This is a genomic window from Nocardia suismassiliense, from assembly GCF_900269665.1.
Lineage (GTDB): Bacteria > Actinomycetota > Actinomycetes > Mycobacteriales > Mycobacteriaceae > Nocardia > Nocardia suismassiliense.
Map to the genome: position 1 here is coordinate 4999705 of NZ_LT985361.1, position 57312 is coordinate 5057016.

A 57312-nucleotide genomic window follows, 5' to 3' on the forward strand; every position below is an offset into this window, starting at 1 on the left:
CGCGGCCGGACCGGCGTCGGCCGAGGCCGGTATCGCGCCACCGAACAACGACGCGACGACGACCGCTCCCACCCCGATTCGATAAACCGCCCTACGCATGAATTGATCACCCCCGGAGACCGAACTAGATCGAATACCCGGAACACAGGTCCGGACTGCCCCAATATTATCCGAGCACCCATTCCGTGCTCAGCCGTCAATTGTTGGGGCAGTCCGGTAGTAAGCGCGCCGATCAGTCCGGTGGTTCCTGCGTGTCGTCGGGCGTGGCCAGGTCCGGAGCGACCTCCCGGGTCGCCATCCCGCCCTCGCCGCCCTCGTCGCTCGGCCCCGGACGGCCGCCCTTGGGCTCGTCGCGCTCGTCGTCGCTATCTTTCGCACGTGTCATGAGAGACCCCTTTCGTCGTCGCTGCGAACTACCCGCGACGACTTCGTTCAATCAGGCCGCCGCGGGCACGGGCTCCGGTTTCGGCTCGGGCGCGATCAGTGACGCCGACGGCTGATCGAAGACCTCCTGATCGAGAATGCCCTCCCGCTTCGCCACCAGTACCGGCACCACCATCTGCCCGGCCACATTGGTCGCGGTCCGGATCATGTCCAGGATCGGGTCGATGGCGAGCAGCAAGCCCGCACCGGCCAGCGGCAGCCCCAGCGTGGACAGGGTCAGGGTGAGCATCACGATGGCCCCGGTGAGACCGGCCGTCGCCGCGGAACCGACCACGGAGACGAACGCGATCAGCAGATAGTCGCGCAGGTCGAGCTGCGTGCCGGTGATCTGTGCGACGAAGATGGCCGCCAGCGCCGGGTACACCGCCGCGCAGCCGTCCATCTTCGTGGTCGCGCCGAACGGCACCGCGAACGACGCGTATTCATTGGGCACACCGAGCCGTTCGGTGACCATCCGCTGGGTCAGCGGCATGGTGCCGATCGACGACCGCGAGACGAACGCCAATTCCAGTGCGGGCCAAGCCTTGGCGTAGAAACGGACGGGACTGACACCACCGACGGTGCGCAACAGGATCGGGTACACCACGACGAGCACGATGAGGCAGCCCGCGTACACCGCGACAGTGAACGTGGCCAGCGGCCGCAGCAGGTCCCAGCCGTAGCTGGCGATCGCCTTGCCGATCAGTCCCGCGGTGCCGATCGGCGCGAGCCGGATCACCCACCACAGCGCCTTCTGCACCAGCTCCAGCACCGACTCGGCCAGTGTCAGAAAGGGTTTGGCGGCGTCGCCGAGTTTCAGCGCGGCGAAGCCGAGCACCGCGCCCAGGAATACCAGTTGCAGCACATTGCCGTTGGTGAAGGCGCCGACGACGTTCGTCGGGATGATGCCGGTGAGGAAGTCGGTCCAGCCGCCCTTCGAGGTGGGCTCCTTCGCACCGACCAGCGAAAGGTCGACGCCCCGACCGGGATTGGTGACGAGGCCGAGCACGATGCCCACCGCGACGGCGATCAGCGCGGTCCCCAGGAACCACAGCAGGGTGCGACCCGCGAGCCGGGCGGCGTTGGTGACGTGCCGCAATCCGGCCACGCTCACCAGCACCGCGGTGAATACCAGCGGCGGCACCGCCAGCTTGAGCAGCTGCACGAAGATGCTGCCGACCTGGGTCAGCGTGCTGGTGAGCCAGGCCGAGCCGGTCGCGCGGGCGAGGAAGCCCACCGCGATACCGACGAGCAGGCCGAGCAGGATCTGGACGCCGAACGACCAGCGCACCGGATTCAGGGTACGGCTGCGCGAACTAGGTGAAGACAAGGGAACCATCCAAGACAAATCAGGGGATCTGGTGAGTTATGCGCGCGCGTCAGCAACACAGCTGCGCGGCCAACCGCCCCAAATCCACATGCAACCTGGCGACCAGGTGCACGACTGTCGCGAAAAAGTTCATAACGCCCTAAACGGTAAGCGATTCGTCCGACCAATTTTCCCTCCGAACGGTCGGAGGCCTTATGTCCTGCGTCACAATCGGTTCGGACCAGGCCTGCTCGGACGATGCGCCGCCCTCCCCAGTCGGGTTGCCCCGCCGCCAGTTGGTCCCCGGACTTCATTGCGCACCAACCCCATTCGACCAGGCACGCCGACTCCGCGCGGACCGCAGTGGATCTCGGAAATTTCGTGCGCCGTGTCAATCGTGACGAAGTGGGCATTACGGGCGGTGAAGAGATGAGGTAATCATGAGCTTTTTCCGAAGTGCGAACAGGTATCGGCGCCGCGATCGGGTGGGCACGGTGCGCAGCGGCCGGCGGTCCGGGTGGGGCCGATCGAACTGGGGCCGGCGTTCCGGCTACGGGCGGCGCAGCAGGTCCACGAGTTCGGGCGGGTTGGAGACGGCGGCCCGCTTCGGGTTCATCGCGCGCGGCATCGCCTACATCACCATCGGCCTCATCGGATTCATGTTGGCGATCGGCACGGCCGAGCACGAGCCGGACGGCGGTGGGGCACTCGCCGCGATCGCGACCAAACCGTTCGGGTATCTGCTGCTGTGGGTTCTGGTGTTCGGTTTCGCCGCCCTCGTCATCTGGCGGATAACTCAGGTCGCCGGCGCGCGGCGGACGTACTCCGGCGGGCACCGCTTCTATGCCGTGGTCTCCGGAATCGTCTACGCCCTGGCGTTTTTGGGCACCTTCCGCTACGTGGTGCACGGCCGCACGCCCAAGCCGAGCGACGCCATCGCCCGCGATCTCACCGCCCGCATCCTGAGCTGGGACGGCGGCACGGTGGTGGTGTTGCTGATCGGACTGGCCATCATCGCGTTCGGCATCTGGCAGACGGCCCGCGGCCTGACCCTCGAGTTCGTGGACGACCTGCGCATGGGCTGGATGACGCGCGGTTCGCGCGAGGCGGCGGTCTGGCTCGGCCGCATCGGCTACCTCGCGCGGGGCGCGATCGTCGTCAGTATCGGCCTCGCCGCGGTGGTGGCCGCGCTGAACTACGACCCGGCCGAGGCCAAGGGTATCGACGCGGTACTGCGCGATTTCGTCGGAAAACCCTTCGGCCCATGGCTTCTCATCCTGATTTCGCTGGGCCTGATCGCGTTCGGCGTGCTGTCCTTCCTGGAGGCCAAATACCGCAGGACCTACGGCGGCGTACCGGTCTGATCTCCCCAGTTGCGCGTCGGTGCACGTCAGGCATTGGGGCGCAGTCGGTTTCGGGTGCCGAGGCGGCGGGGATCGTATCGTGAATCTGCCCGCGGTGGCGCGTTTTCCGCCGGGGCAGCTGGATCGTCCCTGAAACACCGTGCCAACAGCACACAGTAGGAGTACGAAAATGGTACGACGACGCATCCGAACCATGTCCATGCTGGCTGCGGCAGCCCCGCTCGCGGCGGCGCTCGCCGTGCTGCCCGCGGCACCCGCGCAGGCCGCCGACGGCGACCTGAGTTGTTCGGCGACTTTGAATCTCACCCTCGAACCGCCGCTGCGGGCCGGCGGCAGCGCGAAAGTGTCGATCACCGGCGACCTGACCAACTGCACGTCCCGCAACGGCAAGTACACCGCGCTCCGGTCCGGCAAGCTGACCGCCGCCGGTGATGCTACGGCCACCGCCGGGGGCTTCAATCCGTGCGGATTGCTGGTCACCGCCAAGGGAAATGGCACGATCGCCTGGGTGTCGGGGGGCGACAGCTCCCTCGACTGGCGGATCAGCCCGGACCCCATCACCGGGATCGCGTTCAGCGCCAACGTCACCGCCGGTCAACTGAACGGTGATGCCATCACGGTGGCGGCGCGTAGTGCGCAACCCAACCAGGGCTGCCGCACCAACGGATTGTCGACCCTCGCCGTCACCGCTCAGGTGAGCTTCGCCTGACCTCTGAATGACCGGCGCGGCACCAGTTTCCGCGCCGGTCACCAGGCGGCGTAACCCATCGTCGACACTCGGCGCTGCGCCATGCCTCGACTCCGGTGATCAATGGAAAGGGGTTACGCCCGCGGCAACTAGTCATAATGCGCAGAATCTTTTGCGCCATTACGGATTACAAGCACTTCTCATCGAATTCCCCAGTTGGTCAGCAGGTGGAGATGGCCACTCCGATGTGATTCGCTGTGTAGCGAAATGCCCCGGCCGAGGACGCGGAGGGATATCGGCGTTTGCTCGAAACAATCCTCGTGCCCGACACATTGGAGTTCGCTTTATGAGACGTTATCCCTTGGTGCATACTGCCACGGCCCGAGCGGTTCCGCTGCTGGTGGTCGCAGCGCTCGCGGCCAGCATGGGAACCGCATCCGCGGCGACAGTGCCCGGCATCGGAGATCCCGTTTTCCCTAATATCGGCAGTGCCGCATACGATGTCTCCAATTACAGTATCGACCTGAAGTTCGAGCCGTCCTCGGGCCGTTTGTCCGGCACGACAACGATCACCGCGAAAGCCAAGCAGGATTTGAAAGCCGGCACCGCTATCGGTTTCGACTTCCTCTTGCAGACCCAGTCGGTGCTCGTCGAGAACAAGCCCGCCAAATACAATCTCGGCAAGGACAAGCTAGCCGTGACCGTGCCGGTGAACCTGCCGACCGGCACCGAGTTCACCACCGTCGTGGCGTACAACGACATCCCGTCGCGCGTGCAGAATCAGGCGGGCGCCCGGAACTGGGTCGAGAACGCCAACGGCGCACTGATCTCCAACGAGCCGTTCTCGGCCGAGTGGTGGTACCCGAGCAACGACCACCCGACCGACAAGGCGACCTACGCGGTGTCGGTGCTCGCACCGGCCGACATGGACGTGTTCTCCAACGGCGTGGAAACCAGTGTCACCCAGAACATTCCGGGCTGGAAGCGGCACAACTGGCTCAGCAAGCACCCGCAGATGACCTACGCCACCTTCCTTGCGGTCGGCAAGTACGAGCGCGGCGGCCAGAACAGCGGCACCCCGGCCAGGCCGAACCTCACCGCGTACTCGACCGACCTCAACCCGACGATCCGTGCCAACGCCAAGGCCAGCATCGAGCGCACACCGGAGATCACCGACTGGCTCGCCAGCGCGCTCACGCCGTACCCGTTCGAGTCCACCGGCGGCCTGGTGGACGCGAAGATGGGTGGCTTCGCCCTGGAAACCCAGACGATGCCGACCTACACCGACGGATTCTTCCGGCGCGGCAAGAATGACTCGGTTGTCGTGCACGAGATGGCCCATCAGTGGTTCGGCGACTCGATCTCCGTGGCCACCTGGAAGGACGGCTGGCTGAACGAAGGCTGGGCCAGCTACATGGAGTACCTGTGGTCGGAGAAGAACGGCACCGGCACCGCGGCGGAGATCGCCGACTACGCCTACGCCACGTCGACCAGGATCGATTGGAATGTCGTGCTGACCGATCCCGGGCCCGCCAATGTGCTGCCCGCCGAGTTGTACAGCCGCGGCGCATTGGCCATCCAAGCCTTGCGTAGCGCGATCAACAACGACGAGGTGTTCTTCCGGTTGGTCCGCGAGTGGCTGACCAAGTACCAGTACAGCAACGCCAAGGTCTCGGACTTCATCGACCTGGCGAACGCGGTCACCGGCCGCAGCACGAATGCGTTGTTCAAGACCTGGCTGACCGACAAGGGCAAGCCCGCGTACAAGCCGACCGACGCGACCTTCGATTCGAATTCGAAGCGCGCGCCCCGTTCGGCCACGCCGCCCCCGGCCAAGCCGAAGGTCTATGACGATCTCTTCGCAGTCGTGACCGAAAAGCAGTAATCGCACACAGGAGCCGGGTCCGTGGAAACACGGGCCCGGCTCAGTCGTGCATCGGCTAGCCCGCCGAGCCCGTTCCCACCGACGGGTCGAGCACCGCGTTGACCAGACGTCCCAGCAACTCCCCCGCGCGGCGCAGGCGAGTCTCGGCTATCGGCAGGAATTGGCGGGTGTACTCGTCACCGATGGTGGGCGAGGCCGGATAGACCCCCGGAGTTTCCAGGACCCGGCAGCTGTCCTCCGCCCAGCGGATCGGATCGGTATCCGGTTGTGTCGGAGGCAGATCGGGGGCGGGCAGGGCGAGCAGCCGCTGCAATTCCTCGGCGTCACTCGCATGCCGGGTGTCGAGCATGCGGCTGTCCCACACCGAGTGCAGGTTGGTGCTTCGGCCGAGATACTGCACCTTGACCTCGTTTCCGCCGCGGTCGCGCGCGAAACCCGCGTGCATCGGCTGATGGATATCGCCGACGACGTGGACGATGAACTTCAGGGCCTGGCCACGGTCGGCGACCGGGCGACTCCGGTCGGCGAGCGTGGCAGTCTGCCTGCGCAAAGCCTCGATGACGTTCTGGCCGTTGTTGCCGTTCACCGCCGGGTCGTAAACGCAGCCGTTCTCGCCGATGTTGACGTAGTGCCACGGCGCCGAAATCTTGCCCAGCTCAGGATCATTGGCGCGCACCTCGTCGGCCCAGTTGGCCACCCCCGCGAGCGTGGGATCGGGCTCACCCGCCAGCAGGCGGCCGACCTCGTCCCGCGCCGCCGCGGTCAACCGCAGGTCGGCGATCGCCCCGGTGGTGTTGTGCCCCTGCACGCCCCAGGCATTGGCGGCGGGTGGAACCGATAGCAAGATCGCGGCCAGCGCGCACGCGCTCGCTACCGCTGCTCTACCGAACATCACACGAATCCTTCCGAGTAGCCTCGGGCAGTTCACCTGCCCGGCACGCACCCGCGCTGCTGCGCACCATGAACCGAGTCACGTTGACTCGCTTGCCGATTCGAGTGTCCGCGATGCGACGTATCCGCCGCACCAACTCCGGGCCAACACTTCGCGGCCAACCGCTGTCCCTTACCGCAGAACCGGACAGCCCTAGGCCGGATCGGTGGCGCGATCGGATGCCACCACTTCGGCACGCAGCAGCTCCATCAACCCGGGGAAGCGCTGCTCCAGTTCGGCCCGGCGCAACTGAGCCATATTGCTGTTGCCCCGGTTGACCTGCCGGATCAGCCCCGCTTGGCGCAGCGTCCGGAAATGGTGGGTGAGTGTCGCTTTGGACACCGGCAGCTCGAACGAGCTGCAATGACGTTCGGTCCCGTCCGGCTCGGCGAGCAGGGCCAGCACGACGGCGCGACGATGCCGGTCGGCGAGGGCGGCGAAGATCGCGCCGAGGTCCATCTCCGCCGGGCTGGGCTGGTCGTCGTGGTCGGGCACTGCTCACCTTTCGTATCAGGTACGAATTGCATCGTACCTCGCGACGCCCTATCGTCCATAGGTATGACTGAGACCGTACCTATCCCGGATGTTCCGTTCGCGCTCGTCGGGTTCGCCCGACCCAAACCCGAGCGCGCGGCGGAGTTGCGCGAGCTGCTGCTGTCGTTCGTCGCACCGACCCGCGAGGAAGCGGGCGCGCTGGAGTACCACTTCCACGAGGACAAGGACGATCCCGGCAGCTTCGTCTTCTACGAGGTGTGGCGATCCGAGGCGGACCTCGATCGCCACCTCGAGCTGCCACACATGAAGGAGTTCTGGGAGCACCGCATGGACTACCTCGAGCAAGACCTCGACATCAGGTGGCTGTCGATGCGCAGCGCGTATCCCCGGCCGATCGACGCCTGAACCGCGGGACTTCGCCTTCGCCGCTGGGCGATTCGCGGCCGTCTCGCAACACCATCTGCATAGGCAGCTGCAAGTGCGGTTGAAATGACGTTCCAGCGCGATACCATCAAGGGTGGCGCGGTGAAGTTCGTCACGGGAGCAGGCACGGATTCGCCGATGGATTTCGAGAATCGGAGTAGAGGTCATGGTCGCGGAACCGGTCCGGATCAAGGGTATCGACTCGCGGGTTGCCGAGCGCGGCCCAACGGCGCTCCGCATCGCGGTCGGTGGACAGCTGCGCAAATTACGCGAGGAATGTGGCATCACTCGCGAGGCGGCGGGCGACCACATTCGTGGCTCGCACGCCAAGATCAGCCGACTCGAACTGGGCCGGACCGGATACAAGGACCGCGACATCCTCGATCTGCTGACGCTCTACGGCGTCACCGAGGAAGACCAGCGCGAGATGTTCCTGGATCTGGCGCGCAAGGCCAACGAGCCCGGCTGGTGGCACCGCTACAACGACCTGCTGCCGTCCTGGTTCGAGACCTATCTCGGACTGGAAGGCGCCGCGCAGACGATCCGAACCTTCGAGGGCCAGCTGGTTCCCGGGTTGTTGCAGACCGAGGACTACACCCACGCCGTCATCGCGGTCGGCCACCAGAATGCCGAGGCTTCCCGGCGCGTCGAGCTGCGCAAGAAGCGCCAGGAAATTCTCAGCACCGAGCACGGGCCCGCACTGTGGGCAGTGCTGGACGAGGCCGTGCTGCACCGGCCGATCGGCGGCAAGGCAGTGCTGCGCAAGCAGATCGAACACCTGGTGGCGATGTCGGAAAGCCGGCGGGTGACCATCCAGGTGCTGCCCTACCACGCGGGCGGTCACCCGGCGGCGGGCAGCTCGTTCACCATGCTGCGCTTCGCCGAAGCCGAACTGCCCGACATCGTCTACCTCGAACAGCTGACCAGCGCGCTCTACCTGGACCGCCGGGAGGATCTGCACCTCTACCGCGAGGTGATGGATCAGCTCGCCGTGCAAGCCGAAACACCGCAGCGGTCGCGGGAACTGCTGCTGGCCGCCGCCGCCGAGCTGTAGCCGCGCCGAACGCGATAGGTCAGCCGGCTACCCGATCGGCCCACGCCGAGGGCAGTGCGGCACTGGAAACATCGGCGATCTCACCCAGGCGTGATCGCGGAGTCCCCAAGCGGCTCAACTGAATCAGGCCCTGCGCCACGACGATGATGTTCGCACTGTGCGCCGACAGCACGGCTTCGTCCACCGTGCCGTCGCCGAGACGCATTGCGGGAGCGAGCCGTTCGGCGACACCCTCTTCCATCGCCGCGGTGGTCTTGGCCCCGATGGTGGCGACCTCAGGGATCCGGCCGCTGAGCTGGGCGATGCTGTTGATCATCAGGCAGCCGCGCCGGTTCGGTTGCGCGGCACAGTCTTCGATGATCGCTTGGAACAGCGCACGTACCGCGGCCCGCGCCGAGCCGGGCGCCGAGCCGACGACCTCGCGCACGAACCGGGCGCGCCGCTCGCAGTAACGTTCGAACGCGGCGAGGAACAAGCCCTGCTTGTTGCCGTAGGCGGCGTAGACGCTGCCATTGCCGACGCCGGTCGCGCGGGAGATGTCCTCAACCGACGTCTCGTCGAAACCTTGCGACCAGAACAGCTCGGTAGCGGCATCGAGCAGGCCCGATTCGTCGAACTGTCGTGGCCGTCCCATGGCCTCACCGTACCAACCGTTGTGCGATATCGCCCACATCGCTTGTTCTGGAGGCACGGCTCCACAACAATGGTTGACATGGCCCCCAACTTCGCTGCGCCGCCCCGCCGACGGGTCGGCATTCTGGTCTTCGACGGCGTCAAGATGCTCGACTTCGTCGGTCCGGCAGAGGTCTTCGTGGAGGCCAACCAGACCGCGCCCGGTTACGAGGTGGTCCTGCTCTCCGCCGACGGCCGGGACGTGCAGACCTCGATCGGCGCGCGGATCGAGGTCAGCGCCGCGGCCGCCGACGCGGGGCGCTTCGACACCGTGGTGATCCCGGGCAGCGAACTGCCGCCCGCGAAGTTCGTTACCCCTGAACTGATCGCCGCCGCACGGCACCTGTCCTGGAACACGCGCCGACTCGCCTCGATCTGCAGCGGCGCGTTCGTCGTCGCCGAACTGGGCCTCTACGACGGCAGGCGCGCGACCACGCACTGGAAGTTCGCCGCGGATCTGGCGCGCAAGTACCCGGCCATCGCGGTCGACCCCGATGCGATCTTCGTGCGCGACGGGAATCTCTCCAGTTCCGCGGGCGTCGCGGCCGGCGTCGATCTCGCGCTGGCGCTGGTGGAGGAGGACTACGGCGCCGATGTTGCCCGGCGGGTCGCGCAGTTGCTGGTGGTGTACATGCAGCGCGCGGGCGGGCAATCGCAGTTCTCGGCCTCGCTGACCGGACCGGTGCCGCGTAGTCCGCTGGTGCGCAAGGTGGTCGACCTGATCTGTGCGGACCCGGCGTTTCCGCACACCGTGCAGACCCTGGCCGCGCACGCCATGGTCAGTGTCCGGCATCTGACGCGGCTGTTCCGCGCCGAGCTCGAACGCTCCCCCGCCGAGTACGTCGCCTTCATCCGCTTCGGGGTTGCCAGGGACCTGCTGCACGCCGGGCACAGCGTCACCGAGGCCGCGATGAGCGCTGGTTACGGCAGCAGCGAGGCGCTGCGTCGCGCTTTCGTGGCCAGGCTCGGCATCTCACCGCGCAAGTACCAGCAGCGTTTTCGCTCCACCGGCGCGACCGCCGCGTTCGAGCCGATGACGGCCGCCGTGTCCTGATCGGGGGCTTTTGCGGCCCGTGTGGCGGGGCGCCGGACGGGTTGCTCAGCGGAAACTGAGTGCGGCACAACGCCATCGATCCGAGTGATCGAGAAAGGAACTCCATGTCTTCCGCGACAACCATTGTTCTCGTGCACGGCGCGTTCGCCGATGCCGCCAGCTGGGCACCGGTCACCGAGCGGCTGCTCGCCGAGGGGCACCGAGTGCTGGCGCCGCCGGTGTTCAACCGCAGCCTCTCCGAGGACGCGGCCTACATCAAGTCCTTTGTCGAGCAGATCGACGGACCGGTGCTGCTGGCGGGCCATTCCTACGGCGGCGCGGTGATCACGGTCGCCGGGCTCGCCGACAATGTGGTCGGTCTGGTGTTCGTGTCGGGCTACGTCCTCGAAGTCGGCGAGAGCCTCGGGCAATTGCAGGGTGGCTTCCCCGACTCCGATCTGGCCGCCAACCTCGTCTACGCGCCGTACCCGGTCCGCGACGGCGAGCCGGGCACCGACGTGTCGGTCGACATCGCCGCCTTCCCCGAGGTGTTCGCGGCAGGCCTCGACAAGGCGCGGGCGCAGGTGCTCGCGGTCTCCCAGCGGCCGCTCTCGGCGATCGCGTTCGGCGAGCCCGCGACCGCGGCGGCCTGGAAGACCAAGCCGGGCTGGGGCATCGTGTCCAGCGCCGACCACACCATCAATCCCGAGGTCGAGCGGTTCGGTTACCAGCGCGCGGGGCTGCGCTCGGTGGTCGAGATCGACGCACCGCACCTGGTCATGCAGACCCACCCCGCCGAGGTCGCGGCCGTCATCACCGGCGCGCTCGCCGAGTTGGCCTGATCTCTCGAAACCCCTTGGACCCCAATCCCTATCGAAAGGAATGACGATGACCGGAAACCCGCACGGAATCTCCCTGGAGCCCGCCGCACAAGAGTTCGTCGACGCGACCTCCCAGCCCCCGTTCCTCTACCAGTTGCCGCCGGAAGAGGGCCGCAAGGCGGTGGATTCGGTGCAGGACTCGCCGATCTACAAGCCGGCGATCGATGAAGAGTGGATCACCATCGACGGCGGGCCGACCGGTTCCGTGCGGGCCAGGATCGTCCGGCCGCAGGGTGTTACCGAAACCCTGCCCGTCATCGTCTACACCCACGGCGCCGGTTGGGTTTTCGGTGACGCGCACACCCACGACCGCCTGGTCCGCGACCTCGCCGTCGGTGCGCACGCGGCGGTCGTCTTCCCCGAGTACGACCGCTCGCCCGACGTCCGCTACCCGGTGGCCAACGAGCAGTCCTATCGAGTCGCGCAGTGGGTCAGCACCCAGGGCGCCGAAAAAGCCCTGGACCCGACCCGCATTGCGGTCGCCGGTGATTCGGTCGGCGGGAACATGGCCATCGCGCTCACGCTGATGGCCAAGGAGCGCGGTGACGTCTCCTTCGTGCAGCAGGTGCTGTTCTACCCGGTGACCGACGCCAACTTCGACACCGGTTCCTACGAGCGCTTCGCGGAAGGCTACTTCCTGAGTCGCGAAGGCATGCAGTGGTTCTGGGACCAGTACACCACCAGCGCCGAGGACCGCGCCCAGATCACCGCGTCGCCGCTGCGCGCGAGCACCGAGCAGCTGTCGGGTCTGCCGCCCGCGCTGGTCATCACGGCCGAGAACGACGTGCTGCGCGACGAGGGCGAGGCGTTCGCGGGCAAGCTGCGTACCGCAGGCGTACCCGTGATTCAGGCGCGTTACGGCGGCATCATCCACGACTTCGTCATGGTCAATTCGATGCACGACACCAACGCCGCCAAAGCGGCTGTCGCCCAGGCGGTTTCCGTGCTGCGGGCCGCCCTGTACACCGCGTGACCAATTCCTCCGGACCTAAGGAACATTCGTGAGTACCTCCTCGCCCACCATCGTGCTGGTGCACGGTGCGTTCGCCGACTCGTCCAGCTGGAACGGCGTCATCGAAACGCTGCGCGCACAAGGTCATTCCGTCGTGGCAGCGGCCAACCCGCTGCGCGGCCTGGACAGCGACGCCGCCTACATCGGCTCGGTCCTCGATGACATCGACGGCCCGTGCGTGCTGGTCGGTCATTCCTACGGCGGCAGCGTCATCACCGTCGCCGCCGCGGGCAAGGTGAACGTGACGGCTCTCGTCTACATCGCCGCCTTCATTCCCGCTGAGGGGGAGAGCGCGCTGGAGTTGACCGACAAGTTCCCCGGCTCCACCCTCGGGCCGACCACCCGTCCCGCGAACTACCCCCTCGCGGACGGCAATTCGGGCACCGAGCTGTACATCCGCCAGGACGAGTTCCCCGCCCAGTTCGCCGCCGACGTGCCCGCGAACGCCGCCGCACTGATGGCGGCGACCCAGCGGCCCGTCGCGCTCGCCGCACTCCAGGAGCCGGCGACCGCGGCGGCTTGGCGCAACATCCCCGCGTTCGCCCTGCTCACCACCGACGACAAGAACATCCCGGTGCAGGCGCAACGGTTCATGGCCGAGCGGGCGTCCGCGCACACCGTCGAGATCGCGGCTTCGCATGCGGTCAGCGTTTCCGCGCCGGGTGCGGTCAGCGATCTGATCGCCGCGGCGGCCAAGCAGTAGACGCCGGAGATCCGGTCACGCCCAAGGCTTTCGGGCGTGACCGGATCGCGGTTGGATCAGCCGATCGCGGCCTTGAGGGCGGCCTGCCCGCCGACCACCGGGAACGAGACCTTGGTCTCGGCCAGGTTCATCCCGAAGCCGGGTCCCGGCTTGGGCCGCAGGGTGTACTCGTTGTCACTGGACAACACCACCACACCCAGCTTGTGGCCGCGCGCGAGCACATAGTCGTGCGGTTGCATGGACAGGTTGATCGCATACTCCTTACCCGGGGTGATCGGGCTGGTCTTGTCGATCGAGTCCCGATTCTGCGGGTCCACCCACCCTCTGGTGACGATCCGCGAACTGCCGTCGGGGGCCCGATCCACCAGCAGCGCAGTCACATTGGCCGCCGGACGCTGGAAGGACAGCCGGAGGGCGACGTCGACCGTGCCGCTGATCCGCAGCGGAGCCGTGGTGGGCTTGGAGAAGTACGCCAACCGGTTCGGCGAACTCGGTGCCGCGACCAGAGTCGAGGCCAGCTTCGTCGCGTCATCGTCGAGCGATTCGGTGACGCGCCCCGGTCCGGATGTGGCGAGTCCGCCGGTATTGCGGCCGCCCGGTTGGAACACCGCGGTCGCGGCCGAGGTGGCCGGTGCGGGCCATTCCGGCTCGTTCACCCAAGACTTGTCCTCACGCTGGATGGTGGACTTGGGCTCGCGGTCGATCCCGTTGTCCCGGCCGAGCAGGTACTTGCTGAACCAGCGGTTCACGGTGCGCAACCACTCGTCCCGGCGCAGGCTGATCGGGTCGGTGTGGCCGGACTGGTGCAGCCAGATCTTGTGCGGCACACCGGCTTTCTTCAGGGCGTCGTACCACTGCGCGACATGCTTGGTCTTGACGTTGAAGTCGTTGAGACCGTGCACGGCCAGCACTGCGGCGCGTACCTTGCCGACATCGTTGAGGTAGTTGCGCTCGTTCCAGAAGCCGATGTAATCACCGGTGACCCGGTCCTGATCCTTCTGCAGCTTGTCGATCACCGGTGCGCAGATGTTGCGATCCGCCCTGGTGTAGACGTACTTGGCCAGCACGTCCGCGTCCTCGCCCTGGTAGGTGCCGGGAGCGACCACCGCGCCTGCCGCGCGGTAGTAGTCGTACCAGCTGCTGATCGCGGCGATGGGCACGATGGCTTCCAGCCCGGGCACGCCGGTGGCGGCGACGGCGTTGGGCAGCGTCCCGTTGTAGGACACACCCATCATGCCGACCTTGCCGCTGGCCCAATTGGCCACTACCGCTTTACCTTGCGCGTCCCGCGCCTTCGCCCGGCCGTTGAGCCAGTCGATCGGGGCCCGCGCGCCGATGGTCTCGTTGCGCGCGCCCGAGGTCGGGCAGCCGGTGGAGGTGCCGGTGCCCAGCGACTCGCCGTACATCACGGCGTAGCCGCGAGCCAGGAAGAATTCCTCGTACTGCCAGGTGATCTGGCCGTTGGCGACTGTGATGCCCGCGACCCGCAGGTCCTCGGCCACCCGCGCGCGCAGCTCGCCCGGCGCCGGGGCCATGCGCCGTCCATCCGCGCCGTCGGGCACGTACAGCTCGACATCCACGTTGTGGTTGGCGACGTCGTTACCGCCGGAGAAGTACGGGCTCGCCTGGTACACCACCGGCAGCTTGCCGGTGGCGCCGGCCGGACGGACGACCTGGACGTGCACCTCGTCGTCCTTGCCGTCCCGGTCGCTGTCCACGGGGGCACGCACCCAAAGGTCCTGCCGGACCGGGGCTTTCGGGTTGAAGGTCGGCTGTGCCTCGCCGCCGCTGACATCCGGGCCGTTCGTCGGGTCGGCCAGCGCGGGCGCGCCGGACAGGAGCAGTGCCGCGGCCACGACCAACAGGGCCAGCCGCGATAACCGTCGCAGGGTCAGCACGGTCCACCCGAGGGCCGCGACCACGCGGGTGCGCGGCCCGCCCCGGTCACGTCTGTGCTGATGCTGTCTGGATGCCATTGCGTTCTCCTTCACAACTCATCACGAGGTGCTCCCGTGCGAGACTCGAAATACCTGCTGGCTCAGGGGAATTACCTCGGATGCCCCGGCCGGGGCGGCCGAGGCATCCGGTGATGAATCAGTGCTGGGTCGGCGGGGCCTTGCGCTCGATCGCGGCCTTCATCGCGTCCAGCCCGATCAGGTTGAATTCACGACCGAGGGAGCGCATCAGCGAGTTCTGCGTCGGCCGGTACACGCCGCGCTTGTGGTAGACCGCGCCCTCGTAGGTGCCGACCACGCCGCCGTCCGGCGACGCCTTGCCGAGGTACTGGTACCACTTGGCCTTGTTCTGCTGCATCTGCGCGCTGGTGTAGGTCGAGGCGTTCACCTCACGCGGCTCCCGCCCGGTGTAGCGGTCGTTCGGGTAGTCGTACTCGTCGGCCAGGCCGGCCACCGAGTGCCCGAGCTCGTGCACCACGATCTGCCCCGACTGCGCGTTGCCGCCGGACGACGTCGCCACCTTGCCGCCTGCCCCGCCGTATTTGGTGGTGTTGGCCAGCGCGACCACCTGGTCGACCTCGGGCGCCAACCGGGCGTACTGCAAAGCCTTGGTCTCGTTCACACACAGCAGCCGCTCGGTGCCGCCGCACCAGAACGTCATGTCCAGGGCGGTGTTCCGCATGGTGCCGCGTGGATCGTTGTCCACGCCGGACTGCTGGGACACCACATTGACCGCCCAGACGTTGAACGAGTTCTTGTAGGTCTTGAACGGCTCGACCTGGGCGATCTCGTTCCACCGGTTGACGGCGTGCTGCTTGTAGATGTCGAGCTGGCTCGAGGTGTATCCGTCGCCGACGAACACCAGATCGAACCGCTGACTGGACGGCCCGGTCTGCTGGATCGTCACCACGTCGGCCTGCACCGCCGAGCGCGGCGCCGGGGCTTCCGGCCGGACCGGCAGGACCACGCGGCCGATCGTGCCGTCCGGGGAGAACACTTCTCGTTCTTCGGTGGGCGCGGCCGATCCCGTGGCGACCGACATCGCGACGATGATCAACGCGCCGAGCATGATTGCGAACATGCGTCGTAACAAGGGCATGGCAAAGCTCCTCGAGTGGTTCGCGATTTCGACCCGGACGGCGCGGGCCGCACTTCGGTCTGTCGAATTCCTCATCAAGGAACCACATTTGGTCCGGCAACTCGACTGAGGAATAACTGGGGAATGGATTCCCCGATTGCCGATCAGCCGGGCTCGAGCTCTCGCCGCGCACCCTTCAGGCAGTATGGAACGGTCCGTGCAGCTGATGAGGAGGTCTCCATGGCATATGTTCCCGAACCAGCCAGGTACGAGGGCGCGATGCGTTATCGCCGGTCAGGGCGCTCGGGCCTGGATCTGCCGCTGCTCTCGCTCGGCTTCTGGCACAACTTCGGGGACGACCGCCCCTACCTCGCCCAGCGCGAAATCGCGTTGCGCGCCTTCGATCTGGGCATCACGCATTTCGACCTGGCGAATAATTACGGGCCACCGTACGGGGCGGCGGAGATCAACGCCGGACGCATTCTGCGCGAGGATCTCGCACCGTATCGCGACGAACTCGTCATCTCCAGCAAAGCCGGCTGGGACATGTGGCCCGGTCCATACGGGCAGGGTGGTGGGTCGCGCAAGTATCTGCTCGCCTCGCTCGATCAGTCGCTGACCCGGCTCGGGCTCGACTATGTCGACATCTTCTATTCGCACCGGTTCGACCCGACGACTCCGCTGGAGGAGACCGCGGCGGCACTGAATACCGCTGTCCGTCAAGGGAAAGCGCTGTACGTAGGAATTTCTTCGTACACCGCACAGGATTCGGTCACTATCGCCACCATGCTGCGGGAGCTCGGCACTCCCCTGCTCATCCACCAGCCGTCGTACTCGATGCTCAACCGGTGGATCGAGACCGAGGGGCTGCTCGACGCGGCCGATGCGCAAGGGTTCGGTGTCATCGGGTTCACCGCACTCGCGCAGGGGCTGCTCACCTCGAAGTACCTCGACGGCATTCCGCCGGAATCGCGTGCTGCCCAAGGTAAGTCGTTCCAGAACGAATTGCTCACCCCGGCGATGATCGATCGGTTGCGCAAGCTCGGCGCGGTCGCCGACCGGCGCGGGCAGACGCTGGCGCAGCTGGCCTTGTCCTGGGCGTTGCGCGACGACCGGGTCACGTCGCTGGTGATCGGTGCGTCCACCACCGAACAGCTCGAGCAAAACGTCGCCGCCCTCGGCAATCTCGAATTCAGCACCGATGAGCTCGCCGAAATCGACGCGTTGCTCGACGATGACGGCGAAGTCGATCTCTGGCGATCGGCGCGCCAAGGGGCCCTCTGAACGGTATTGCCGCGCCATTGATCGTGGCATAGTGCTGTTTTCGATCGGCTCGCCGGGGAATTCCGAGCGGGTGAGGATTTATGCCGATCGGGCTTCCGTCGCCGCCCGCCAATTGGTCACGGATCTGCTGGTGGTGGCCTGGGTCTATGTCTCGGTCACGGCTGCGCTCTGGGTACACGACTTGGTGCAGAAGCTCGGTGTGCCCGGCCAGAAGATGGAGGGCGCGGGTGACGGCATGGCGGACAGCCTCGGTGATGTCGGCCGCAAGGTCGGCCGAGTGCCGATGGTGGGCGACGATCTCACCTCCCCCTTCGAGCGCGCGGCCGCGGCGGCACGCTCCATGGCGGAGGCAGGCAGCGACCAGCAGGCCGTGGTCAACGATCTCGCCATGGCCCTCGCCGTCGGATTACTGATCGTCCCGCTCGGGCTGGTGCTGTTCCTCTGGCTGCCACTGCGGGTGCGCTGGATACGCAGGGCCGCAACAGCAGCCCGCCTGCGCGCCGTCCCCGGCGGACGCGACCTGCTCGCCCTGCGCGCCCTCGCCAATCAGCCGCTGCGCAAGCTGGACCGGATCGACCCGGACGTGGTCGACGCCTGGCGGCGCGGCGACGACGCCACGGTGCGCCGCCTGGCCGCGCTCGAACTGCGCGGCCTCGGCCTGCTCGGCGGCTGACCTGGTGCGACGTTGCGCATCGCCGGGTCGAATCCTTCCATCCGGATTCATAACTCAGGGCGATTCTAAAGCGTGACAACGCTTCTGGCGGGCGGCACGCTTACCTCAGGTCAAGAGTGCCAGCGTCAAGTCCCCGGCTAGCTGGCCGGCAACCCTCCAACCGCGGCGGGGTGCCCCGGGTCAAGACCAGGCCGAGCCGCGTCGAGCGGTCCGGGCAAGCGCGGGCTCCGTCGGTGTGCTGGAGCCCTCTCGAGAGACGGGGGTCGACTCATGTCCGAAACGCCCTCCCCTCTCGTGCCCGGGCCTGTGCCCGGTCCATCGAGCGACAACCAGAGGGGAACGACATGACCACGGCCACGCCAACTCTCGGAGACCGCGTGCTGGACACCACCAGACAGGGATTCGATCACGAATCGCTGACCGCACTGCTGAACGGCGACGTGCACGCCGTGCGACTCGCCGGCTTCGTCCGGCCGGACGCGCTCGACCACGTGCGCAAGGCTTTCGTCGGCAGGCAGGACCACGGTCCGCTGGCCACCGACCCGCAGTTCCGGCGGATCGGGCACGCGTTCTCGGAGACGAGCACTGACGCCGGGCGCGCCCGGTACTTCGACGAGGCGCGCGACAATATCGATCGGCTGCGCGAGATCGCCGCGCCGTATTCGTACCCCGCGGACGACCTTCGGCTGCTGCTCGACGAGAGCTGGCCGGCCGGGGCGAGTTTGCTGCGGCGCGATGGACAGGCCTTCTTCGCCGGTGTCGCGCGTTATCAGCTGGCGGGGGTGGATCTGGAGCCGCACACCGACAACGTGGGCCGCAACCTGCCGTCGGACTTCGATATTCGCATCACTCGGCAACTGTCGGTGAATGTCTATGTGGACGTGCCGGAGCGGGGCGGCGAATTACAGATCTGGGACGACTATCCCGATGAGAGCGAATATCGAGACCGGTCCGGCGACCGCGTCTACGGCATCGACCGTGCCGCAGTGGGCGATCCGGCGCTGGTCATCACGCCGAATGTGGGCGATGCGATCTTCATCGATCCGCGCCGGGTGCACGCGGTCGCGCCTTCCCAGGACCGCCCCCGCATCACCATCGGCCTCTTCATCGGGGTCACCGATCCGGCCGAGTCGCTGAAGGTGTGGAGCTGATGACCACGACTACGCTGCTCTCGGCGTCACACAAGGCCGCCTACGACCTACGCTCGGACGGCATCACCACCGACGGCCGCTCCACCGTCCTGCTGGTCAGCGTCGGCGCGGATTACCACGAGGGTGAAAAGCTCGCCGCCACCATCGATTTGATCAATCGCTCGAACTTCGGGCGCTGCGCGATCGCCGTGGCGGACACCTTGCAAAGGCACAACCTCAGCGGTGGCACCGATAGAGACCGGCACGCTCGGGCGCGCATCGCCGGCGACCAGTGGATCGCCCGCAACCAGAGCTACCTGGACCAGATCGACTGCCCGACAAACATTCTGCGCTGGGACTTCGCGCTGTCCCATCCCCGCTACGGCGATCTCTACGACGCCATCGAGCACGCCTACGAGACCGATGAGCCGTATCGGCATGCCATCGACAGCACCATCGACCGATTCATCGAGCGGCGGCTGACCCGCGAACCCGACGTCGACCAGGAGGCGGTCCGGACCTCCTGCCGCGCATATCTTTTGGAGGAATGCCCGATCATCATGCCGCTGTGGGCGCACGAGGGTTTCGACTTCGTGATCTACCCACAGCGCATCTCCGCCGCGATGGGGCGCACGCGGGAACTGTTCGTCGAACCCGAGCATCCGGACCGCGTCGCTTGGCTCCCTTTGCGATTCAAGAAGCGCAAGTCGGCGCTGAACTCCGCGGCGGAGGCGCAGCTGTGACCCTCGAGATCCCGGCCCGGCGGCGCGTCATCGGGTTCGGTGGACTGGCGGTGGCGTCGTTTCTGGGGTGCATCGACCTCACCATCGTCACCACCGCGCTGCCCGCCATCGGGGCCGATTTACACGCGGGTACGTCGAACACCGAACTGACCCTCGGCGTTTTCCTGATGGCGCTGTCGATGTTCATGGTCACGGCGGGGCGCGTCGCCGATCACCTCGGACGGCGAAAGGTGTTGCTGTTCGGGCTCGCGCTGTTCGTGGTCGCGTCGGCGGGGGCGGCGGCTGCCTCGTCGATCGGCATCTTGCTCGTCGCGCGCTTCGTGCAGGGCGCGGCCTGTGCCGTGCTCTACACGAGCACCTCGACGCTGGTGGAATCGCTGTTCCCGCCGGGTGATCGAGGCAAGGCCATCGGTTGGCTGTACTCGGTGAACGGTCTTGGCTTGGCCATCGGTCCGGTGCTCGGCGGTTTGCTGGTGCCCGGTCTCGGCTGGCAGTCGATCTTCTGGATCAACATTCCGCTCGGCCTGGCGGCCCTGGTCGCGATTGCCTTCGCGGTCCCCCGGGTGCCGCCGGACACCACCGGCGGCACGGACCGGGCCGGACAGGTCGTTGTCGCGTTCGCCGTGGTGTCGGCTGTCGGCATCTTCGTCCTGGGCGACCTGCGGGGATGGCTTTCACCCTGGGTCCTGATCGCCGCGGTCGTCCTGGTCGTCTCGGTCGCGGTGGGCATCGTCGCGGAGCGGCGGGCGGCGAATCCGTTGATCGATCCGGCGCTGTTCGGCGATCGGCGATTCGTCGCCGCGATCGTCTCGGATTTCTCGCTCGGGCTGTTCTATGCCGCTGCACTGCTGGTGATTCCGACGTACCTCACGCAGGGACGCGACTTCGACGTGCGCCAAGCGGGATTCGTGCTGCTGCTCGTCAGCGGGACGCTCGCGCTCGCCTCGCCGGTCGCGGGGCGGTTCGTTGATCGGTTCGGCGCACATTCGTTGCTGCCGTGGGGGTTCGGGCTGTTGACCCTGGCCGGAGCGGGCATCGCCTGGTCCGCCTTCGGCGACCTACTGGCCGTCCTCTTCGTCGCGCTGGTGCTGTTCGGCGCGGGGTGGGCCCTGGTGCTGGGACCCGCGACCGTGCTGGCCATTTCGACCGTGCCGCCGAACCGATCCGGCTTCGCGGTGGGTGCCTCGTGGACGTTCCACAACCTCGGCGGGGCTATCGGGGCGGCGGTGGCGACCGTCGTCTTCGGGCAGATCGGTGTCTCGACCGGCGACGCGACCGGTCGGGTGGCTTCGATCATCGCCACAACCAGCCTGATTGCCGCGGTCCTGGTGGTGGTCCTCACCGCCGGGCGGACCAAGACAGTTGCGGCCGACCAGCCCGTTCCCGTCGAGGCGGCCAGATAGTTTCGCTGCGGCAGTTCTCGCCGATGTGCGAGAACTGCCGCAATACTCCGAAACTACGCAATACGCCAAACGTGAAAGTAATACTGTTCACAAATACGACCGCTACGTTTGCGCTGGTCGGGCGCGCACGGTCGACTGGGGCGTATGCCCAGCGAGCGTTCGACAATAAGCAGACGCAGGAATTTCATTCCGCGCCTGCGCCGCCGCAACCTCGATGGCTACGAAATGGTTATTTCCGCGCCGGAGAAAGCGACGCGGGACGAAAAGCAGAATGCCAATCGTAATGTCCTGATCGTGGCGCTGTTCGCCGCCCTGGGCGGCATGCTCTACGGCTACGACACCGGGATCATCTCGGGCGCCCTGCCCAAGATGTCCGCGCAGTGGGGCATCGGCCACACCCAGCAGGAGATTCTCACCGCCGCCATTCTCGCCGGAGCCGTCGTCGGCGCCCTCATCGGCGGATCCCTGTCGAAGTCGCTGGGCCGGCGGAAAACCATCTTCATCATCGCCTGCGTATTCGCCGTGGGTGTCATCGCCTGTGCGCTGGCGGTAGACGCGTGGATGATGACAATCTGCCGGTTCTTCCTCGGCCTCGCGGTCGGCGCCTGCTCACAGATCGTGCCGACCTACATCGCCGAGCTCGCCCCGCCCCACCGCCGCGGCGCGATGGTCACCTTCTTCAACCTCGCCATCGGTGTCGGCATCTTCCTCGCCAACCTGGTCAGCGTTGTCGCGGGCGACACCTTCGAGGCCAGCGACGACTGGCGGTGGATGATCGGTATCGCGGTCATCCCCGCGATCGTGCTGGCCGTCGCGATGCTGCAATTGCCGGAGACGCCGCGCTGGCTCATCGAGAACGGCACCGTCGGCAAGGCTCGGGTCGTGCTGCGCTGGATGCGCCCGAACCGGTCGGCCGCCGTCGACGAGACCCTGAAGATCTGGGCGATCTCCCAGCAGGAGAACAAGGAATCCCGTGGCGGGTGGGCCAACCTGACCCAGCGGTGGGCCCGCCCCGCCCTGGTCGCCGGCCTCGGCATCGCCGCCTTCACCCAGCTCTCCGGGCTGGAGATGATGATCTATTATTCGCACACAATCCTCGGCAGCGCAGCAGGTTTCAGCACCGGGCTCGTCATCTGGTCCGGCCTCGGCATCGCCGCCGTCTACCTGATCTTCACCGCCGTCGGCGAACGCCTGGTCGACGTCGTCGGCCGCCGCCGGCTCATGCTCACCCTCATCCCCGGCGCCACCCTGTTCCTCTTCGGCTTCGGACTGATCTTCGTCCTCACCGCCCACCCCAACCGCTACCTCACCCTCGCCCTCATGCTCGCCTACATGGCCTGCAACGCCGCCGGCCTGCAAGCCGTCGGCTGGCTCCTCGGCTCCGAGCTCTACCCCCTCAGCATCCGCGACCGCGCCACCAGCCTGCACGCCGTAGCCCTCTGGGGCTCCAACCTCTTCCTCACCCTCACCGCCCTGACCACCATCGACACCCTGGGTCTCGGCCCCGCCTTCATCATGTACGCCCTCTTCAACCTCCTCTCCTTGATATTCGTCTTCTTCTTCGTCCCCGAAACCAAGGGCCACTCCCTAGAAGACATCGAACAATCCCTCCGCCAAGGAACCTTCCTCCCCCTCCGCGGAAACATCGCCAGCCAAGTAGACCTCCCCACCTCCCCAGCCCCGGTCTACCCGTAGCCCTTCGATCAGCGCTGTAGGTCAACGCATCTGACGCGGCAGGCAGACTCGTTAGAGCGACAAAGCGCCACCCGGCGTCGGGGCGCTGCAGGAACGGTCAAGGTCCAGGCTCCTCACAGCGCCTCCCATCGCCACGGCCGCGGAACCTGCCCGCGCAGGCACGCGATTCGGTGCTTCGCTTGCCGAGCTGCAATGTCGTTGCCTGCCGATTGGGCGACGGCAAACGCGACCCATCGGAGCTCTTGGATGTCGGCTAGGACCCGGAATCCTGGCCACTCTGTGACGTCATAGCCGCCATAAGCCTCGACGAAAGACCGATAGTCGCCGTCGGGCACGCGGCTGAAATCGGTGTAGTCCACACCTAGCTGAATGAGGTCCCACTCGGGTCGGCCGATCGACATCTTGTCGAGGTCGAGCGCTGTCGGGATGCCTGAGGGCGGCACTACCAGGTTGCCTTGCCAGGCGTCGCCGTGAATTACGCAGGGCATGAGGGCTTTTGGCAAAGTCTCGTATTCGGCGCGTAGTCGTGAGTAGTGCTGGAGTAGCCACGTTCTATCGTCCTGATCGAGCATGACTGCGGTGTCGATGCGTTCCTCGAGTCCGGTGAAGGGGTCGTAGGCGGGAAGTTCGAATTCGGTCGGCGGCGGCAGAGCGTGCAGCATCCGCAGCATTGCGCCCAGTTCGCTTGGTGTCGATGGGCGGTGGTCAGGGATCAAACGCCACCATGTGACGGGACGGTCGGCGACGATGACAGGTTGCGTCAGTGAGGTTTCGGCCTCGACAGTTGGAATGCCAGAAGCGTTGAGCCAGTGGGAAATCCGGAGTTCGCGTTGGGCGTCATCGATGCTGCCTGCTTGTCCGATCCGGGCGACGATGTCATCGGCCAATCGGTAGATTGCGTGTGAGCCGTCGCGAATGAGTTCGGCACCACGCAGATCGACACCACTGACTTCCGCAGCTTTGGCCAGCACCTCGTCGGCCGAGGTGCGCGAGCCGGGCGACCTCATTGATCCGAACCTGTTGGTGCGCTGTTGGCGATGGCATACCGCAGTTCTGCGACTTCGGTCATCCGTCGCCGAGGTGCGGCGGCCGCTGCCAGGGTGCGGAGTTCGTTCTGGATGCGTTGTGAGCGAAAGGCGGTGGCTTGCTGGGTAGCTTGCAGGCCGATGGCGGCGGCTTCCCTTGGATCATCCAATTGCATTGTCAGCGTGGCTAATCGAGTAAGCGAGAAGGTCCGCGACCGCGGATACTGCGTTCCTTGTAGCGCAACGGCTTCGCGAATCCTCGGTGCTGCCAGGTCGATACGCCGCCGTGCTTTCGCGACAGGAATCAATGCCTTCCCGGTGCTGCCGAGGTGTTCGGCGGTGTCGTAGTAGCACAGCCACGGGGCGTCGGTGGCCGGCGTGCGGTCAGCGAAATGCTCGTCAGACGTGGCGACTTCAGTTAGTGCCTCTTGGGTCCGCCCTGCTACGGCCAGGAATTGACCACGCAGTGCGCTGAGCATCGCGCGGGCGGTGGCGGACAGACGATCTGAGCGGACCTGAGCGAGTTCGATCAACGACAGTGCACCGTCGGCGTTCCCGATGTAGGCCATCTTTCGGGCCATATCCGCCAAGGCGCTGGCGCGTAGTTCCCAGGATCCGGCGTTGTCGGCACACCACAGCGCTAGTCGGAACCTGCGTTCGGCTACCGGGTAGTCGCCGATGTCGAAGGCGGCGTAACCGGCGACGCTGCTGAGGTTCCCGAGTGCTTCGAGCAGCGCACGCCGGGTCGGCGGTGCGGAATGCCCGTCGAGCAGCCGGACGAACCGGGTGAGGTGTGCGCCTGCGGCAAGGCTGGCCGAGCCGCCACCATGCAGATTCTCGGCCTGGGCAGCCGCTCGCGTGGCGGTCTGCACCTGCTCCACTTCCGTCCGGCCAACCCGGCTGACTGGCTTGTCGTCTGTTGTATTCAGCCCGAGATAGATGGTGGGGCCGACGCCAGGATCGAACGGGCTGAACAAATTGACCGCCAGCGTGCCATCGGGAGACTCGGTGGCTTCCCGTCGTTGACGGCAGGGGAGGAAACCGAGTTCGCTGTCGGTTGCGCCGAGGACGGCGCGGAACGCTTCGCGGTAGCGCTCGTTCGGCCATCGGACGACGCCGCGCTCGTAGCGGGCGATGGTGCGGGCATCGAGGTCGCAGCGCTGCTGGTGTGTCCGCCACAGGTAGTGGTTGACCGCTTCCGCCAGTTCCGCACGGCTCATTGCACGCCCAGATTCGACGCGTGACGGTGTCGCCTCGCGTCGCCGTTGCAGATGCACGTTTGGTGGCATGTGCCCCTCGCCGAGTATCGGTCTGGCTCAGTTTATCCAGCCGCGCTCACACGACGCGGAAGGACGGCTTTCTGCCCCGTAACTTGCCCTCTTCCCGGACCTCGTCAGCGCCGAGGCTGGAAGCTGACCATCACGAGCACCGCCTCACCAATCTGGGGGATTCAAATGAGATCGTGCGAATCGCTTCGAGCCACCATCGGCAGTGCGATAGCGCCCTGTGTCAGTAGACCGGAGGTCGAACTGTCCTGGCGCACAAGCAGACTCGCTGCCCGGTGCCGTTCGGTGCTACGAGCTGGCGTCGTTGGTCTCGGCCGCCAGGCAGTGGATGACCATCTGCCGGGGTTGCTCGCTTCCAGCACGGCCGAGCTTGTCGCCGTCTGTGATGAGAATCCGGGGATCGTGGCCGAACAGAGGCAGCGGTATCAGGTGTCGGGCTACACCGATTTCCGGGAGATGTTGAACGTCGAGCAGCTCGACTTTGTCATCGTCTGCGTGCCGCACGATGTCGGGCGAAGTGTGATCGAGGCCGCCGCGGAACATCGGGTTCACGTGCTCAAGGAGAAGCCGTTCGCCACCGGTTTGGTCGAGGCCGTTGAGCTGGCTGACCTGTGCGAACAGTCCGGCATCCAGTTGATGGTCACGCTGCAGCGCCGGTTCAACCCCATCTACGGCAGCTTTACCCAGCTCGCTGATCAGATCGGGACGCCGTTTCTGGTGGACGCTCGCTACACCGTGTACGTGGAAGACCCTTCCGATGGCTGGCGTGGCGTCACGGCCAAGGCTGGAGGCGGCTGCGTCATCGATATGGGCTACCACCTGATCGACCTGATTTTGTGGTACTTCGGCCTACCGGACAGCATCACAGCCCACCTATCGATCGGTGCTCGGCCGGATCGTAGTTATGACGCCGAAGACACTGCGCTCGTTCACTTCTCCTATGACACGGGCATGTACGGCTCGCTGCTGTTATCGCGTTTCGTCGGCCCCAAGGCCGAGGAGATCCGGCTGATCGGTTCAGACGGCATCGTTCACCTGGAGCGTGGTTGCATTCGCCGGCTGACCAACGGCGGTGAGGTCATCGAGTCGCTTCGGCGCGAGCAAGCCTGGCCATCGGCTGCGGCGTGTCAGATCGACTACTTCCGCCGCGTCATCGATGGCACCCGACCGAACCTCAGCAGTCCTGCCGACAACCTGGCCCATATGGCTTTCGTCGCGGCCTGCTACGAGGCCGCGCGTACTCGCAGTTCCATCAACCCAAAGGAGTTACTGTGACTTCTTCTTTGGCCCTTCTCGGCGGCACACCAGTCATCAATGAAGCGGCACCACACTTTTCGTGGCCTCCACTGTCTGACGCCACCGCCAGCGTGGTGCTCGACCAACTGCATGATGGCATCTCCATCTACAACCGATCCGGCGTGATCGCTGAGTTGGAAGACGCCCTACAGAGCTACTTCGGCGTGCAGTATGCCGTCCTCACCAGCTCGGGCACCGCCGCCCTGTACTCGATGTACGCCGCGTGCGGGATCGGGCCGGGTGACGAAGTCATCGTGCCTGCCTACACCTTCTTCGCCACGGCAACCCCGCTGCTGCATCTCGGTGCGAGACCGGTGTTGGCAGACTGCGACGCCAGGGGCAATCTCGATCCGCACGACGTTTCACGGCGGATTACCGACCGCACCAAAGCCATTGTGGTGACGCACATGTGGGGCATGCCAGCCCAAGTTCAAAGCCTGAAGCAGCTCGCCGAGACCTATGGCCTGCAATTGCTCGAAGACGCGTCCCACGCTCACGGGGCAAGCGTCGACGGCAAGAAAGTCGGTACCTTTGGACGCGCTGCCGCATTCAGCATGAATGGACCCAAGCCGTTGTCCGCGGGCGAAGGTGGCTTCGTGCTGACCGATGACGCCGAGGTGTATCACCGAGTCCTGCTGCACGGGCAATACAACAAGCGCTGCCGCAGTGAGATCCCCTCCGACAGCGCACTGCACCGCTACGCCGTCACCGGCACGGGCCTCAAACTCCGCATCCATCCATTGGCCGCAGCGATTGCCCTGGAACAACTTTCACACCTGGATGACTATGTCGATGGACGTCAGCGTATCGCCGGATACATCACCGACAAACTCCGCGAATTGCCTGGCCTGACGCCGCCGCAGGCCGAACCAGGTGTTCGATCGTCCTGGTACGGGCTCGCCATGCAATACGACGCCGGCCCCTTCGATGAGGTGCCGGTCGAACGTTTCCATGCGGCACTGCTGGCCGAAGGCTGCACCGAGGTCGATCGTCCAGGTTCCACCTGTCCGCTGAACCTGCTGCCGCTGTTTCAGGAGCCAGGACCGCTGTTCCCGGCGTTCACCGGCAAACTGGCCTACGCGCCCGGCGATTACCCGCGTGCCGAGCAGCTCCACCACGCCACGCTCAAACTGCCTGTCTGGCACAGGGAACAAGACCTGGCGATCGTTGATCGCTATATCGAAGGCATCCGCAAAGTTACCGAGCACCACACCGAGTTGAAAGGATAAAGATTGATGATCGAAACCACGCTGCTGGAGGCGCTGGCCAGCGACGCCGAACGCGACCAGGTGCAACAGCTCGTCGTCGGCGCGGTCGTCGCGCACGACGGCAAAGTCTTGTTGTTGCAACGACCGGCAGACGATTTTATGGGCGGTATCTGGGAACTGCCCAGCGGAAAGGTCGATCCGGGTGAAGCCCTCGACCAAGCCCTCATCCGGGAAGTGAAGGAGGAAACCGGACTCGACATCGCAGGCATCCGAAAGTACCTGGGCGAGTTCGACTATCAATCCGGCAGCGGCAAGAAAAGCAGGCAGTTCAACTTCACCGTCGATGTGGTCGATCCCGAGCCGGTCGAGCTGACCGAACACGACGCTTACACCTGGACCAGCTTGTCCGAAGATCCGCCCGTCACCGACGCGGTGAAGGAAGTACTGAACAGGCATCGGACTGTCTGATCGGAATGTGCGGCAAGCTGCCGACTCGCACTTTTTGGGAGCACCAACTCTGTTGACGCCCGTCCGCGGCCGGGTCGCCCGGCCCATCCCGCAGCAGGAACCTTAGCCCGCAGCATCCCGACTCCGGGGCATGGTGAGCGTTGCGGCCAGGGAGGCGGCGGCTAGGCAGACTGCGCTGGCGGCGAAACTTGCTGCGTAGCCTGCGGATAGGGCTATTGCGCTCAGCGCGGCTAGGCCTACTGCGCCGCTGGTCTGGCGGACGGTGTTGAAGATGCCGGCGGCTAGTCCGCTGCGGGTGGGGGGAACGTTGTCGGTGGCGGCGATGGTGAGGGGGGTGAAGGCGGCGGCGGTGCCGTAGCCGAGGATGGTGCCGGATAGGAGGACTGTCCAGGGGTAAGAGGCGTGGAGTGCGATGCTGGCGGCGGTGCTGGCTAGGCCGGCGGCGCCGATTGTGCAGCACAGGATGGTGGCGTTGCGTGGGCCGAGGCGGACGCTGAGCCAGCCTGCTGAGCGTGAGCCGGCGACCATTGCCGCGCCGACGGGTAGGTAGCCGACTCCGGCCAGCAGTGCTGAATAGCCTTGCACGTCTTGGAGATACAGGGACAGGAGTACCGGGCTGGCGAGGAAGCCTGCGCCCAGGAGGAACATTACGATGTTCGCGCTACGGACTGCGCGGAGCCGGAAGATGGCGGGTGGCAGGATCGGGTCTGCGGCCCAGTACGTTTGGTGGGCGGCGAAGAGGGAGAGCAGGGCGAATCCGGCCAGTAGCGGGCCGAGCACTGTGCGGTCGGTCCAGCCGGCGGCGGCCGTGCGCATGATGGCGAGCACCACTCCGGTGATGCCTGCGGTGACCAGTAGTGCGCCGATCACGTCCAATCGCGATCGGGCATCTCCCGAAAATTGCCGGGGCAGAACGAGAATCGCGCCGATCATCCCGACCACACCTAGTGGGGCGAGGACGAAGAACACCCAGCGCCACCCTGCCATTTGAGTGAGCAGTCCACCGATCACCGGTCCACTCGCGGCGCCTGCGGCACCCACCGCGCTCCACAACGCCAGTGCACGAGCGCGGGCCGCCGGCTCCACGAATGTGGTGGTCAGCATGGACAAGGTCACCGGCATCAACAGTGCACCACCTACCCCTTGCACCGCTCGCGCCACCAACAGGAACGCAGGCGACCCGGCGAGCCCGACGGCAACGCGCGCCACCGTGAAGATCCCCATCCCGACGAGCATGATTCGGCGGCGCCCGAACACATCCGCACAGCGTCCACCGAACAGCAGGCATCCCGCGAACGCAAGGGTGTAGGCGTTGACGGCCCACGGCAGCGCGGCGGGCGAGAACCCGAGATCGGCACGCAGGTCGGGCAGGGTGACCGACACGATCGTGGCGTCCATGATGACGGAGAACGATCCAATGCAGGCCAACGCCAGAACCCACCGCTGCGGCTCCCATCGCCGGCGGGCCCCTGTCTGGAGTGCCGCCGTCGCGTTCGCGCTCACCGGTCCCACTCCGCTATCCGCGCCTGCGCGTGAAACCGCAACGCGGGGTCCACGTATCGCGCGGCAGGCACGGCATACAGCGCATCGATGGCAGCGCGGTACTCCGGGTAAGTCGCTGCGAGACCAGCCATCTCGGCCTCATTGGCGGGCAGTCCGGCCGCGCCCAGCAGCACCCGAACGGTGCCCAACGGCTCACTCATGCCGCCACCGTCCGATAGGTCGGCGGCAGTTGCCGGTGCCATGCGGTGCGCTGCTGGAAGACCTCCCCGACTCGCAGAATCATCGCCTCACCGAACGCGTGTCCGGCAATCTGCAACGACAACGGCAGGTGACCCGCACCGAACCCCATCGGCACCGCGAGCACCGGGTTGCCGAGCCCGTTCCAGTACGGGGTATGCACCTTCCCGAACAGCCGAGCGTCATCCTGAAAGCCCGCCGCATCGACCAATTCGTCGAACAACGGCGCACCGACGGCCGCCGTCGGCCCGACCACCACATCGACCCGATCGAACAGCTCACCGATCGCCCCCTGTGCCACCCGCCGAACCCGTTGCGCCTGAACGTAATCGGCCCCCGACACCAGCGCCCCCTTGGCGAGCAATCCCCGAGAGGCCACGAAATAGTCGTGCCATCGCCGCGACAACATCGCGCGGTGATACGCGAGCCCTTCACAGGTAGCACTCACCACCGTCGCCACAATGACCTCCGCCCAATAGGGCAGGACCACCTCCTCGACCTCAGCACCACACGCCACGAGAACGTCGACAGCGCGGTTGAATACGCTGGCCAACTCGGGATCGGCACCAGCCGGGAATTGATCACAACGCACCACCCCGACGCGCAATCCATTCAAATCGGCAGGCACAGCTACGAATTCACCGCCCGACAGATCCGGCACGCCCACAGAATCAGGATCACTCGGATGCGGACCAGCGATGACCGCCAGCAACGCGGCACAGTCCGCCGCAGTCCGAGCCAACGGACCGACCCGATCCAAGCTGTAACCCAGTGGCACGCAACCAGATTTCGGCACCCGCCCGAAGCTCGGCATCAACCCGGTGACCCCGCAGAAGGCCGCGGGCATCCGAATACTGCCCGCCGTATCCGAGCCGAGCCCGCCGAGGAACAGCCCCGCCGCGACCCCACTGGCCGTACCGGAACTGGACCCGCCCGCCCAACGGCTCGGATCCCACGGATTACGCGGCAACGGAAACGGCTCCGTGGAATTCGGTACGCCACAACCGAACTCCATCGTCGTCGTCTTGCCGGTGATGATCGCCCCGGCCCGCCGCAGTCTGGCGACCACCGGCGCATCCCGGCCCGCCGCCCACGTACGATCGTGCACCACGCTCTGCGCGGTCGTGTCACCATCAGCCGCCGCAATGGTGTCCTTCACCGCGACGGGTACGCCGTGCAGCACGCCGCGATCGACACCACGGGCCAGCTCCTCGTCCGCACGCCGGGCCTGCTGCCTCGCCTGCTCGTCGAACCGGGAAAGGTAGACACCCAGTTCGTCCCGATCGGCCCGCGCGATCGCGGACTCGACCAGCGCGACACTGGTCGTCTCCCCCGCACGTAACGCGCGAGCAGCTGCGGTAATGGAATATGGCTCGTCCGACAAAGTCTCACCCTCCGAGTTGATCAGCAAACTTAGGCTTACCTTGCCTGTTCAACCCGGGTTGAGGTCAACTAGAAGAATGCCGCAGCTGACCCCCATCGCCACCGTCGTAGACCACTTCGACATCCCCCTGTCCACCCTGCACTATTGGGAGCGCCGCGGCCTGATCACCGCACACCGCCGCGCCGGCCGACGCTGCTACGACCAGGACCAGCTCTACCGAATCGCCCTCATCAAGCAATGGCAGACCACCGGCCTGCTCAGCCTCGACGAGATCGCCACCCTGCTCGCCGCCCGCTCGACCACCGGCGATTGGCGCGCCACCGTGCACGCGCACATGTCCGCCATCGACACCCGCATGCACGAACTCGAAACCGCACGACGGTACCTGCATTGGCTGCTCACCTGCCCGCACGACGGCGAACTGGAGCGCTGCCCGAACTACCGATCGTCGGTGGCCCTCCCGCAGGACTGACCGCCGCCGCGAAAGCTGCTGGAGCGGCGGCATTGTGGTAGTTATCAGGATTCGTGGCGTGGCGCGACAGCGATCAGCGGAGAATTCCGCTGGTGGCCGACCGGCTACCGCGCCGATGACGTCACCACCGGATGCGAATAGATGGGCAGGTCATGGAGATCAGTGAGTTCTTGGCACGCAAGCTGGCGCGCCGATTCGAGACGTTCGACTTCGACGGGGACGGCCGAATCGAGCGCAGCGACTTCGAGAACTCGGCGCGTGCGCTGGCCACGGAGTTCGGCCACGAGCCGGATTCGCCTGCCGCACAAGAGTTGCTGCGGCTGAGCCTGCAACTGTGGGGCCGCCTGGCCTCGGCGGGCGATGTGAACATCGACGGCTCGGTCGATCTCGCCGAGTACAAAGAGGCTTTCGCCGAAGGCCTGCTGGTGACCGAGGAATCATTCGAGCAGGGCTACCGCCCGTTCCTCGAGGCGATCATGGCGATCGCCGACGTGGACGGGGACGGCAAACTGAACGCCGAGGAGTACGCCCGCTGGACCGGCGCCCTCATGCACCTGCCTGCCGACGATGCCCGCGAATGCCACCGCAGGCTCGACACCGACGGCGACGGCTTCGTCACCACCGACGATCTGCTCCAGGCGATCCACGACTACTACTTCGACGAGAACCCGGAAGGCGTCGGCAGCTGGCTGCTCGGCAAACTCCCCGGCTGACAACATATTTCAGAACGTCACCACACGGGCGATAGTCACAATTTCCGCATGACAAGAGATTGTGACGCCCGCGGCGGACCGGGTGGGAAATTCGGGATCGTCAGATACCTTCTGCGCGAGCGAGTCCGTCTTGCAGAGAGCGTATTACGGTTGCCGGCTCGAGCCGCCGATCAGGGTTCGAGCTCTGCATCACCCCTGAGCTCACCGGAGTCGCCGAGGCGACGGCTGAGCAGTATCGACGCGCGGTACGGCTGCCCGGCGGACGAGTCCGTCCGCCATGACCGTGATACAGCATGATCATCGCGTGATCGCACCGTGATCGGTGGTGATCTGCCAGTTAACGCAATCTGAACTCGATTTCAGAATGCGACTCAGGGGTCGTCTATTGCGCTTACACGTTCTACCTTGGACCTAGATCTACTACCAGTGATACCGACCGGACCGGCCGCGATGCCGAAAACTGAATTATCGCTGCGAATTTCGTTCGGGAGAGCTTTTATAGGAGTTCGACATGGCGCTCTACTGCACCGAGTGGTCTATCACCAGTGATATCAGTCCGGAATGTGCGTCTCGCGTCGCCGAGCATGGACGGACGCCGTGGCGGCTCAGCTGGCTGCCCGATCGGGCGCTCACCCGCGAACAGGCCAGGGCCGGAATGGAACTCGACGAACTGCTGAGCGACCCGGAAAACGTGCACGACTACGCCGCCATGGCGCGAGCAGACCAGTGCGCGGGCACAATCGGCATGTTGCGCGCTCACGTGGTGATTCTGCTGGCGCGACGCATGGCGGCTCGGCTTCCGGTGGCGGTCAGCGCGCACTGATCGCTGCGGCGATCAGTTCTCGTCCAGCCAGGCGAGGACCCGATCGGTGCCCGAGCCGAGCTCGGGAGGCGGGGCGGTATAACGAACCGGATTGCGCGACAACGTGATCGGATTGGCGACCAAGGGCGGCATGTCGGTGCCGTCCGAGGGGATGCGCGGCTCGAGCCCGAGCCGATCGGCGAGCGCGAACGCCCCCGCCATATCGTTCACCGGCCCGCACGGAACGCCGAGCGGGGTGAGCAGCGCTTCCCAGTCCGCGGCGGGCCTCGTCGCCAAGATCTCGCCGAGCGCCGCCGCCAGGACCTCGACATGTTCGACACGTGTCGTGTTGTCGGTGAAGCGCGGGTCGTCGGCCAGGTGGTCGGCGCCGATCGCCCGGCACAACGTGCCGAATTGCCCGTCGCTGCCCACCGCCACCGCGAGCGGTCGGTCGGCGGTCGGAAACACCTCGTACGGCGCGATGGACGGATGCCGGTTGCCCATGGTGGTCGGCACCACGCCGGCCAGCGCATACGCCGTGCTCTGGTTCACCATGCCCGCCAGCAGGCTGGACAGCAGATTCACCTCGACCAGCTGTCCCTCCCCGGTCGCGTCCCGATGCCGCAGTGCCGCAAGCACTCCCACCGTCGCATGCAGGCCCGCGAGCACATCGACCACCGCCACACCGGTCTTCGTCGGTTCCCCTTCGCCCGGCCCCGTGATGCTCATCAGCCCGCCCGCGGCCTGCACCAGCAGGTCGTAACCGGGCAGTTCCGCACCCTTGCCCCCGCCGAACGCGGACAAGGAACAGTAGATGGCCCGCGGATTCAACTCCTGCACGTCCGCGTACGACAGACCGAACTTCGCCATGGTCCCCGGACGGAAGTTCTCGACCACGATGTCGGCCCGCCGCACCAGCTCCCGCGCGTAACGCTGCCCCTCTTCGCTGCGCAGATCGAGCGTGACCGACGTCTTGTTCCGGTTCACCGACTGAAAATAAGTCGCCTGCCCATTCACGAACGGCGGCCCCCACCCCCGCGTGTCGTCGCCCACGCCCGGCCGCTCCACCTTGATGACCTCGGCGCCCAGATCGGCCAACAGCATGGTCAGGTAGGGCGCGGCGAGAATCCTGCCGAAGTCCGCGACCACAATGCCCGACAGCGCCCCCGGCGTCCGCTTCTCATCCGTCATACCCGTCACTCCATCACGGGGCACCTCGGTGACCGAAGCTAGGACCGCATGACGCGGCCGGAGACGCCGATTCCGTCCAGCTGGAACATTGATCGGCGATACATTTGAAATGGTCCCAGCCGAGTGCTGTGCGGGCTCGGCGTGTTCGGAAAAGGATCTCCCGGAGCACGGACGGAAGGGCGCTGTCATGCACCACGTCAAGGCACTGCGGACCGGGCGCCGGAGCGGGTCGCTGCTCGAATTCGCGGCAGTGTGGGTGGTCCTCCTGCTGCTGCTCGCCACCGGGTGCGCGTCCACCCCGAGCGACACGGCGTTCCGGTTCGAGGTGCGCGAAGGCCTGAACCAGAACTACTTCCTGCGCGAGGACAAGACCGCGGCGCATCTGCTGCTGCGTTCGGGCCGCAATCCACGCATCGTGGCGGCGTTTCCGGCCGGGAACAGCGGCACCGGGGTCTGGTTCGGGCCCATCGCGGCCGCGGCGGACTGGGTACTGGACTCACCTTTGAAGGCGAAGTCGTCCAATGATTCTCAGGGCCGCCCTCGACACGGGATCGAGTTCGACACCTCCATCAGCGCGCCGACGTTGATACCGAAGCAGGCCGTTCTGTCCAATGTTCGTGTCCTGCGCGACTACGACCAGTACGCGATGGTGCCCACCGAGCTCGTGGTCGCGCCGACCATTGCCGACAACACGGTCACCTGGGCACGAGACCGTCTCGACGGCGCGCCTGGTTACCAGCTCGGCCTCGAGGTCCTCGACGGTTCGGTGGCCCCGAACGGGACGATCACCGCCGGGCCCGACGGCCGGATCGCCCTGCGCGTCACTGCCACGACCGGCGATACCCCGTTGACGCCGCTGTCCGGATCCGAACTGCTCAACGGCCGTGAGCGCCCACTCGACGGCGCGAAGAACACCCTCACCTTCCTCAGCTACCGCGAGAAGTTCCTCGCCGGATCGTGGCGTTTCAACACCTATTTCGGCCGCGACACCTTGATCTCGATGATGCTGCTGAAACCGGTGCTGGCGCACGAGGCGATCGAAGCGGGCATTCGTTCCGTACTGACTCGGCTCAGCCCCGAGGGCCAGGTCGCGCATGAGGAGTCGCTGTCGGAGTACGCGGTGCTCACGAACAAGCGCAAGAGCGGAACCCTCAGTGGTGCGCCGATATTCGACTACAACATGGTCGACGAGAACTATCTGCTCGCGCCGGTCGCCGCCGCCCATCTGCTCGACGATCCGGCCGGCGCCGAACGGGCGTCCGCCTATCTGCGTGCGCCACTGGACAACTCGGCCGTATTGCTCGGTCAAGCGTTGGTGCGCAACCTGCGGCTCGTCACGTCGACCACCGCGGCCTTCGCCGACGAGCCTCGATACGGCAACCTGATCGCCCTGCAGCCCGGTCGCGACTCGGGCGAATGGCGGGACAGCGGAATCGGTCTCGGCGGCGGCCGCTACCCCTATGACGTCAACGCCATCCTCGCGCCCGCGGCGCTCGAAGCAACCGCGCGGCTGCTCGACCACGGGGTGCTCGATCCCTTCTTGACCGCCGACGATCGGCTGGAACTGTCCTTCGCCGCTGCGGCCGCGAAAACCTGGCGGGCCGAGGCACCGCGACTGTTCACCGTGACCCGCGACGCCGAACAGGCCAGGGCCGCCGTCGCTTCCTACGCCGGAAAGATCGGCGTCACCGCACAAGAAGCGCTGGCCTCGCTCGACAACAACCCGATCACTTTCCCCGCCATCGCCTTGGACGCCAACGGCGCACCGATTCCGATCACGCACTCCGACGACACGTTCGACCTGCTGTTCGGCGCACCGCCGCCTGATGTCCTCGACAAGCAGGTGCGCGCCATGTTCCGCCCGTTCCCGCTCGGGTTGATCACCGAAGCCGGGTTGGTCGTGGCGAATCCGGTCTTCGCCGACCCCGCCTTGCAATCACAGTTCACCAACCACGACTACCACGGCACCGTGGTCTGGTCCTGGGTGCAGGCCGCACTCGCCAGCGGTCTCAATCGCCAACTCGACCGCACCGACCTACCCCAACCGGTCAGAGACCGCCTCGTGAACGCCCAGCGCACCCTGTGGGACGCAATCAAGGCCGCCGAGTCGATGGCCAACTCCGAACTGTGGAGCTGGCGCTTCGACAACGGCCGCTATCGCGTCGCGCCCTTCGGTGCCAGTGAAGCCGATGTCACCGAATCCAATGCGGCACAGCTCTGGAGCAGCGTCTACCTGGCCATCACTCCCCCGTCGTAACCGCCGCCTCCTTGCGCAGCCGGACCGGCAGGGCGGTGAGGCCACGGATGAGCAGGCTGTGCTGCCAGGTCGGCGTGGTGGCGTCGGGGGCCAGCGTGAGGTCCGGGAAGCGTTGCAGCAGTGCGGTGAAGGCGATTTCGGCTTCGACGCGGGCCAAAGGGGCGCCGACGCAGAAGTGGATGCCGTGGCCGAAGGCCAGGTGACCCCCGGCGTCGCCGGTGACGTTCAGTCGGTCGGGGTCGTGGTAACGGGCCGGGTCGTGGTTCGCGGCGGACAGCGCGACGTAAACCAGTTCGCCCGCTGGGATCTCGACGTCGCCGACCTGCACCGGCTCGGAGGTGTAGCGCACGGTGGCCCAGTCGACCGGGCTGTTGAAGCGCAGGAACTCCTCCACCGCGGCGGGCACGCCGGACGGGTCCGCGCGCAATTCCCGAAACTGGGATTCGTTGCGCAGCAGCGCATATGTGCCATTGCCGATCAGGTTGACCGTGGTCTCGTGTCCAGCGATCAGCAGCAGGAACGCCATCGAAATCAGTTCGTTCTCGGTCAACTGGTCACCGCCGTCGCGGATCTGCACCAGTCCGGAGAGCAGGTCGTCGCCCGGCTCGGTGCGCTTGGTCTGCACCAGGGCGGCGAGGTACTGCGCCATCTCGGCCGAGCAGCGGTGGCGCTCTTCCACGTCGCCGACCACCCCGACCAGCACCTTCGTCCAGTGCTGGAACGACTCCCGGTCGCTGAACGGCACCCCGAGCAATTCGCAGATCACCGTGACCGGTAGCGGTACCGCGAAGGCCGCCAGCAGGTCGACCTCATCATGTTCGGCCATACGATCGAGCAGCGCGGTGGTGATCTCTTCGATACGCGGCCGCATTGCGGCTACTCGACGGCCGGTGAATGCCTTGTTCACCATCTTGCGAAGCCGGGTATGGTCCGGCGGATCGGTGTTCAGCATGTGCCCGACGAGCGCCAGCGATTCCGAATCCATCAGCCCCTCATAGGCTTTCCGACGGAACACCTCGATCACCCCGGTCAGGTTCTTGTGCATCCTGGGATCGGCGAGCACCGCCCGCGCCTCCGCATAGCCGATCACCAGCCACTGCGGCACGCCGCGCGAAAACTGCACCCGCACCACCGGCCCCCGCTCCCGCCACCGCCGGTAATACACGTGCGGATCCTCGAAAAAATCCGCGCCCAACATCTCGACCTGATCCTGAGCTTCGATCTCGCCCATCCTGCCCTCCCTGCGTCCCGCGCCCGATCCGACCGCGCCCACCCATGAGACCCCATCGCCGAGCCCCACCCCATCCACCGTACCCACCCCCCGAAACCCCTGTGTCGCTGATGGATTACTTGCCGGCACAACGTTCGGATCCACTGTTCTGCGCCGTAGCTTTCGAGGGTGCCAGGAGTCGAACCCATCATCGATGGATCATCGACGCAGTTTTCCCTCTTCGGCTACTACACGGCGGACCGATCACGCGGTGTACACCGGACAATTGTTCAGGGATTCGCTGAGGAGCGAACCTCTGCCGCAGGTCGCGCGGTGGGTGCCACCGGACGCAGCGTCGCCATCGCCGACGCCCAGGTGTCGGCTCTCCTGAATCCGCATGCCTCCCTGCGTCATCAGAACATCATCAGGCCCTCCGCCCGCAGCGTCCGAAGAGCGGTTGCGCCATAGCATCTGCCGCGGTGTTGGATCGAGGCGAGGAGATCCGGTGAGTGCTGCCGGTGGGACATTCCGATGCGATGTGACGGACGGGATGTGGCAGTCCTTTTCTGGGCAGGTGAGTAGTCGGCCGGGTGCTACCGCGCTCGTCGACGGTGACGGCAGCTTGACCTACACCGAGCTCGCCGCTCTGGTCGACGACTTCGCAGATTGCTTGCGCGCGAAGGGCGTTCGAGCCGGTGATCTGGTGGGGATACGGTTACCTCGGGGACGGGCGGCGGTCGTCGCGATCCTCGCCGCGCTGCGTTCGGGGGCGGCGTATGTGCCGCTCGATCCGGCGTATCCGGCGGCTCGGCTGGACGCGATGATCGAGGATGCCCGGCCGCGGGCGCTGGTCACCGAGGACGGTGTCGTCGCCTTGACCGGCGCTGTACCCAGGCCGGATGCCGCGTATGTGATCTTCACGTCGGGCACGACGGGGCGGCCGAAGGGTGTGGTGGTTTCCCGGCGGGCGCTGGCGGCGTTCTGTGCGGCCGCGATCGAACGGTATGGGCTCGATGCCGATGATCGGGTGCTGCAATTCGCGTCGCTGAGTTTCGACGCAAGCGTCGAGGAGCTCTTTCTGCCGCTGAGTTGTGGTGCGGCGGCGGTGCTTCGCGAAGAGGACATGATCAGCCGTCCGGACCTGTTCCTCGACCGCTGCGCGGCGAGCGGCGTGACCGTGCTCGACCTGCCGACCGCTTACTGGCACGAGCTGGTGGCCGCGCTCGACCGGGGCGAAGCCGTGCTGCCCGCGACGCTGCGACTGACCATCATCGGCGGGGAGGCGGCTCGCCCCGATGCGGTGCGCCGCTGGCAGACAGTGGTAGGCGGTTCGGTGCGGCTGCTCAATACCTATGGGCCCACCGAAACCACGGTTGTCGCGACCGTCGCGGACCTCACTGGATGGGCGGGCGACGCGGTGCCGATCGGCACCCCGCTGGACGGGGTGACCTGCCGGGTGGTCGACGCCGACGGTAACCCGGCGCCGGTGGGTGAACTGGTGATCGGTGGCCGCACGGTCGCCGACGGCTATCTGAACCACCCCGACCTGACCGCCGAGCGTTTCCGGCCGGGGCCCGACGGCACGGAGTACCGCACCGGCGACCGCGTGCGCTGGTGCGGCGATCAGCTGGAATACCTTGGCAGACTCGATGACCAGGTCAAGATTCGCGGCTTCCGGGTCGAGCCGGGCGACATCGAGGCCGCCCTGCGCGCCATCCCGGCCATCGATGATGCCGTCGTATCGGTCGACCAGCGGGACGAGCGGACCGTCCTGATCGGCCATGTCGTGACGGCAACCGGCACCGATCTGACGGCGATCCGCGCGACACTACGCGACACCTTGCCCGCGTACCTCGTGCCCGCCGAACTCGTTCGGCACGTGCGCCTTCCGCTGACCGCGCAAGGCAAGATCGATCACGCCGCGCTCAACGCAGACGGACGCGCCCGTAGTGTCGCGTGGACAGGAACATCCGCCGAAGCCGAGATCGCCACCCTGTGGGAGTCGCTGCTCGGGACCCCGATAACCGGACCGGACAACGACTTCCTCACACTCGGCGCCGACTCGCTCACCGCCGTGCGCCTCTGCGCAGCGCTGCGCCACCACCACGGCATCGAGCTCACCCTGAGCGAGTTGTATGCCGCGCCCACCATCGCGGCGGTCGCGGCTCGACTGCGGCACAACACCATCCAGGGCCAGCCCACCACCGTCGCGGTGCCGGAGAATGTCCCGCTGCGCCTGAGCCCACTGCAGCGCGACTTCTGGGTGGCCGAACAGGTCTGCACCGGACTGCCCGCGCATACCTTGCGTATCCGCTACCGGTGGAACGGCCGGGTAGACGCCACAATTCTCGCGCACAGTCTCGCGGCCCTGGCCCGTCGTCATCCGCTGCTCAGATCTCGTTTCCTCGACGACGGTGCGGAACCGAGCATGGTCATCGATCCCGACGGAACGATTCCACTACTCGAATCCGCAACCGGCAGTATCGATCTGCGCAACGGCCCGATCGCGTACGCAGCGCTGGTCCGTGGCGACACTGCGGACGAGGTGGTTTTTGTCGTCCACCACCTGGCCTTCGACGGATGGTCGGCGGGCATCGTCGGCAACGAACTCGCGCAGCTATATCGGGCCGGCGACTTGCCCACGCCCACACCATTACCCGACCTCGCCTCCCTCCCGGCAGTCGGTGCCACTCTGATCGCCTACTGGAGAGCACGTTTCGACGGCGCCGATCTCGACCTGGAACTGCCCGCCGACCGCCCGCGCCCGGCGGCCCGATCCTTCGCCGCGGCGCGCGTCTGCGTCGATGTCGACCCGGCGTTGCTCGAACGCCTGCGTTCCTACGCGCAGAGCCGCCGAGCCAGCCTGTTCATGGCACTGCTGGCAAGTGTGCAGACAGTGCTGTCCCGCTATACGTGCCGAACCGACATCACCGTGCTCGCTCCGGTCGCCTGCCGAACGAGTCCCGGTCTGGAAGCACTGGTCGGTCCGCTGCTCAACATCCTGCCGATCCGCGGAAACGTCTCCGGCGAACCGTCGTTCGCCGACCTGCTCGGCCGGGTCCGCGATGCGGTCCTGCGTGATCTGGACCATCGAGACCTCGCACTACCGGATCTGGTCGACGCCATCGCCCGGCCGGGCGCCGGGAACCGGAACCGGATCAGCCCGGTTACTTTGACGGTCCACAACACTCCGGAGCCAGGCGATCACACCGTCAGGTACGCCGGTGAACTCGCCCCCGCCGCCACCATGGTCGACGTCGCCATCGGCCTGGATTTCCCGCTCGACGGGCCGGTCCTCAGCATCGACTACGCCACCGAATTGTTCGATGCCCCAAGGATGGTGGCCCTGCTCGGTCACTTGCTGACCGTGCTCGCCGCCGCCGTCACCACACCGCTCACCCCGGTGACCCGCCTGCCGATGCTCACCGACGCCGAACGCCGTCGGATCGTGCACGAATGGAACGACAGCGCCCGCCCCCAGCTCACCGCCACCACCGTGCACCGACTGTTCGAGCGTTGCGCCGCAACAACTCCCGACGCACCGGCACTCACCTTCCGCGGCGACACCATCAGCTACAGCGAGCTGAACCACCGGGCCAACCGGCTCGCCCGCCGACTGTGCGCCGAGGGGGTCGCGCCGCGCGAGTTCGTCGCGATCTGCCTCGACCGCGGCTTCGACCTGTTCGTCGCGATGTGGGCGGTCCTCAAAGCCGGTGCCGCGTATGTGCCGCTCGACCCGGCATACCCGCGGGATCGGCTCGACTACATGCTCGCCGACTGCGGCGCGCAGTTCGTCATCGACGCCGCGTACCTCACCGGCGACACCCCGGACGACGGCAGCGACCTGCCGTTGCGCAACACGGCGACAGACCCGGCCTACCTGATCTACACCTCCGGCTCCACTGGCAAACCCAAAGGCGTCGTGGTAAATCACGCCAATCTGGTGCACGCCGTGGGCATGTGGCGCCACGCCTACGAGCTACGCCCGGAATGGACGTACCAGCAGGCGGCCAGCTTCTCGTTCGACATGTTCGTCGGTGAGACACTGCGCGCACTCACCACCGGCGGCCGACTGGTGATCGTGCCGCGGGAGACCCTGCTCGATCCCGCCGACCTGTACACGCTGATGCGTGCCGAAGGCGTGCAGTGCACCGAACTCGTGCCGGCGGTGCTGCGCACGCTGCTCGCCCATGTCGACGAGCTCGGGCACCGACTCGACTTCGTCCGGCTGCTGATCGGCGGCGGGGAGGAATGGCGGGTCCGCGAATACGAGCTCGCGCGTCGCCTTGTCGGCCCCGGTAATTCGGTGGTCAACGCGTACGGTGTCACCGAGGTCACCGTCGATAATGTCTGGTTCACGGGATCGGTCGAGCAGCTGCCCGGCAATGCCCCGCTGCCGATCGGCGTGCCGTTCCCCAACAATCGTGTCTACGTCCTCGACGCGCATCGCGCACCGGTGCCCGCCGGGATCGTGGGCGAGCTGTATCTCGGCGGCGCCGGTGTCGCTGATGGGTACCACCATCGGCCTACACTCACCGCCGATCGGTTCGTGCCCGATCCGTTCGCGCCCGAACCCGGCGCTCGTATGTATCGCACCGGTGACGCTGCCCGGTGGCGGCTCGACGGCCGAGCCGATTTCCTCGGGCGGCTCGACGGTCAGGTCAAGGTCAATGGCTACCGGATCGAGATCGGTGAGATCGAGGCTGCGCTCGGCGCCGTGCCCGAGGTGGTCGGCTGCGCGGTCACCCTGCACACGCCGTCGTCCGGGCTCGCCCGGTTGATCGGTTACGTCGTCACCCGGGACGGCTCGGCCGCCGACGAGACTGCGATCCGCGAGGCACTGGCCACCGAATTACCGACGCACATGGTGCCTGCCCGCGTGCGCACGCTGGCCGCGCTCCCGCTGACGCCGAACGGGAAACTCGACCGCAACCGGCTACCCGCACCGCCCGACGACGTCGGGCCGGGCGCGGGACCAGCGCCGCGCACGCCGACTGAGCAGCACATCGCGGCGGTGTGGTGCGAGGTGCTCGGCGTCGCGGACCTCGGCATCGACGACACCTTCTTCGCCCTCGGCGGCGATTCGTTCGCCGCGCTGAAAGTGATCCGGCGGATCGCGCCGACGCCGGCGTTGGTCGAGCTCTACCGATACCCCACGGTGCGGCGGCTGGCCGCGTTGCTCGATGAACGCGATCCAGGGCTGCGCACCGAACGCCGAATGTTGCACCGGCTCACCGACAACGACGCCGGACTCGACGGCCACACGGTGGTCGCGGTGCCCTATTCCGGTGGCAGCGCCGTCGCCTATCAGCCGCTCGCCGAGGCACTTCCAGCGAACTGGGCGCTGTACGCGGTGGAACTGCCGGGTCACGACCGGGCGCATCCGGACGAGCAATTGCTGCCTGCCGCAGTGGTCGCCGAGCTGATCCTGGCCGAGCTGCCCACGACCAGCGGACCAATTCTCTTGTACGGCCATTGTTTAGGTGTTGCGGTGACGGTCGAGTTGGCTCGGCAAGCCGAGGCGGCCGGCATCGAACTGGCCGGTGTCGCACTGGGCGCGGGCTTTCCGACCGCGCGGCTGCCCGGCCGGTTCTTCGACTGGTTCTATCGGCTGATTCCGACCGACCGATTCACCTCCGACCGTGAATATTTGACCTACCTACGCGGCCGTGGCGGCTTCGTCGACATCGACGACGCGCAGCAGCAGGCGTTCGTCCTGCGCAACGTCCGCCATGACGCCCGCGACGCCGAGGAGTACTTCACGGCCGCCTACACCGACCCGCGGCCACCGCTGAAGACGCCGGTGCTGGCGGTCGTCGGTGCCAAGGATCGGGTCACCGAGCACTACGCGGAACGCCATCACGAATGGCGGCACTTCAGCGACGGACCCCTCGATCTGGCCGTATTGCCGAGAGCCGGGCACTTTTTCGTGAAGAGCCACGCCGAGCCACTGGCCGAGGCGCTGGTCGGTTTCGCCGAGCGTGCACCCGAATCCCTTGCGCCAGAGCCGATTCCCCCGGCTGGGCCGCCACCCAGCCTGTCCCGGTTCGCGCTCGTCGCCCTGGGGCAGTTCGTCTCCATGGTCGGCAGCGGGCTCAGCGCCCTCGTGCTCAGTATCTGGGTGTTCCAGCAGACCGGGTCGATCACCGACTTCGCCGTCGTCAACGCGGTCGGCTTGCTGCCCGGCATCCTGGTCAGCCCGGTCGCCGGCGCTGTCGCCGATCGCTGGGACCGCCGCCGGGTGATGCTGGCCAGCGATGCCGCCGCCGCGGCGGCGATGAGTGTGCTTGCGGTGCTGGTATTTACCGGCGGGCTACAACTGTGGCAGATCTACCTCACCGTCACGGTCACCTCGATCGCCGGCGCCTTCCAGCGGCCCGCGTATCTCGCCGCCGTCGCGCAACTCGTGCCCAAGCGCTACCTCGGGCACGCGAACGGCATCAGCCAACTCGGAGTCGGTGTCGGGCTGGTGTTCGCACCGATGCTCGGGGCCGGGCTGATCGGCTTGATCGGCATCGCGGGCGTCATCCTGCTCGACATGGTGACATTCACCGTCGGCGTCGTCACGCTGCTGCTCGTCCGGTTTCCGGACTTGATGTTCCATCGCCGAGAAGAAACGTTCCGCAGCGAGATCGTCAACGGGTGGCGTTACATCACCCGCCGCCCCGGCATGCGCGCCGCCCTGCGGTTCTTCGTCATCGACCACGCGTTCTACACCCTCGGTTTCGCCGTCATCACCCCAATGCTGTTGCTCGAACAGTCCCCCGCGGTGCTCGGAATCGCCCTCGGCGCAGGCGGACTCGGCGGTTTGGCGGGCAGTCTCGTGATGGGTCTGTGGGGCGGCACCGTCCGGCGCACCAACGGACTGATCATCTTCATGGGCATCGGCAGCCTCGGCATGACCGTCGTCGGATCGGGTAGTTCGCCGGTCTTCGTCATCGCGGGCATGTTCCTGCTGACCTTCGGTGAATCGCTGGCCGAGGGGCACTGGATCGCGGTGGTGCAGACCAAGGTCGGTTTCGAACTACAGGGTCGCGTCCTCTCCATCTTCATCACCGTGATGATGCTGACCATGCCGCTGGGCTACCTGCTGGTCGGCCCGCTCGCGCAACGGTACGTGCGCCCGCTGCTGGAACCGGGCGGCCCGCTCGCCGGGACCGTCGGCCAGCTCATCGGGGTCGGCCCCGGCCGCGGGCTCGCCATGCTCGTCGTGCTCAGCGGCCTGCTGCAACTCGCTTGGGCGGTGCGCGGCTGGCTGAATTCCCCCCTGCGCCTGCTCGAAGACCACCTCCCCGACGCCCTGCCACCCGCCGAGATCAACTCCCGGGACGACCTGCAACGCCTCGCCGACGCTCAACTTCTCCGCTGAAAGGCCACCAGTGCCCGCCTCACCCCTGACCACCGCACCGACCGACGCATACGCCACGCCGCTCATCGATGCGGGCGAGCTCGTCCCGGGAACCCGCATCCTGATCAAGGACGAAACCCGTTATGCCTCAGGTAGTCACAAGGAACCGGCCGCCCGCGCGGTAGTCAGCCGCGCCATTGCCGACGGATACCGGCGAGTCGTCATCGCCACCTGCGGCAACTACGGCCGCGCCATGGCCATGGCCTGCGCGGCGGCCGAGCTGGCCTGCACCGTCGTGCTGCCGGCCGGGTGGAGCGATGGTGGCGCGTTCATGCGTGACGTCGGCGCCGACGTGCACCTCGTCCCCGGCAGCTACGAGGATGCCGTCGACGAATCCCGCTCTCTCGCAGCCGAAGACGGCTCGGTAGACGGCAATGTCGACGGGCCGTACGTGGACGCGGTCTTCGACGGGCACGGCGTCGTCGTGCACGCGCTGCGTCTCGCTCTGCCGGAACCGCCTGCCGCGCTCTGGATTCCGGTCGGCAACGGCACCACCATCATCGCCGTACACCGGCAGCTACAAGCCGTCGGCTGGCCGGTGCCGATCAACGGCGTCGGCTCCGCGGCCAACAACCCCGTCGTCACCAGCTGGCCCGGCGAATATCGCATGCTGCCACCGGACGATGTCGTCACCACAGACCACAATCAGCCGCTGGTCAATTGGCATGCGCTGCAAGGCCCCGAGGCGATGGCCGCGGTCGCCGCGACCGGCGGCGCGATCTTCGGCGCCGACGACACCGAGCTACTGGCCGCCCGGGACCTGCTCGCCGACCACGGCGCCAAGCCGACACCCTCCGGCGCCGTCGCCCTCGCCGGACTGCTCGGGCAGGCCCGCCGCACCCCGCTCACCGGCACCCACGTCGTCCTGCTCAGCGGCCGCTGACCCGAGTCGAGAAGATCGAATGACCCACCCTGCTGCCGGGCTGCTGTTCGCCCGCGCCCGGACCAGCGCTGGCGACGAGCGCGTATTCCTCACCAAACTCGCCGTCCTCGGCGTGCTCACCGCCCTCGGCGTGGCGCTCGCGCTGCGCCCGGAGCCGCTCGCACTGATCGCCGGCGTGCTGCTGCTGGCCGCGATGTACACCCACGCCGTCGAACTGCAACATCAAGCGTTGCACCACAGCGCTTTCCGCGCCGCCTGGCCGCACCGCCTCGTCGGCGTGCCGCTCGGTCTGCCACTGCTGGTCGTCTACACCAACTATCGGGTCCGTCACCTGCAGCACCACCGCTACCTCGGCACCCCGAACGACACCGAGTTCTTCGGTTTCGACACCCGCACACCCATCACCGCCGCCCTACTACTGCGCGGCATGTTCGACTACGCGCGGCTCCTCGCCGTCGTCCGCGACGTGCTGCGCGCGGCGACCGGCCGCTGGCGGTACGAACACGGTCACCTCAGCACCACCATGCGCCGCCGAGCCATCACCGAACACCTCATCCTCGGCGCCCTACTGGTTGCCGCTATAACTTTCGCCGCCACCGGCCAGCACGACCTCATCCTCCGAATCTGGCTCCTGCCCTTACTATTCGCGGTCCCCATGCACTTCCTAGTCGAACTCCCCGAACACCTCCTCTGCGACACCGACACCACCGACGTCCTACGCAACACCCGCTCCATCCGCGGCAGCCTCCTCACCACCTGGTTCACCAACGGCAACAACCTGCACATCGAACACCACGCCGCAATGTCCGTCCCCCTCAACCAACTCCCCGCCCGCCACCCCGAGGTCCAGCAACGCGCCGTCCACGTCGAACGCACCTACCTCGATTTCTATCGGACGTTGTGGGGTGAGCTTCGAGTCGCCCGGAGGTAGGACAAGCGCGGTCGACCACGGAAAACCGCTGACCGGTTCGGTCGTGCGAACAGCGGATACCGATCACCGGATGCGGTTGCCACACTGAGCGGTACACGCAGGTAGCGCTGCAGGCCGTGGGGCACAGTCGTCTGCGACGGCAGGTGACGATGGGCGCGGAACGTGGATCGTGAACAGAACTATTTCGATGCGCTGATCGCCGACTATGTCGCCGCCCGAGACGACGAGCGCGAGCTGAACAACCAGCTCGTCGGCGTGTTCGGTGGCGTGGTGACGACGCTGGCCTTGTTCGGCGCTTTCGTCACCTTCGTCAGCGGCAATGAGCCGTCCAACCACATCCATGATGCCGCCGCGGCCGCGGTGCCGCTTATTCCGCTGGCGCTGGCGTGCATGTTGCAAGTCACCGCCTCGCAGGCCACTGTGCGCAGCTTCTATTCCCGTGCCCTCGAACGCGAATTGGCGAAGTTGCTGCCGCCGGGCACGCCCGATATGGCCGGATATCCGCTGCTGCGGCCGGTCATGTACCGGGAAATGATCGCCGAACTCAACTCACTCAGCCACGGGTACCGTATTCCGCGCATACTGCAGCTCGTCGCCATGCTTTCGCTGGAGTTCATCTTCCTGGGATTGCTGTGCTACATGGCCCGGCAGTATGCGTTCTACCTTCAGTTCATCATGTTGGTGGTCTATCTACCCGTCATCATCTTGCTCGTGGTGGAAGCCGGCAACGGCACCGTGAACGGGCGTTCCTACTTCCTGAAGCTGGTGCGTGACACCAGGGCTCGCCGGGCAACGCCACTCCTGCCGCTTGCGCAACTGCCGACCGGTGAGCGGAAGCTGCTGTCGTATCTTCTGCTGCCCCGGCCGATGGATTTGAGCAAGGCACTGTTCTTTCCGATCGGGACGCTGACCCTGGTCGTGATGCAGCCGTCGGTGCTCGAGGTCCCCTACTTCGTTCCACGGGCGCTTGTTCTGTGGTTCATCCTGGAGATTCTGATCTACCAGGGGCGTTATCAGCTCAATGATCTACGTGGACTGGACGAGGACCAGGTGTCGCCGAATGCCGCGCAGCGCGGCAGAATCCCGACCCTGGCGGCAGGTCTTCGAGTGGCGGCCTACGCGACGTTGGGGGCAATCGGTGCACGCATTGTCCTGACGGTAGTTTTGTGCGGACTCCCGTTCGTCTCCTTTTTTCATAATGTGATCCCGCTGGCGGCAGGGGTTTTGGCGATAGCGGTGTTGTACGAGGGGATTCGCAGCGTCGAACGCAACAGATTCGATGCCCGCACTCCACGCCGCCACGCACCGCCGATCATCGGCTGGCTGGTCGTCGCGACGGTCGGCCTCGGGTACCCATTGCGCGCCTTCCTCGGCCTCAGCTTGCCGCCCACCACCGGCGGCGGCAAAGACATTGCGTGGGAATGGAAATGGCCCTGGAACTGGGACCTGCCCTGGCAGTGGAAATGGCCATGGCACTGGGTGTGGCCAGGTCAAGACGATTGGACGTCGCCGTTCGGCTTGCGTATCGAAACCGAATGGCTGATCGTGCTCGAGCTCGCCGCCTACTGCTTCTTCCTCGGTATCGTCTTCGTCTCCATGACTTGGTGTCTGGAAGGCGGAACATACGTGAGCCGAAGTCGAATGGTGTACGGCAGACGAATCTTCTTCGCCGACGTGTTGATCGCTCGGAAACCGCATCTCCTCCTGCTGCTCCGGCAGACTCGGTCGCCTGTGGAACCGCTCCAGCAGACGATCCCGGTCGATACCTCGGTATTCGACGGGCGAGGGAACCACTGGCTCGACCACGGCGCCAAGCCGCATGCGATATGGGACGTCACCCTCCTGATCGCGACCGCATTCGCCATCCTGCTGGTCGGCCGAATGTGGGGACTCCCTTGGCACGCAACGCCTTACCGGGTCTGCGCGCTGATGTCGATGGTCGCCCTCACGCTGTGGGCGACCCTACCCGTCCAGGTTGGTTTGCCCATGCTGATCTCGCGATGGGTGGCCGACGTTCTCATCACCGCGGCCGCCGTGCTGTCGCTGGTGACCACGACAATCGCCGCCGCACTATTCAGCCCGCGCTCTATGCCACCACTCGCGATCGTCATAGGCGTGATACTGACACCACTCGCCTATTCGATCCCAACGTTGATGTACAAATACTTTCGCGCGATCTCCTACAACGATCTACGTCTCCCCGATTTCTTCAGCACATTCACTCCGCGCACCATCCCCCGGCAGGCGGTGCGGCTCATCGTCGGACACGGGCTCATCGACCGAATCTGGCCAACTGATGCGCGCGCACCGCGCTGACCGGCGCGAGGCAATCAGCCGCCGCTGACCGGCCCGGTCGGGATCTTGGCGCCTGCGGATCCGGGTCGATTGATGTATACCGTGACCGGGGCGGCGCTGTTGCCTTGCACGGTGACTACTCGCGCTCCGGGGGGCGAGGTGATGGTGCCGCCGTCGGCGCGGGCCTCGTAACCGTTGGGGTAGTGCAGGTCTGAGACGTAGATTTCGGTGGGGGCGGAGGGGGGTTGGGGGGTGTAGCGGTAGGCGAAATCGNATGAACGCCCTGGTCACCTTCCGCACCCTGCACAACCGCATGGCAGGCGGCGCTTACACCGACGCCACCCGCCACCCCACCGGCATGGCCGGCGTAAGCCCCGGCCTCCTCAACCACATCCTCACCCTCACTCAAGACTGCGCCACCCGAACCCGCGCCCGCCGCACCGGAATCCGCACCCACTCTCGGGATCCGCACTCACTCTGACACCCGTACTCGGTGCCTGCGGATCCCGAGAAAGAGTGCGGCAGATCGAACTAGCGAGCAACGCCGAGCAGCAGCTGCAACGCGGTGGCAGTAAGCACACTGCCTACCTGGGGAGGGTGACGATCTGAACGGGCGTCCCCAGCGGCGCGCCATTGCTGGTGGTGGTGAATTCGAAACTGCCGGAGCATCCGTCGATGGTGTAGTCGCCGTTGATGTTGCGCAGTTGGCCGAGCACGTCGCTGGTTCCCGGCATCCGGTTGGGCGTTGCGGCCAGGCGGATGGCTCGGGTTGCGGTGAGGGTGGCGTCGTGGACCAGGCAGGTGTAGGCGTCGGTGCCGTCGGCGCGGTAGCCCGCGTTGGCGAGGGCCTCGGTGTAGAGCTGCCAGCCCTCGGGCGGGGCGCCGCGGCCGATGGGCCAGTCCAAATGGACCACACCGGCGTAGATCACCTGCACGCCGGCTTGGCGCAGCTGGTCGGGATTTCGGTGGATCGCGGTCAACGCGGTCACTCCGGTCATGATCGTCAACGGCCGAGACCGGCAGGCGCGTTCTTTCAGCGAGTCGATGAACTCGCCCATGTCGGAGACGCGGCCGGCGAACAGAATGGTGTTGGCACCGGACGCACACACGTTGCGGGTGACACCGTCGAACATCTGCGGCCAGGTGTCGCTGGGAATGGTGACGCCGGTGAATCCCTGGTCGGGGATCTGCCCGATCCAGCGACCGAGCTTGTCGCGGAACACTTTCTGTAGCGCGGCGGCGTAGAGATCACCGCGGGTTTCGGCGTTCTGATCCCACACCACGATCGCCGGACCCAACTCCGGGTGGCTATCGAGATATCCGCTGAGATGGTCGACGAAAGTACTGGTGGCCGGGGTGACGCGCACCATGCCGGGGATGTTGTCGTAATTCAACTCGTCCGCGGTGGTGATGGCGCCGATGATCGGGATCTGTCTGCCGCTCAACGCTTTCGCCGCGTCCCGCGTGTCGGCCACACTGGTGCCCAGCGCGACGACGGCCGCGACCCGTTGGCGCGGGTCCTGGGCTCCTGCCAGCGAGATCAGTCGGTCGACCGGTGCCCGCCACTGGTTCTGGAAGCTGCCGTTGTTGGCCAGCAACAGCCGGATCGCGGGCCGGGGATCGCCGAAGGACCGCCCGCTGTTGACCCGATGCTGCGCGGCGGCGGCGCCGATGAGCATCTGCCGCATCTGGTCGCTGGAGAGCTGGCCCTCCTTCGGGCGACCACCCGGCGGACCGGTTTGCGTCGGCTGGGAGAGCGGGCCCAGCAGCGCGACGGTGAGATAGTCGCCGCTCACCAGCCTGTTCTGCGTGGCGATCTGCTCGACCACATCCGCCGATACCGGGTCGAATCCGGTGAACGCACCATCGGTCACGCCGATGCACTCCCCGTCCACCAAGGTCAGCCCCGCCTCGGCGCACGTGTCGTCCGCGGACCGGATCAACCACACCACGACCGCCGCGACCACCAAAACCAAAACCAACGCCAAAGCCGTAACCACGACGGCAGGGCCACGATGGTGGCGGACCCATTCCCTACCTCTGGCCAACCACGGCCCTCGGTCTCGGGACGCGACAGAGCCGGAGCGCTCCTCGCCTGAGGGCACCGGAATTTCCTGGGGCGGCGCGGGCGGTCTTGCAGCGGCGCTGCGCTGCTCCTCCCACCAAGCCAACTCGTTCTGCAGCTGCTGCCCGGCCAGCTCCGGTCGAGCGTGGTGCAGGCACGCGGTCACGATCGCCTTGGTTGTTTCCCGTTTCGGCAAGGGCTGACCGGACGTGATCGCCTGGCGCAACTCCTCCGCGCTGATGTGGGCTTCCTCGGCGAGGCGCGCCAGGCGCGTAGCGTCCGAAGCCGCTCCCGTGCGACCGACCAATTCCCGCAGTATCTCCTTGAACGCGGCGATCGGATCGGTATTCGGGGCGGTCACCGCAGTACCTGCACTCGCGTAGTCTCGATCATCGGCCCCCACCAACCTTCCCTGCCATGGTTCGAAAACCAACGCGCACATGCACGTTCGACGGCTACACCACCAACGTCCCCTTGCCCGTAGGAACATGATTCCCCACCCCGACGCACTCCCGCGTCGAAACAGCATCGATCGCTTCGGGCGGTGTCACCGCGCATTCACGGCGGGCGGCCAGTCGTGCGGCTCGATATTCCCTGGCTTCCCGGCACCGTCTTGGCCCCAATCGAACTCCGGCGGTGGCGGCCCCCACCGCTGCGGGTTGGTGAACTCGATTCGCTCCGAACCGAAGTCGACCGACACGAAACTAGTCGGGGCCGTGAAAACAAGGCGTGTGAAATCGGCCGGCCCCTGGAACGTCGCCGTGTGGAACGAGGTGTCGCCGCCGAACGTCGCCTCGTCGAAGGATGCTTTGGCGCCGAACGTCGCCTCGCGGAAGCCGGTACTGCCATTGAACGTCACCTTGTTGAACCAGGCACCACCCCGGAACGTCGCCTCGCCGAATCCGGTATCGGCACGGAACGTCGTCCCGTCGAACCTGGCGGTGCCACTGAACATCGCTCCGCTGAACCAGGCACGCCGGGCGAACGTCGCCGTGTGGAACCAGGCGTCGCCACCGAACATCGCCGTGTTGAACTGGGCGTCGCCGGTGAACGTCGCCGTGCCGAATCGGGCGGCGCCGACGAACGACGCCCCGATGAACCCTGCGTCGCCGCCGAAACTCGCCCCGTCGAACATGGCAGTGCCACTGAACGTGGCCCCGTTGAACCAGGTATCGCCGGTAAACGTCGCCCCATTGAACCCGTTGTCGGCATTGAACTTCGCCGTGTGGAACCACGTGTCGCCGCGGAACGTCGCCTCGTCGAATCGGGCGGCGCCGACGAAGACGGCTCCACTGAAATCGACGTTCTCCAGGTAAGCGGTCCGCAAATCGAAATGGCTTGCCGACCAGCTGTATTCGGCTTCCGGTCGGAGATGCTCGCCGATCACCCGGACGATGGTTTTGCGGACCTCACGGTCGTTCTGCCGGTACTCGAAGTGTTGTTCGTCCTCCGGACCCGACTCGTCGGCCGGCGGGTACTTGCGGATGTTCTTGGTCTGGTGGTTACCCCCGAGATCCGGAGTGTAGGGCAGGCGGAGGTAACCGCAGAGCACGTCGATGCATTGCTGCCGACGCAGGCCGTCGGTTTCGTCCGCGGCACCGGCCATCGCGTACACCCCCGCGATCCGGACCGCGACATCGGTCGCACCGAGTTGCGCGGCCGCAGCCCCGAATCGTTCGACGAACCGGCTCTGCTCGGCATCACGCTGGCGTCGGTAGGCGATCACCAAGGCGACAACACCACCGACCCCGGCGACGATGGTCAGTGCCACCTTGGTGATATCGAGCGGCGCGGCTTTCGCATCGCTGGTCGGGGTGTACCGATTCACCCCCTGGTAGGCCACGTAGGCGACAGCGACTCCCGCTACTAGCGCGGACATGATCGCCGGAAGCAACCCGAACCGCTCCGCCCGACGCCTGATCGCCCTGTTGCTCTTGCCGATCCGCGCCAGCAGTGCGGTCGACTTGTTGCGCACCCACCCGAACATCGCTCGATTGTGCTCGCAGCCGCGAAGTCTCGCACAGCACTCCACACTTCTCGCCGCGGTGAGTTGCGGTGTTCTCGCACCGTCAATGGTGCTGCGGGGCAACAATGGTGGCGTACGTGCGTTGATCGGGGGCGTCTGTGGAGTTGGTTTCTGGTGACAGCAGCGATGAGGAGAGACCGCGCGCGCAGAGGTTCAACATCCGTTTTCTTCGGCGTTGCGTAGGGCTGGCACTCGTGCTGTGGGCGGCGGCGCTGACACAGCCGCTGGCTGACTTCACCGACAGTGGCTGGGGAGTCATCCGGACCATCCAGGTTTACCCGTTCAAAAGTGGCGAAGCCCCGGGCGCGGCCAGCTTGGTCGTCTGTGGCGCCTTCCTTGCCATTGTCGGGGCGGGGGTCTCGGTAGGCACACTCTCGTCTCAGGACGGGATCATTCGGAAGTTCGGTGGCGTGCTGGCCTTCACTGTCTTCACCTGGTGTTTCTTCGGCGCAATTCTTTTCTTCAGCACGTTCACCGGCACGCTACTTGCGGGCATGTGGCTGATCCTTCTATCCATACTCATGCTGTTCGTGGCCGCATTGGAGGCGGGCATGGTCTAGTCAGCTGGGTCGTGCCGTGCGATCACCTCACACAGTGAGTTCGGCACCGTCGGGTAGGACTTCCACACCTGCTCGCGCTACCAGTTCGCTGGCGGCGGAGGTGGGTTCGAGGAGGGGGTTGGTGTTGTTGAGGTGGGTGTAGATTCGGCGCAATCCGGGGTGGTGGGTGAGGGCGGTTAGGGAGCCGGTGGGGCCGGCTATGGGGAGGTGGCCCATGAGGGATTGGCCGGCGTCGGGGTCCTGGGAGTGGACGGCCGAGCCGAGTTCTTGGGGGCTGAAGAAGGTGCCGTCCAGTAGTGCGCAGTCGGCGGAGGCGAGCAGGTTGTCCAAGGCGGCAGGCCAATTCGCCAGGCACGGCGCGTACACGAAGACGCCGCCGGTCACCGGGTCTTCGATGCGCAGGGCGGTCACCCAGTGGGTGGAGGGCGACGGCGTTGCGATGTATTTCGGTGCCTTGGCGCTGATCGGGTGGGCGACCACTCGGAGCCCACCGGCCAACTCGAAGCCGGGCACGGTGCTGTCCTGCCACTTCCATGGGCGGTAACGAGTGAGCAGGCCGCGCAGCGGCTGGAGGGCGTCGAGTACGACAGGGCTGGCGTAGACGGTCAGGTCGGCGGCTCCACGCAGGATGGCCAGCCCCATCGTGTGGTCCACCTCGGCGTCGGTGAGGAGCACGCCGCGCACGGGGGTTTCCCGCGGTCCCGGGCCGGGACGGAGGGCGGGCGTGGCGAGCAGTTGGGTGCGAATATCGGGGGAAGCGTTGAGCAGCCACCAATCTCGCGAGTTGCCGCTGATGGCGACGCACTCTTGACTGCGCGACGGTAGCTCGCCGTTACGGGCACTCAGGCAGAGGTCGCAGGCGCAGTCCCACTGCGGGAACCCACCGCCGGCAGCGGTACCGAGCAGGATCACCTTCACGGCGCCTGCGCCCGCATGGTGAAGGCCGTCGCCGCCTCGCTCAGTGCGGCGTCGACGAGCGGCCGGTCCGGGGACAGCCCGCACACCGGGTCGGTGGCCGCCGCGTCACCGGTGAACTGGAACGCTTGGCAACGGCAGCCGCCGAAATCGGTGAAGCGTTCGGGGCAGGAACGGCAGGGTTCGGGCATCCACGAGGTACCGCGAAAAGCGTTGAACGCCTTCGATAAATACCAGATCTCGGCCAGCGGTCGTTCGAGCACGTTCTCCATCGGCAGCGTGGAGATCACCGAAGCACCGGGGCACGGCAGTACATTCCCCTCGGGCGTGACGGTCAATTGCCGTCTCCCCCACCCATCCATGCACGGCTTCGGCCGGTCCGCGAAGTAGTCCGCGACCACGTACACCAGATCGGGCCCACCCGCGTATTTCTCCCGAGCCCGCTGCATCGCCTGTCGTGCATTGTCGAGCTGAATCGCGCTGGGCAGCAACGCTGCTCGATTACGCAGCCCCCATCCGTAGTACTGCGTGTTGGCCAACTCGATGCGATCCGCGCCGAGACCGACGGCAAGGTCGACGATCTGCTCGACCCGATCGATATTCCCCCGGTGCAGCACAACGTTCACGGTGAGTGGCAATCCTGCTCCTGTGATCGCCTCGGCCGCATCGAGTTTCAGCGCGTGCACCCGAGCCCCCGCGATCCGGTCGGCGGACTGCGGATCCGCGTCCTGCATCGAGAGCTGAACGTGGTCGACCCCGCGCTCCGCGAGCTGCCGCGCCCGCTCGGCGGTCAGTCCGACACCGCTGGTGACCAGGTTGACGTAGGCCCCGAGTTCCCGTGCATGCGCGACCAAGTCGGGCAGATCCCGCCGAGACAGCGGCTCACCACCGGAGAAGTGCATCTGCACCACGCCGAGCTCGCGGGCTTGGGTGAGCACATCGCACCACTGCGCGAAGGTCAATTCCCCAGCGCGCGAGACGAGTTCGACAGGATTCGAGCAGTAGGGGCAGTGCAGCGGGCAACGATGAGTCAGCTCGACCAGCATGCCGAGCGGCGCCTCGACCGACGTCTCAGTCATCCAGGGCCACCACTCGTCGCTGCGCGAGCCGCTGCAACAGCTCGGCAATGTCCTCGGCGCGAACACCGTCGTACTCCGCGCCGAGCCGCTGCACAATGCCATCAATGCTGTGCGTACCGTCGCAGAGCGCGAGCACCGCCGCAGCGGTGTCATTGAGGACTACTACCCCTTCGGGCAGCAACGCCAGCTCACCACGTACCGAATCACGGGTGAGCCGGACGCCCGGCCGCAGCCGCGGCAACGTGCTATCGGACAGCCCGGCCATCACCAGCCCCCGTGTGATAGTCGAGCGCATCGAGCACAGCGCTCAGCACATCGCATTTGAAGGCGAGCGCATCGACGCAAGCCTGCTGCTGCGCAAGGGTTTCGGCATGCCGGACCACCAGGTCGAGCAGCGAACGCCCCTCCGCCTCCACCATGTCGATGCGCGCGGTGAAGTACGCGAACCCCTCCTCCGCGATCCACGGATAGTGCTGCCGCATCCGACCCAGCCGGTAGCTCAGCAACCCGGGCGAGAACAGCTCGGTGAGCCCGGACGCCACCGCCTCCAACCACGGCCGGCGTCGAGCGAAGTCGAGATAGGCGTCCACCGCGAACCGCACCCCGGGCAAGACGAGTCGCTCCGAGACCACCTCGGCACGCTCGAGACCCACCGCCTCGGCCAGGTGCAGCCACTTCTCCGCGCCACCCGGGGAGCCGTCGGCCCCGTCGTGATAGACGATCCGCGGCAACCACTCCCGCCGCACCTCCGGCAGCGGGCAATTGGCGATGATCGCGGCATCCTTCTGCGGCAGGCAGCGCTGGTAGTACCAGCGATTCGCCACCCACAACCGCAGCTCGTCCTTGTCCAGCCGCCCGTGGTGCAAGCGTTCATGAAACGGATGCCGGTCCCAATACAGCGCCTCGAGCGCGTGCAGCGACTGCCGGAACTCGGCCTCGCTCCAGCGAGTCTCCGTGTCACAGGCCGTGGACATCCCGGTGCACCTTTACCCTTCGCGTCACCGCCGCGTCAGTCACGGCCGGCGTAGGCGGTAATTTCCAATGCGGTATCGAAGAAAGCGAAATCGGGACGGCGCCACACCTTCTTGCCCGTCTCGACCTTTTCGGTAGCGCGGTTCTCGACGATGGCCTGCATACGAATGCCTCCGTTTGTCAAAGGATGCGTGAATACAGCGAGCCGAACACTCTGGTTCGCGAGCGTAACACGCCCGGGCGCAAGCAAACGGCCCCACCACAACTGGGGAAATGCACCCCATAAGGGGTA

General features: G+C 66.4%; 51 protein-coding genes and 1 riboswitch (1 of these 52 only partly in view). Of the genes, 28 read left to right on the forward strand and 23 right to left on the reverse strand.

Translation table 11 applies throughout. The annotated features are described in order from the left end of the window. The 3 genes from DBO33_RS22455 to DBO33_RS22460 all read right to left on the reverse strand — a co-directional run. Positions 1–99 carry the 5' end (the start) of a hypothetical protein gene (locus DBO33_RS22455; protein ID WP_159080411.1) on the reverse strand. 117 nt of this gene lie to the left of the window's left edge, so 99 of the gene's 216 nt are visible here — the first part of the coding sequence; the start codon lies at positions 97–99; its stop codon lies beyond the left edge, outside the window. A 133-nt stretch (positions 100–232) separates the two neighbouring features. Further along, the gene (locus DBO33_RS43620; protein WP_199856720.1) at positions 233–385 is read right to left on the reverse strand and encodes a hypothetical protein; all 153 of its coding nucleotides are present in this window, start codon (positions 383–385) and stop codon (positions 233–235) included. 51 nt (positions 386–436) lie between these two features. Beyond that, the gene (locus tag DBO33_RS22460; protein ID WP_107656802.1) at positions 437–1762 is read right to left on the reverse strand and encodes a dicarboxylate/amino acid:cation symporter; all 1326 of its coding nucleotides are present in this window, start codon (positions 1760–1762) and stop codon (positions 437–439) included. Positions 1763–2172: 410 nt separating this feature from the next. Here DBO33_RS22460 and DBO33_RS22465 point away from each other — a divergent pair, with 410 nt between their 5' ends. The 3 genes from DBO33_RS22465 to DBO33_RS22475 all read left to right on the forward strand — a co-directional run bounded on the left by DBO33_RS22465 (position 2173) and on the right by DBO33_RS22475 (position 5669). Further along, on the forward strand, positions 2173–3096 hold the full coding sequence (locus DBO33_RS22465) for a DUF1206 domain-containing protein (RefSeq protein WP_234390984.1): 924 nt from the start codon (positions 2173–2175) through the stop codon (positions 3094–3096). A gap of 169 nt (positions 3097–3265) precedes the next feature. Further along, on the forward strand, positions 3266–3805 hold the full coding sequence (locus DBO33_RS22470; RefSeq protein WP_159080412.1) for a hypothetical protein: 540 nt from the start codon (positions 3266–3268) through the stop codon (positions 3803–3805). A 325-nt stretch (positions 3806–4130) separates the two neighbouring features. Then, a complete protein-coding gene (locus tag DBO33_RS22475; protein ID WP_159080413.1) occupies positions 4131–5669 on the forward strand; it encodes a M1 family metallopeptidase in 1539 nt (512 codons plus the stop codon). A gap of 55 nt (positions 5670–5724) precedes the next feature. Here DBO33_RS22475 and DBO33_RS22480 read toward each other — a convergent pair whose 3' ends face one another. Then, positions 5725–6561, reverse strand: coding sequence for a S1/P1 nuclease (locus DBO33_RS22480; RefSeq protein WP_107656806.1), 837 nt, complete (start codon positions 6559–6561; stop codon positions 5725–5727). 192 nt (positions 6562–6753) lie between these two features. Further along, complete coding sequence (locus tag DBO33_RS22485; RefSeq protein ID WP_107656807.1) at positions 6754–7095, reverse strand: ArsR/SmtB family transcription factor; 342 nt, start codon at positions 7093–7095, stop codon at positions 6754–6756. A 63-nt stretch (positions 7096–7158) separates the two neighbouring features. Between DBO33_RS22485 and DBO33_RS22490 the strand changes: the two genes are divergently transcribed. Further along, positions 7159–7500, forward strand: a complete 342-nt coding sequence (locus tag DBO33_RS22490; protein ID WP_107656808.1) for a putative quinol monooxygenase — start codon at positions 7159–7161, stop codon at positions 7498–7500. A gap of 184 nt (positions 7501–7684) precedes the next feature. After that, positions 7685–8572 (forward strand): helix-turn-helix domain-containing protein, encoded by an 888-nt coding sequence (locus DBO33_RS22495; RefSeq protein ID WP_107656809.1) that lies wholly within the window; start codon positions 7685–7687, stop codon positions 8570–8572. Positions 8573–8591: 19 nt separating this feature from the next. Here the strand turns inward: DBO33_RS22495 and DBO33_RS22500 are convergent, their stop codons facing one another. Continuing rightward, positions 8592–9206, reverse strand: a complete 615-nt coding sequence (locus tag DBO33_RS22500) for a TetR/AcrR family transcriptional regulator (RefSeq protein WP_159080414.1) — start codon at positions 9204–9206, stop codon at positions 8592–8594. 78 nt (positions 9207–9284) lie between these two features. On the opposite strand from DBO33_RS22500, the gene DBO33_RS22505 reads away from it, so the two are divergent. The 4 genes from DBO33_RS22505 (at position 9285) to DBO33_RS22520 (ending at position 12873) form a co-directional block, all read left to right on the forward strand. Beyond that, positions 9285–10298 carry a GlxA family transcriptional regulator gene (locus DBO33_RS22505; protein ID WP_107660502.1) on the forward strand — a complete coding sequence of 338 codons (1014 nt, stop codon included), beginning with the start codon at positions 9285–9287 and terminating at the stop codon, positions 10296–10298. 104 nt (positions 10299–10402) lie between these two features. After that, positions 10403–11119, forward strand: a complete 717-nt coding sequence (locus DBO33_RS22510) for an alpha/beta fold hydrolase (protein ID WP_107656811.1) — start codon at positions 10403–10405, stop codon at positions 11117–11119. Between the two features lie 46 nt (positions 11120–11165). After that, entirely contained in the window at positions 11166–12131 is a 966-nt protein-coding gene (locus DBO33_RS22515) for an alpha/beta hydrolase (RefSeq protein ID WP_107660503.1), read from the forward strand. A gap of 28 nt (positions 12132–12159) precedes the next feature. Further along, a complete protein-coding gene (locus DBO33_RS22520) occupies positions 12160–12873 on the forward strand; it encodes an alpha/beta fold hydrolase (RefSeq protein ID WP_107656812.1) in 714 nt (237 codons plus the stop codon). 56 nt (positions 12874–12929) lie between these two features. On the opposite strand, the gene DBO33_RS22525 is transcribed toward DBO33_RS22520, so the two are convergent. Together DBO33_RS22525 and DBO33_RS22530 are read right to left on the reverse strand one after the other, a co-directional pair. Beyond that, positions 12930–14849 (reverse strand): Xaa-Pro dipeptidyl-peptidase, encoded by a 1920-nt coding sequence (locus DBO33_RS22525; protein ID WP_199856721.1) that lies wholly within the window; start codon positions 14847–14849, stop codon positions 12930–12932. 118 nt (positions 14850–14967) lie between these two features. Then, on the reverse strand, positions 14968–15927 hold the full coding sequence (locus DBO33_RS22530) for a M64 family metallopeptidase (protein WP_107656813.1): 960 nt from the start codon (positions 15925–15927) through the stop codon (positions 14968–14970). A gap of 219 nt (positions 15928–16146) precedes the next feature. Between DBO33_RS22530 and mgrA the strand changes: the two genes are divergently transcribed. The 6 genes from mgrA (at position 16147) to DBO33_RS22560 (ending at position 22834) form a co-directional block, all read left to right on the forward strand. After that, positions 16147–17190, forward strand: a complete 1044-nt coding sequence (gene mgrA, locus DBO33_RS22535; RefSeq protein WP_107656814.1) for an L-glyceraldehyde 3-phosphate reductase — start codon at positions 16147–16149, stop codon at positions 17188–17190. Positions 17191–17260: 70 nt separating this feature from the next. Further along, positions 17261–17863: a hypothetical protein gene (locus DBO33_RS22540; RefSeq protein WP_107660505.1), complete on the forward strand. Its 603-nt coding sequence runs from the start codon at positions 17261–17263 to the stop codon at positions 17861–17863. A 108-nt stretch (positions 17864–17971) separates the two neighbouring features. Beyond that, positions 17972–18090, forward strand: a riboswitch (SAM riboswitch). Between the two features lie 117 nt (positions 18091–18207). Then, positions 18208–19014 (forward strand): 2OG-Fe(II) oxygenase, encoded by an 807-nt coding sequence (locus DBO33_RS22545; protein WP_234390985.1) that lies wholly within the window; start codon positions 18208–18210, stop codon positions 19012–19014. Beyond that, the gene (locus DBO33_RS22550) at positions 19014–19736 is read left to right on the forward strand and encodes a tRNA-dependent cyclodipeptide synthase (protein ID WP_107660507.1); all 723 of its coding nucleotides are present in this window, start codon (positions 19014–19016) and stop codon (positions 19734–19736) included. The genes DBO33_RS22545 and DBO33_RS22550 overlap by 1 nt, the downstream gene beginning before the upstream one ends. Further along, positions 19733–21139 (forward strand): MFS transporter, encoded by a 1407-nt coding sequence (locus DBO33_RS22555; protein ID WP_107656815.1) that lies wholly within the window; start codon positions 19733–19735, stop codon positions 21137–21139. The genes DBO33_RS22550 and DBO33_RS22555 overlap by 4 nt, the downstream gene beginning before the upstream one ends. Before the next feature lie 225 nt (positions 21140–21364). After that, entirely contained in the window at positions 21365–22834 is a 1470-nt protein-coding gene (locus DBO33_RS22560) for a sugar porter family MFS transporter (protein WP_234390986.1), read from the forward strand. A 113-nt stretch (positions 22835–22947) separates the two neighbouring features. Here the strand turns inward: DBO33_RS22560 and DBO33_RS22565 are convergent, their stop codons facing one another. Next, positions 22948–23805, reverse strand: coding sequence for a phosphotransferase enzyme family protein (locus tag DBO33_RS22565; protein WP_107660508.1), 858 nt, complete (start codon positions 23803–23805; stop codon positions 22948–22950). Between the two features lie 32 nt (positions 23806–23837). Next, positions 23838–25079: a hypothetical protein gene (locus DBO33_RS22570; protein WP_107656817.1), complete on the reverse strand. Its 1242-nt coding sequence runs from the start codon at positions 25077–25079 to the stop codon at positions 23838–23840. Between the two features lie 234 nt (positions 25080–25313). Between DBO33_RS22570 and DBO33_RS22575 the strand changes: the two genes are divergently transcribed. From DBO33_RS22575 to DBO33_RS22585, 3 genes are read left to right on the forward strand one after another with little or no spacing between them, the layout of a single operon-like run. Next, positions 25314–26420 carry a Gfo/Idh/MocA family protein gene (locus DBO33_RS22575; protein WP_107656818.1) on the forward strand — a complete coding sequence of 369 codons (1107 nt, stop codon included), beginning with the start codon at positions 25314–25316 and terminating at the stop codon, positions 26418–26420. Then, the gene (locus tag DBO33_RS22580) at positions 26417–27670 is read left to right on the forward strand and encodes a DegT/DnrJ/EryC1/StrS family aminotransferase (RefSeq protein WP_107656819.1); all 1254 of its coding nucleotides are present in this window, start codon (positions 26417–26419) and stop codon (positions 27668–27670) included. The genes DBO33_RS22575 and DBO33_RS22580 overlap by 4 nt, the downstream gene beginning before the upstream one ends. Before the next feature lie 6 nt (positions 27671–27676). After that, complete coding sequence (locus tag DBO33_RS22585) at positions 27677–28117, forward strand: NUDIX hydrolase (protein ID WP_107656820.1); 441 nt, start codon at positions 27677–27679, stop codon at positions 28115–28117. A 102-nt stretch (positions 28118–28219) separates the two neighbouring features. On the opposite strand, the gene DBO33_RS22590 is transcribed toward DBO33_RS22585, so the two are convergent. From DBO33_RS22590 to DBO33_RS22600, 3 genes are all read right to left on the reverse strand, one after another. Continuing rightward, positions 28220–29551, reverse strand: coding sequence for a DHA2 family efflux MFS transporter permease subunit (locus tag DBO33_RS22590; RefSeq protein ID WP_267897920.1), 1332 nt, complete (start codon positions 29549–29551; stop codon positions 28220–28222). A 65-nt stretch (positions 29552–29616) separates the two neighbouring features. Then, positions 29617–29820, reverse strand: coding sequence for a hypothetical protein (locus DBO33_RS22595; protein ID WP_107656822.1), 204 nt, complete (start codon positions 29818–29820; stop codon positions 29617–29619). Next, a complete protein-coding gene (locus tag DBO33_RS22600; RefSeq protein WP_107660509.1) occupies positions 29817–31241 on the reverse strand; it encodes an amidase in 1425 nt (474 codons plus the stop codon). The genes DBO33_RS22595 and DBO33_RS22600 overlap by 4 nt, the downstream gene beginning before the upstream one ends. 76 nt (positions 31242–31317) lie before the next feature. On the opposite strand from DBO33_RS22600, the gene DBO33_RS22605 reads away from it, so the two are divergent. The 3 genes from DBO33_RS22605 to DBO33_RS22615 all read left to right on the forward strand — a co-directional run bounded on the left by DBO33_RS22605 (position 31318) and on the right by DBO33_RS22615 (position 33249). Beyond that, positions 31318–31713: a MerR family transcriptional regulator gene (locus DBO33_RS22605; RefSeq protein ID WP_107656823.1), complete on the forward strand. Its 396-nt coding sequence runs from the start codon at positions 31318–31320 to the stop codon at positions 31711–31713. Between the two features lie 152 nt (positions 31714–31865). After that, positions 31866–32426 carry an EF-hand domain-containing protein gene (locus DBO33_RS22610; RefSeq protein WP_107656824.1) on the forward strand — a complete coding sequence of 187 codons (561 nt, stop codon included), beginning with the start codon at positions 31866–31868 and terminating at the stop codon, positions 32424–32426. A gap of 511 nt (positions 32427–32937) precedes the next feature. Next, positions 32938–33249, forward strand: coding sequence for a hypothetical protein (locus tag DBO33_RS22615; protein ID WP_107656825.1), 312 nt, complete (start codon positions 32938–32940; stop codon positions 33247–33249). Positions 33250–33261: 12 nt separating this feature from the next. Here DBO33_RS22615 and DBO33_RS22620 read toward each other — a convergent pair whose 3' ends face one another. Continuing rightward, entirely contained in the window at positions 33262–34419 is a 1158-nt protein-coding gene (locus tag DBO33_RS22620; RefSeq protein ID WP_107656826.1) for a CaiB/BaiF CoA transferase family protein, read from the reverse strand. A 187-nt stretch (positions 34420–34606) separates the two neighbouring features. On the opposite strand from DBO33_RS22620, the gene DBO33_RS22625 reads away from it, so the two are divergent. Then, positions 34607–36676 carry a hypothetical protein gene (locus DBO33_RS22625; protein WP_234390988.1) on the forward strand — a complete coding sequence of 690 codons (2070 nt, stop codon included), beginning with the start codon at positions 34607–34609 and terminating at the stop codon, positions 36674–36676. Here DBO33_RS22625 and DBO33_RS22630 read toward each other — a convergent pair. Beyond that, entirely contained in the window at positions 36660–37907 is a 1248-nt protein-coding gene (locus DBO33_RS22630) for a cytochrome P450 family protein (protein WP_107656827.1), read from the reverse strand. The two genes, DBO33_RS22625 and DBO33_RS22630, sit on opposite strands and share 17 nt — an antisense overlap. Positions 37908–38460: 553 nt before the next feature. On the opposite strand from DBO33_RS22630, the gene DBO33_RS22635 reads away from it, so the two are divergent. The 4 genes from DBO33_RS22635 (at position 38461) to DBO33_RS22650 (ending at position 49424) form a co-directional block, all read left to right on the forward strand. Continuing rightward, positions 38461–45255: a non-ribosomal peptide synthetase/MFS transporter gene (locus tag DBO33_RS22635; protein ID WP_199856722.1), complete on the forward strand. Its 6795-nt coding sequence runs from the start codon at positions 38461–38463 to the stop codon at positions 45253–45255. A gap of 10 nt (positions 45256–45265) precedes the next feature. After that, a complete protein-coding gene (locus DBO33_RS22640) occupies positions 45266–46177 on the forward strand; it encodes a pyridoxal-phosphate dependent enzyme (RefSeq protein ID WP_107656829.1) in 912 nt (303 codons plus the stop codon). A 19-nt stretch (positions 46178–46196) separates the two neighbouring features. Next, positions 46197–47108, forward strand: coding sequence for a fatty acid desaturase family protein (locus tag DBO33_RS22645; protein WP_107656830.1), 912 nt, complete (start codon positions 46197–46199; stop codon positions 47106–47108). Positions 47109–47270: 162 nt separating this feature from the next. Beyond that, positions 47271–49424, forward strand: a complete 2154-nt coding sequence (locus tag DBO33_RS22650; RefSeq protein WP_107656831.1) for a hypothetical protein — start codon at positions 47271–47273, stop codon at positions 49422–49424. Positions 49425–49438: 14 nt separating this feature from the next. On the opposite strand, the gene DBO33_RS42930 is transcribed toward DBO33_RS22650, so the two are convergent. Next, a complete protein-coding gene (locus DBO33_RS42930; protein WP_234391383.1) occupies positions 49439–49627 on the reverse strand; it encodes a hypothetical protein in 189 nt (62 codons plus the stop codon). Positions 49628–49677: 50 nt separating this feature from the next. Between DBO33_RS42930 and DBO33_RS22655 the strand changes: the two genes are divergently transcribed. After that, positions 49678–49884, forward strand: coding sequence for a hypothetical protein (locus DBO33_RS22655; protein ID WP_107656832.1), 207 nt, complete (start codon positions 49678–49680; stop codon positions 49882–49884). Positions 49885–49987: 103 nt separating this feature from the next. Here DBO33_RS22655 and DBO33_RS22660 read toward each other — a convergent pair whose 3' ends face one another. Beyond that, positions 49988–51829 carry a type 1 periplasmic-binding domain-containing protein gene (locus tag DBO33_RS22660; protein WP_107656833.1) on the reverse strand — a complete coding sequence of 614 codons (1842 nt, stop codon included), beginning with the start codon at positions 51827–51829 and terminating at the stop codon, positions 49988–49990. 186 nt (positions 51830–52015) lie between these two features. Then, positions 52016–53455, reverse strand: a complete 1440-nt coding sequence (locus DBO33_RS22665; protein WP_107656834.1) for a pentapeptide repeat-containing protein — start codon at positions 53453–53455, stop codon at positions 52016–52018. Between the two features lie 137 nt (positions 53456–53592). Between DBO33_RS22665 and DBO33_RS22670 the strand changes: the two genes are divergently transcribed. After that, positions 53593–54054, forward strand: coding sequence for a hypothetical protein (locus tag DBO33_RS22670; protein ID WP_107656835.1), 462 nt, complete (start codon positions 53593–53595; stop codon positions 54052–54054). A gap of 27 nt (positions 54055–54081) precedes the next feature. Here the strand turns inward: DBO33_RS22670 and pqqB are convergent, their stop codons facing one another. Genes pqqB through DBO33_RS44450 form a run of 5 tightly spaced genes read right to left on the reverse strand, consistent with a single transcriptional unit; the run spans position 54082 to position 57183 of the window. After that, positions 54082–54972 carry a pyrroloquinoline quinone biosynthesis protein PqqB gene (gene pqqB / locus DBO33_RS22675; RefSeq protein ID WP_107656836.1) on the reverse strand — a complete coding sequence of 297 codons (891 nt, stop codon included), beginning with the start codon at positions 54970–54972 and terminating at the stop codon, positions 54082–54084. Next, positions 54969–56048 (reverse strand): pyrroloquinoline quinone biosynthesis protein PqqE, encoded by a 1080-nt coding sequence (pqqE, locus tag DBO33_RS22680; protein ID WP_107656837.1) that lies wholly within the window; start codon positions 56046–56048, stop codon positions 54969–54971. Before pqqE ends, pqqB begins: the two co-directional genes overlap by 4 nt. After that, on the reverse strand, positions 56041–56313 hold the full coding sequence (gene pqqD / locus DBO33_RS22685; RefSeq protein WP_107656838.1) for a pyrroloquinoline quinone biosynthesis peptide chaperone PqqD: 273 nt from the start codon (positions 56311–56313) through the stop codon (positions 56041–56043). The genes pqqE and pqqD overlap by 8 nt, the downstream gene beginning before the upstream one ends. Next, positions 56294–57022 (reverse strand): pyrroloquinoline-quinone synthase PqqC, encoded by a 729-nt coding sequence (pqqC, locus tag DBO33_RS22690; RefSeq protein ID WP_107656839.1) that lies wholly within the window; start codon positions 57020–57022, stop codon positions 56294–56296. Before pqqC ends, pqqD begins: the two co-directional genes overlap by 20 nt. A gap of 35 nt (positions 57023–57057) precedes the next feature. Beyond that, entirely contained in the window at positions 57058–57183 is a 126-nt protein-coding gene (locus DBO33_RS44450) for a hypothetical protein (protein ID WP_267897892.1), read from the reverse strand. Positions 57184–57312 lie beyond the last annotated feature (129 nt).

What these genes read in the sequence shown, in the direction of transcription:
- DBO33_RS43620 (WP_199856720.1), bottom strand. Translation starts at nt 385, where the DNA reads ATGACACGTGCGAAAGATAGCGACGACGAGCGCGACGAGCCCAAGGGC.
- DBO33_RS22460 (WP_107656802.1), bottom strand. Translation starts at nt 1,762, where the DNA reads ATGGTTCCCTTGTCTTCACCTAGTTCGCGCAGCCGTACCCTGAATCCG.
- DBO33_RS22465 (WP_234390984.1), top strand. Translation starts at nt 2,173, where the DNA reads ATGAGCTTTTTCCGAAGTGCGAACAGGTATCGGCGCCGCGATCGGGTG.
- DBO33_RS22470 (WP_159080412.1), top strand. Translation starts at nt 3,266, where the DNA reads ATGGTACGACGACGCATCCGAACCATGTCCATGCTGGCTGCGGCAGCC.
- DBO33_RS22475 (WP_159080413.1), top strand. Translation starts at nt 4,131, where the DNA reads ATGAGACGTTATCCCTTGGTGCATACTGCCACGGCCCGAGCGGTTCCG.
- DBO33_RS22480 (WP_107656806.1), bottom strand. Translation starts at nt 6,561, where the DNA reads ATGTTCGGTAGAGCAGCGGTAGCGAGCGCGTGCGCGCTGGCCGCGATC.
- DBO33_RS22490 (WP_107656808.1), top strand. Translation starts at nt 7,159, where the DNA reads ATGACTGAGACCGTACCTATCCCGGATGTTCCGTTCGCGCTCGTCGGG.
- DBO33_RS22495 (WP_107656809.1), top strand. Translation starts at nt 7,685, where the DNA reads ATGGTCGCGGAACCGGTCCGGATCAAGGGTATCGACTCGCGGGTTGCC.
- DBO33_RS22500 (WP_159080414.1), bottom strand. Translation starts at nt 9,206, where the DNA reads ATGGGACGGCCACGACAGTTCGACGAATCGGGCCTGCTCGATGCCGCT.
- DBO33_RS22505 (WP_107660502.1), top strand. Translation starts at nt 9,285, where the DNA reads ATGGCCCCCAACTTCGCTGCGCCGCCCCGCCGACGGGTCGGCATTCTG.
- DBO33_RS22510 (WP_107656811.1), top strand. Translation starts at nt 10,403, where the DNA reads ATGTCTTCCGCGACAACCATTGTTCTCGTGCACGGCGCGTTCGCCGAT.
- DBO33_RS22515 (WP_107660503.1), top strand. Translation starts at nt 11,166, where the DNA reads ATGACCGGAAACCCGCACGGAATCTCCCTGGAGCCCGCCGCACAAGAG.
- DBO33_RS22525 (WP_199856721.1), bottom strand. Translation starts at nt 14,849, where the DNA reads ATGGCATCCAGACAGCATCAGCACAGACGTGACCGGGGCGGGCCGCGC.
- DBO33_RS22530 (WP_107656813.1), bottom strand. Translation starts at nt 15,927, where the DNA reads ATGCCCTTGTTACGACGCATGTTCGCAATCATGCTCGGCGCGTTGATC.
- mgrA (WP_107656814.1), top strand. Translation starts at nt 16,147, where the DNA reads ATGGCATATGTTCCCGAACCAGCCAGGTACGAGGGCGCGATGCGTTAT.
- DBO33_RS22545 (WP_234390985.1), top strand. Translation starts at nt 18,208, where the DNA reads ATGACCACGGCCACGCCAACTCTCGGAGACCGCGTGCTGGACACCACC.
- DBO33_RS22550 (WP_107660507.1), top strand. Translation starts at nt 19,014, where the DNA reads ATGACCACGACTACGCTGCTCTCGGCGTCACACAAGGCCGCCTACGAC.
- DBO33_RS22560 (WP_234390986.1), top strand. Translation starts at nt 21,365, where the DNA reads ATGGTTATTTCCGCGCCGGAGAAAGCGACGCGGGACGAAAAGCAGAAT.
- DBO33_RS22570 (WP_107656817.1), bottom strand. Translation starts at nt 25,079, where the DNA reads ATGAGCCGTGCGGAACTGGCGGAAGCGGTCAACCACTACCTGTGGCGG.
- DBO33_RS22575 (WP_107656818.1), top strand. Translation starts at nt 25,314, where the DNA reads ATGAGATCGTGCGAATCGCTTCGAGCCACCATCGGCAGTGCGATAGCG.
- DBO33_RS22585 (WP_107656820.1), top strand. Translation starts at nt 27,677, where the DNA reads ATGATCGAAACCACGCTGCTGGAGGCGCTGGCCAGCGACGCCGAACGC.
- DBO33_RS22595 (WP_107656822.1), bottom strand. Translation starts at nt 29,820, where the DNA reads ATGAGTGAGCCGTTGGGCACCGTTCGGGTGCTGCTGGGCGCGGCCGGA.
- DBO33_RS22605 (WP_107656823.1), top strand. Translation starts at nt 31,318, where the DNA reads ATGCCGCAGCTGACCCCCATCGCCACCGTCGTAGACCACTTCGACATC.
- DBO33_RS22610 (WP_107656824.1), top strand. Translation starts at nt 31,866, where the DNA reads ATGGAGATCAGTGAGTTCTTGGCACGCAAGCTGGCGCGCCGATTCGAG.
- DBO33_RS22615 (WP_107656825.1), top strand. Translation starts at nt 32,938, where the DNA reads ATGGCGCTCTACTGCACCGAGTGGTCTATCACCAGTGATATCAGTCCG.
- DBO33_RS22620 (WP_107656826.1), bottom strand. Translation starts at nt 34,419, where the DNA reads ATGACGGATGAGAAGCGGACGCCGGGGGCGCTGTCGGGCATTGTGGTC.
- DBO33_RS22625 (WP_234390988.1), top strand. Translation starts at nt 34,607, where the DNA reads ATGCACCACGTCAAGGCACTGCGGACCGGGCGCCGGAGCGGGTCGCTG.
- DBO33_RS22630 (WP_107656827.1), bottom strand. Translation starts at nt 37,907, where the DNA reads ATGGGCGAGATCGAAGCTCAGGATCAGGTCGAGATGTTGGGCGCGGAT.
- DBO33_RS22645 (WP_107656830.1), top strand. Translation starts at nt 46,197, where the DNA reads ATGACCCACCCTGCTGCCGGGCTGCTGTTCGCCCGCGCCCGGACCAGC.
- DBO33_RS22655 (WP_107656832.1), top strand. Translation starts at nt 49,678, where the DNA reads ATGAACGCCCTGGTCACCTTCCGCACCCTGCACAACCGCATGGCAGGC.
- DBO33_RS22665 (WP_107656834.1), bottom strand. Translation starts at nt 53,455, where the DNA reads ATGTTCGGGTGGGTGCGCAACAAGTCGACCGCACTGCTGGCGCGGATC.
- pqqE (WP_107656837.1), bottom strand. Translation starts at nt 56,048, where the DNA reads ATGACTGAGACGTCGGTCGAGGCGCCGCTCGGCATGCTGGTCGAGCTG.
- pqqD (WP_107656838.1), bottom strand. Translation starts at nt 56,313, where the DNA reads ATGGCCGGGCTGTCCGATAGCACGTTGCCGCGGCTGCGGCCGGGCGTC.
- pqqC (WP_107656839.1), bottom strand. Translation starts at nt 57,022, where the DNA reads ATGTCCACGGCCTGTGACACGGAGACTCGCTGGAGCGAGGCCGAGTTC.
- DBO33_RS44450 (WP_267897892.1), bottom strand. Translation starts at nt 57,183, where the DNA reads ATGCAGGCCATCGTCGAGAACCGCGCTACCGAAAAGGTCGAGACGGGC.